The sequence below is a fragment of the Tateyamaria sp. ANG-S1 genome, from assembly GCF_000814025.1.
Taxonomy (GTDB): Bacteria; Pseudomonadota; Alphaproteobacteria; order Rhodobacterales; family Rhodobacteraceae; genus Tateyamaria.
The window spans coordinates 562,549-619,548 of the sequence record NZ_JWLL01000003.1 but is presented as its reverse complement, the minus strand read 5'-3'; the positions used below and the strand labels follow the sequence as shown (position 1 = coordinate 619,548).

At 61.2% G+C, this 57,000-nt stretch carries 58 protein-coding genes (2 of these 58 cut by a window edge); 27 read left to right on the top strand and 31 right to left on the bottom strand.

From position 1 onward, the window contains the following. Both RA29_RS23745 and RA29_RS04890 read right to left on the bottom strand, forming a co-directional pair. Positions 1-367 carry the beginning of a M10 family metallopeptidase C-terminal domain-containing protein gene (locus tag RA29_RS23745; protein WP_275041497.1) on the bottom strand. Its footprint begins 3,155 nt before the window's first position, so only the first 367 of its 3,522 coding nucleotides appear in the window; it begins with the start codon at positions 365-367; its stop codon lies off the left edge, out of view. 766 nt (positions 368-1,133) lie between these two features. Beyond that, a complete protein-coding gene (locus RA29_RS04890; RefSeq protein WP_039683401.1) occupies positions 1,134-2,345 on the bottom strand; it encodes a membrane dipeptidase in 1,212 nt (403 codons plus the stop codon). 205 nt (positions 2,346-2,550) lie between these two features. Here RA29_RS04890 and RA29_RS04885 point away from each other — a divergent pair, with 205 nt between their 5' ends. The 13 genes from RA29_RS04885 to folD all read left to right on the top strand — a co-directional run bounded on the left by RA29_RS04885 (position 2,551) and on the right by folD (position 15,442). Continuing rightward, a complete protein-coding gene (locus tag RA29_RS04885) occupies positions 2,551-2,940 on the top strand; it encodes a YbgC/FadM family acyl-CoA thioesterase (RefSeq protein WP_039683987.1) in 390 nt (129 codons plus the stop codon). 103 nt (positions 2,941-3,043) lie between these two features. Further along, on the top strand, positions 3,044-3,739 hold the full coding sequence (tolQ, locus tag RA29_RS04880; protein ID WP_039683399.1) for a protein TolQ: 696 nt from the start codon (positions 3,044-3,046) through the stop codon (positions 3,737-3,739). 3 nt (positions 3,740-3,742) lie between these two features. Then, a complete protein-coding gene (gene tolR / locus RA29_RS04875; protein ID WP_039683397.1) occupies positions 3,743-4,210 on the top strand; it encodes a protein TolR in 468 nt (155 codons plus the stop codon). 4 nt (positions 4,211-4,214) lie between these two features. Beyond that, on the top strand, positions 4,215-5,354 hold the full coding sequence (locus tag RA29_RS04870) for a hypothetical protein (protein WP_039683395.1): 1,140 nt from the start codon (positions 4,215-4,217) through the stop codon (positions 5,352-5,354). Continuing rightward, entirely contained in the window at positions 5,351-6,667 is a 1,317-nt protein-coding gene (gene tolB, locus RA29_RS04865; RefSeq protein WP_039683394.1) for a Tol-Pal system beta propeller repeat protein TolB, read from the top strand. Before RA29_RS04870 ends, tolB begins: the two co-directional genes overlap by 4 nt. Positions 6,668-6,755: 88 nt before the next feature. Beyond that, the gene (pal, locus tag RA29_RS04860) at positions 6,756-7,277 is read left to right on the top strand and encodes a peptidoglycan-associated lipoprotein Pal (protein WP_039683392.1); all 522 of its coding nucleotides are present in this window, start codon (positions 6,756-6,758) and stop codon (positions 7,275-7,277) included. A gap of 10 nt (positions 7,278-7,287) precedes the next feature. Beyond that, entirely contained in the window at positions 7,288-8,118 is an 831-nt protein-coding gene (locus RA29_RS04855; protein ID WP_039683391.1) for a tetratricopeptide repeat protein, read from the top strand. Between the two features lie 39 nt (positions 8,119-8,157). Then, entirely contained in the window at positions 8,158-9,369 is a 1,212-nt protein-coding gene (tilS, locus tag RA29_RS04850; RefSeq protein ID WP_241462546.1) for a tRNA lysidine(34) synthetase TilS, read from the top strand. Positions 9,370-9,446: 77 nt separating this feature from the next. Beyond that, complete coding sequence (gene ftsH, locus RA29_RS04845; protein WP_039683383.1) at positions 9,447-11,363, top strand: ATP-dependent zinc metalloprotease FtsH; 1,917 nt, start codon at positions 9,447-9,449, stop codon at positions 11,361-11,363. A gap of 99 nt (positions 11,364-11,462) precedes the next feature. After that, positions 11,463-12,062: a sulfurase gene (locus RA29_RS04840; protein ID WP_039683381.1), complete on the top strand. Its 600-nt coding sequence runs from the start codon at positions 11,463-11,465 to the stop codon at positions 12,060-12,062. 198 nt (positions 12,063-12,260) lie between these two features. Next, positions 12,261-13,937, top strand: a complete 1,677-nt coding sequence (locus RA29_RS04835; protein WP_039683985.1) for a formate--tetrahydrofolate ligase — start codon at positions 12,261-12,263, stop codon at positions 13,935-13,937. Positions 13,938-14,046: 109 nt separating this feature from the next. Next, positions 14,047-14,520: a hypothetical protein gene (locus RA29_RS04830; RefSeq protein ID WP_039683379.1), complete on the top strand. Its 474-nt coding sequence runs from the start codon at positions 14,047-14,049 to the stop codon at positions 14,518-14,520. A 19-nt stretch (positions 14,521-14,539) separates the two neighbouring features. Continuing rightward, a complete protein-coding gene (gene folD, locus RA29_RS04825; protein WP_039683377.1) occupies positions 14,540-15,442 on the top strand; it encodes a bifunctional methylenetetrahydrofolate dehydrogenase/methenyltetrahydrofolate cyclohydrolase FolD in 903 nt (300 codons plus the stop codon). Between the two features lie 18 nt (positions 15,443-15,460). Here the strand turns inward: folD and RA29_RS04820 are convergent, their stop codons facing one another. From RA29_RS04820 to RA29_RS04740, 17 genes are all read right to left on the bottom strand, one after another. Further along, on the bottom strand, positions 15,461-15,868 hold the full coding sequence (locus RA29_RS04820; RefSeq protein WP_039683376.1) for a PaaI family thioesterase: 408 nt from the start codon (positions 15,866-15,868) through the stop codon (positions 15,461-15,463). Next, positions 15,865-16,536, bottom strand: a complete 672-nt coding sequence (pdeM, locus tag RA29_RS04815) for a ligase-associated DNA damage response endonuclease PdeM (protein ID WP_039683374.1) — start codon at positions 16,534-16,536, stop codon at positions 15,865-15,867. The genes RA29_RS04820 and pdeM overlap by 4 nt, the downstream gene beginning before the upstream one ends. A 119-nt stretch (positions 16,537-16,655) precedes the next feature. Then, on the bottom strand, positions 16,656-19,094 hold the full coding sequence (locus tag RA29_RS04810) for a ligase-associated DNA damage response DEXH box helicase (RefSeq protein ID WP_039683373.1): 2,439 nt from the start codon (positions 19,092-19,094) through the stop codon (positions 16,656-16,658). A 185-nt stretch (positions 19,095-19,279) separates the two neighbouring features. After that, entirely contained in the window at positions 19,280-20,071 is a 792-nt protein-coding gene (locus tag RA29_RS04805; RefSeq protein WP_039683370.1) for an NAD(P)-binding domain-containing protein, read from the bottom strand. Next, a complete protein-coding gene (locus tag RA29_RS04800) occupies positions 20,068-21,375 on the bottom strand; it encodes an ATP-binding protein (RefSeq protein WP_039683369.1) in 1,308 nt (435 codons plus the stop codon). Before RA29_RS04800 ends, RA29_RS04805 begins: the two co-directional genes overlap by 4 nt. 78 nt (positions 21,376-21,453) lie before the next feature. Further along, positions 21,454-21,951, bottom strand: coding sequence for a prepilin peptidase (locus RA29_RS04795; protein WP_039683366.1), 498 nt, complete (start codon positions 21,949-21,951; stop codon positions 21,454-21,456). A 6-nt stretch (positions 21,952-21,957) separates the two neighbouring features. Beyond that, complete coding sequence (locus RA29_RS04790; RefSeq protein ID WP_039683364.1) at positions 21,958-22,821, bottom strand: tetratricopeptide repeat protein; 864 nt, start codon at positions 22,819-22,821, stop codon at positions 21,958-21,960. A gap of 106 nt (positions 22,822-22,927) precedes the next feature. Then, positions 22,928-23,521, bottom strand: coding sequence for a tetratricopeptide repeat protein (locus RA29_RS04785; RefSeq protein WP_241462545.1), 594 nt, complete (start codon positions 23,519-23,521; stop codon positions 22,928-22,930). A gap of 69 nt (positions 23,522-23,590) precedes the next feature. Then, positions 23,591-24,571, bottom strand: coding sequence for a type II secretion system F family protein (locus RA29_RS04780; protein ID WP_052249463.1), 981 nt, complete (start codon positions 24,569-24,571; stop codon positions 23,591-23,593). A gap of 11 nt (positions 24,572-24,582) precedes the next feature. After that, entirely contained in the window at positions 24,583-25,548 is a 966-nt protein-coding gene (locus tag RA29_RS04775) for a type II secretion system F family protein (RefSeq protein WP_039683360.1), read from the bottom strand. Positions 25,549-25,591: 43 nt separating this feature from the next. Continuing rightward, positions 25,592-27,022 (bottom strand): CpaF family protein, encoded by a 1,431-nt coding sequence (locus RA29_RS04770; RefSeq protein WP_039683359.1) that lies wholly within the window; start codon positions 27,020-27,022, stop codon positions 25,592-25,594. Between the two features lie 23 nt (positions 27,023-27,045). Beyond that, positions 27,046-28,284, bottom strand: coding sequence for an AAA family ATPase (locus RA29_RS04765; protein WP_039683357.1), 1,239 nt, complete (start codon positions 28,282-28,284; stop codon positions 27,046-27,048). Positions 28,285-28,512: 228 nt separating this feature from the next. Then, entirely contained in the window at positions 28,513-29,178 is a 666-nt protein-coding gene (locus RA29_RS04760) for an OmpA family protein (RefSeq protein WP_039683355.1), read from the bottom strand. A 10-nt stretch (positions 29,179-29,188) separates the two neighbouring features. Next, positions 29,189-30,616, bottom strand: coding sequence for a type II and III secretion system protein family protein (locus RA29_RS04755; RefSeq protein ID WP_039683981.1), 1,428 nt, complete (start codon positions 30,614-30,616; stop codon positions 29,189-29,191). Between the two features lie 196 nt (positions 30,617-30,812). Next, positions 30,813-31,670 (bottom strand): Flp pilus assembly protein CpaB, encoded by an 858-nt coding sequence (gene cpaB / locus RA29_RS04750; protein ID WP_039683353.1) that lies wholly within the window; start codon positions 31,668-31,670, stop codon positions 30,813-30,815. Positions 31,671-31,861: 191 nt separating this feature from the next. Further along, on the bottom strand, positions 31,862-32,044 hold the full coding sequence (locus tag RA29_RS04745; protein WP_039683351.1) for a hypothetical protein: 183 nt from the start codon (positions 32,042-32,044) through the stop codon (positions 31,862-31,864). 100 nt (positions 32,045-32,144) lie between these two features. After that, a complete protein-coding gene (locus RA29_RS04740; RefSeq protein ID WP_039683349.1) occupies positions 32,145-32,357 on the bottom strand; it encodes a hypothetical protein in 213 nt (70 codons plus the stop codon). 368 nt (positions 32,358-32,725) lie between these two features. On the opposite strand from RA29_RS04740, the gene RA29_RS04735 reads away from it, so the two are divergent. Continuing rightward, positions 32,726-33,535, top strand: coding sequence for a lytic transglycosylase domain-containing protein (locus tag RA29_RS04735; RefSeq protein WP_193743460.1), 810 nt, complete (start codon positions 32,726-32,728; stop codon positions 33,533-33,535). 59 nt (positions 33,536-33,594) lie between these two features. Here the strand turns inward: RA29_RS04735 and RA29_RS04730 are convergent, their stop codons facing one another. The 5 genes from RA29_RS04730 to RA29_RS23140 form a co-directional block, all read right to left on the bottom strand. After that, positions 33,595-33,885, bottom strand: coding sequence for a GNAT family N-acetyltransferase (locus RA29_RS04730; RefSeq protein WP_039683347.1), 291 nt, complete (start codon positions 33,883-33,885; stop codon positions 33,595-33,597). Continuing rightward, positions 33,878-34,504 (bottom strand): 3-oxoacid CoA-transferase subunit B, encoded by a 627-nt coding sequence (locus tag RA29_RS04725; protein ID WP_039683345.1) that lies wholly within the window; start codon positions 34,502-34,504, stop codon positions 33,878-33,880. The genes RA29_RS04730 and RA29_RS04725 overlap by 8 nt, the downstream gene beginning before the upstream one ends. A 9-nt stretch (positions 34,505-34,513) precedes the next feature. After that, positions 34,514-35,542, bottom strand: a complete 1,029-nt coding sequence (locus RA29_RS04720) for a PAS domain-containing protein (RefSeq protein ID WP_039683344.1) — start codon at positions 35,540-35,542, stop codon at positions 34,514-34,516. Between the two features lie 11 nt (positions 35,543-35,553). Further along, a complete protein-coding gene (locus RA29_RS04715) occupies positions 35,554-36,249 on the bottom strand; it encodes a CoA transferase subunit A (protein WP_039683978.1) in 696 nt (231 codons plus the stop codon). Positions 36,250-36,473: 224 nt separating this feature from the next. Continuing rightward, complete coding sequence (locus RA29_RS23140) at positions 36,474-36,641, bottom strand: hypothetical protein (protein ID WP_193743459.1); 168 nt, start codon at positions 36,639-36,641, stop codon at positions 36,474-36,476. Between the two features lie 103 nt (positions 36,642-36,744). On the opposite strand from RA29_RS23140, the gene RA29_RS04705 reads away from it, so the two are divergent. Continuing rightward, positions 36,745-37,191 carry a MarR family winged helix-turn-helix transcriptional regulator gene (locus tag RA29_RS04705; RefSeq protein ID WP_039683340.1) on the top strand — a complete coding sequence of 149 codons (447 nt, stop codon included), beginning with the start codon at positions 36,745-36,747 and terminating at the stop codon, positions 37,189-37,191. A 2-nt stretch (positions 37,192-37,193) separates the two neighbouring features. Here the strand turns inward: RA29_RS04705 and topA are convergent, their stop codons facing one another. The 3 genes from topA to tldD form a co-directional block, all read right to left on the bottom strand. Beyond that, on the bottom strand, positions 37,194-39,776 hold the full coding sequence (gene topA, locus RA29_RS04700; protein ID WP_039683338.1) for a type I DNA topoisomerase: 2,583 nt from the start codon (positions 39,774-39,776) through the stop codon (positions 37,194-37,196). A 97-nt stretch (positions 39,777-39,873) separates the two neighbouring features. Next, on the bottom strand, positions 39,874-41,025 hold the full coding sequence (gene dprA, locus RA29_RS04695) for a DNA-processing protein DprA (RefSeq protein WP_039683335.1): 1,152 nt from the start codon (positions 41,023-41,025) through the stop codon (positions 39,874-39,876). A 235-nt stretch (positions 41,026-41,260) separates the two neighbouring features. After that, the gene (tldD, locus tag RA29_RS04690) at positions 41,261-42,682 is read right to left on the bottom strand and encodes a metalloprotease TldD (protein ID WP_039683334.1); all 1,422 of its coding nucleotides are present in this window, start codon (positions 42,680-42,682) and stop codon (positions 41,261-41,263) included. A 186-nt stretch (positions 42,683-42,868) separates the two neighbouring features. Between tldD and coxB the strand changes: the two genes are divergently transcribed. The 12 genes from coxB to RA29_RS04630 all read left to right on the top strand — a co-directional run bounded on the left by coxB (position 42,869) and on the right by RA29_RS04630 (position 53,514). Next, positions 42,869-43,768, top strand: coding sequence for a cytochrome c oxidase subunit II (gene coxB / locus RA29_RS04685; protein ID WP_039683976.1), 900 nt, complete (start codon positions 42,869-42,871; stop codon positions 43,766-43,768). A gap of 60 nt (positions 43,769-43,828) precedes the next feature. Further along, positions 43,829-44,767, top strand: a complete 939-nt coding sequence (cyoE, locus tag RA29_RS04680; RefSeq protein ID WP_039683332.1) for a heme o synthase — start codon at positions 43,829-43,831, stop codon at positions 44,765-44,767. After that, positions 44,764-44,925: a hypothetical protein gene (locus RA29_RS04675; protein ID WP_039683330.1), complete on the top strand. Its 162-nt coding sequence runs from the start codon at positions 44,764-44,766 to the stop codon at positions 44,923-44,925. Before cyoE ends, RA29_RS04675 begins: the two co-directional genes overlap by 4 nt. After that, positions 44,925-45,500, top strand: coding sequence for a cytochrome c oxidase assembly protein (locus RA29_RS04670; protein ID WP_039683974.1), 576 nt, complete (start codon positions 44,925-44,927; stop codon positions 45,498-45,500). The genes RA29_RS04675 and RA29_RS04670 overlap by 1 nt, the downstream gene beginning before the upstream one ends. 10 nt (positions 45,501-45,510) lie before the next feature. Beyond that, positions 45,511-46,368 (top strand): cytochrome c oxidase subunit 3, encoded by an 858-nt coding sequence (locus RA29_RS04665; protein WP_039683328.1) that lies wholly within the window; start codon positions 45,511-45,513, stop codon positions 46,366-46,368. 75 nt (positions 46,369-46,443) lie between these two features. Next, positions 46,444-47,118 carry an SURF1 family protein gene (locus RA29_RS04660; protein WP_039683326.1) on the top strand — a complete coding sequence of 225 codons (675 nt, stop codon included), beginning with the start codon at positions 46,444-46,446 and terminating at the stop codon, positions 47,116-47,118. Positions 47,119-47,130: 12 nt separating this feature from the next. After that, complete coding sequence (gene thrC / locus RA29_RS04655) at positions 47,131-48,519, top strand: threonine synthase (RefSeq protein WP_039683324.1); 1,389 nt, start codon at positions 47,131-47,133, stop codon at positions 48,517-48,519. A gap of 22 nt (positions 48,520-48,541) precedes the next feature. Beyond that, the gene (locus RA29_RS04650; RefSeq protein ID WP_039683322.1) at positions 48,542-49,804 is read left to right on the top strand and encodes a pitrilysin family protein; all 1,263 of its coding nucleotides are present in this window, start codon (positions 48,542-48,544) and stop codon (positions 49,802-49,804) included. After that, positions 49,804-50,388 (top strand): GNAT family protein, encoded by a 585-nt coding sequence (locus tag RA29_RS04645; RefSeq protein ID WP_039683320.1) that lies wholly within the window; start codon positions 49,804-49,806, stop codon positions 50,386-50,388. Before RA29_RS04650 ends, RA29_RS04645 begins: the two co-directional genes overlap by 1 nt. Positions 50,389-50,453: 65 nt before the next feature. Beyond that, positions 50,454-51,287, top strand: a complete 834-nt coding sequence (locus tag RA29_RS04640) for an MBL fold metallo-hydrolase (protein ID WP_039683319.1) — start codon at positions 50,454-50,456, stop codon at positions 51,285-51,287. Positions 51,288-51,346: 59 nt separating this feature from the next. After that, positions 51,347-52,768 carry an FAD-binding oxidoreductase gene (locus RA29_RS04635; protein WP_039683317.1) on the top strand — a complete coding sequence of 474 codons (1,422 nt, stop codon included), beginning with the start codon at positions 51,347-51,349 and terminating at the stop codon, positions 52,766-52,768. Between the two features lie 14 nt (positions 52,769-52,782). Then, positions 52,783-53,514: an SGNH/GDSL hydrolase family protein gene (locus RA29_RS04630; RefSeq protein ID WP_082029428.1), complete on the top strand. Its 732-nt coding sequence runs from the start codon at positions 52,783-52,785 to the stop codon at positions 53,512-53,514. Here RA29_RS04630 and RA29_RS04625 read toward each other — a convergent pair. The 4 genes from RA29_RS04625 to RA29_RS04610 all read right to left on the bottom strand — a co-directional run. Beyond that, positions 53,492-54,898, bottom strand: coding sequence for a hypothetical protein (locus RA29_RS04625; protein WP_152612930.1), 1,407 nt, complete (start codon positions 54,896-54,898; stop codon positions 53,492-53,494). The two genes, RA29_RS04630 and RA29_RS04625, sit on opposite strands and share 23 nt — an antisense overlap. 70 nt (positions 54,899-54,968) lie before the next feature. After that, positions 54,969-55,499, bottom strand: coding sequence for an adenine phosphoribosyltransferase (locus tag RA29_RS04620; RefSeq protein WP_039683313.1), 531 nt, complete (start codon positions 55,497-55,499; stop codon positions 54,969-54,971). Next, positions 55,496-56,128, bottom strand: a complete 633-nt coding sequence (locus RA29_RS04615; protein ID WP_039683970.1) for a LysE family translocator — start codon at positions 56,126-56,128, stop codon at positions 55,496-55,498. Before RA29_RS04615 ends, RA29_RS04620 begins: the two co-directional genes overlap by 4 nt. Before the next feature lie 21 nt (positions 56,129-56,149). Then, positions 56,150-57,000: the 3' portion of an S-methyl-5'-thioadenosine phosphorylase gene (locus tag RA29_RS04610; RefSeq protein WP_039683311.1), read on the bottom strand. It continues 22 nt past the right edge of the window; only the last 851 of its 873 coding nucleotides appear in the window; the start codon falls outside the window, past its right edge; the stop codon is at positions 56,150-56,152.

Below are 57,000 nucleotides of genomic sequence, written 5' to 3'. Positions count from 1 at the left end.
GATAGTCGAGATAGGCTTCGTAATCCTCACTTTTGCCAAAGGGATTTTCCGGCGTTTGGTCATTTTCCCACCACGGATCCGCCGCAGTCTCGGCGTTGATGTGTTCAGAGCTGGTTGGTTGGCCAGGTTCATCTGCCACGGCATTGTCTGTCACCTGATCCGTGTCGGTCGTGTCCGTTGGTTCGGGGCTGTCGTCGCCCTCAACCGGGTTTGGGGTGGTCGCATCAGGCGCTGCCAGAGCAGCCAATGTTGGCGTCAAGGTCATCGCTTCGCCCAACACGACTTGCAGGCCGGTCTGTTCCGTACCGATCTTTCCAAATGAAGTTTCTTGTTCGGGGCCGTACCCCAGTTGGCACATCATGCACATTTTCAAATTATCCTTTCGCAGAGACGCCGGTGTCGTCAGTTCAGATCGGCGGAGAGAACGGGGGACGTTCAGCGGTGGCGCTGATCACGTCAAAAATGAGGGGCTTGCTTTTCTTTGCTGCGGCCAACTCAGGCTGCGCTGTCATGTTTTGAGACTCCTCTACTGGCAACCGTAAGCGCTACGGTCGTTCAGAATTGTCGGCGCGCATGATCAACGGGCGCCGGGATGGCGGATTTTGGGGGTAAAAGACTGGTTAAAAAGACACCGTCATCACCGAAGGATGCGGTGTTTGTTGCGCACAAAATTCTACTTATAGTTGCATCATCAACACTTCGTGATCGGCCACAACTGGAAATCCAAATCATGCCGTAACTGGCGGATTTTGGCTTGAAAACGGGTATTTACGTTAGGTAAAGCTGCCTCATTATTGGGCTAAGTCCGGTTGTCGGAGGCCAACGGTAGCCGAGCGACTGAGGTCGAATGGATGAGGCAGAAACCCGGAGCACGGCGGTAGCGTGGGGGGAGAGTGGGCGAAGACGTACGCCGGGCGGAAGAACTCATTCACCGTGATCTGCTGTCTTGAAATGCTGTAAACTGGATCGTGAAGACCGAGGGCAACGGTCAGAGCCGCGGTTATTCCTTGTTCAGGAATAATCTGCGTCCGTTGGGTGACAGGCCACTAGGCGCGCTATCACTCTGCCGCCTTCGGTTGAGCGAGTGCATGATGCCGAAACAACCATGGGCTGCGGTATCCAACGACAAAAAACTACCTTACAGCCGCCTCCTCAGTGGCGCGCAACACGCGGAGCAGGTTTTCGCCCCATATCTTGCGAATGTCTTCCTCGCTGTACCCGCGCTCAAGCAGGGCGCGGGTGACATTGAAGCTGTCGGCGGCCGCGTCCCAGCCGTCAACACCGCCACCGCCGTCGAAATCGCCCGACAGGCCCACATGGTCGATGCCGGCCACCTCGACCGCATGGTCCAGATGATCGAGGAACTGGTCGAGCGTCACGTCCGGGAATTCGTCGCGGAGACTGTCGCGTTCGCGTGCGTATTCTTCCAGCGTTGCGGGGCTGGCGGTGGAGAAATCAGCGCTGTTTAGCAGGCCGAGACGGTCGCGCAACTCGCCGATGGCGGCGGTCAGCCCTTCGTCCACGGGGGCGATGTAGGACCGGAACGCCGTGATCTGGGCGACGCCGCCCATCTCAGCAATCGCGCGCAGTTGTTCGTCATCAAGTCCGCGGGCGTTGTCGTGGACCGCCTTGACCGTGGAGTGCGAGGCGATGACCGGGGTGCGCGACAGTTCGATCGCCTCCATGCTAGATACTTTGCCCACGTGGCTGATGTCGACCATGATCCCGTGGTCGTTCAGGGCCGCAATCAGGTCGCTGCCTAGATCGCTCAGCCCCGGATCCTCGGGCGCGTCGTCATATTCGGGGCGGGGGTTGGAACTGCCGCTGAACAGGTTGTGCCCAAAATGGGTGAGCGAGACGTAGCGGATGCCGCGGTCGGCCCACATCGGAACATCGTCGATGCTGTCGCCCAAACCGGCGGCGTTTTCCATGCCCATAAGCGCGACGAGGCGACCGGAGGCATGGATCTCTTCCGCCTCGTCCGCTGTGGTGGCCAGGGCAATCTGGTCTGGGTAGGCCAGGAACATGCGTTCGAGCGCGCGGTACCGCGCCTCGGCCATGGCCCGCATTTCCGCGATGCCGTCGTCGGTGTTCGGGCTTTGGCGGGTGTAGACGATGAAGAACCCGCCATCGAGGCCGCCGATGCGCATGCCCGGCAGGTTGACTTGGGCGCGGTTCAGCCCGCCCGGATCAAGTGAGGCGGTCATGAAGTCGCCTGCGATGTCGATATGACTGTCGAGCGTGAAAAGGCTGTTGTGGAAGGCACGCATTTCGGCTTCGGTTATGTCTTGGGCCGTTGCTGGCAGGGCAAGTGAGATGGCGAGAGCGAAGGCGAGGCGTTTCATGGGCGGTCTCCTGGCAGACGAATTCAACCTTAGGTCGAATGTTTGGCGGTGGACAGGGTAGGGACCTTTTGTTGGTCTGCGCTGTGGCTGTGTTGCTTAGGAAAACGGCAGATCGTTTGTTCCGATGCGCGCAGCGCTGGAACCGCTGGCTTGCGTGCGGGGCGTTCGCGTGGTCAAAAACGCTGACCCAACGACCGAGGCGCCCATGACCCCGCATCGCTTTCCGCTGACTGTTTATTATGAAGACACCGACATGGCGGGGGTTGTCTATTACGCCAACTACTTGCGGTACATTGAGCGTGCGCGCTCTGAAATCGTTGAAGAATGTGGCTTGGATCAAGTGGCCATGCGGGCCGAGGGGCTGGTTTTTGTCGTCACGCGGGTGGAGGCCGATTACATCTCGCCCGCGCGGATGGCGGACCGGTTGGAGGTCGTCACCACACACCGTGCGGCAAGCCCGGTGCGCTGGACCTTTGATCAGGAGGTGCAGCGTGACGGGCAGGTGTTGTTCCGGGCGCATGTGGTGGCCGTGACCATGACAACGGCCGGAAAACCGGTGCGTTTGCCCGCGGAAATCCGCGCAATGAACACATAATACCGGTGTTCTGACGCCGAAGTGATAGCTTTCCCCTGTCCTTTGCCTTAGTCTTTGCGCCAGACAAGAGCCGAAGAAGCGGCCAAACAAAAGAGCAGGCAGTATGGAAGCAGAAGCGCTCGCCCTGGCGCACGAGGTTGATTTCTCGATGTGGGGGCTTTTCATGCGCGCGACCCTGACGGTGAAATTGGTGATGATCATGTTGATTGTCGCCTCGTTTTGGGCGTGGGCTATTATCATTCAGAAAATCCTGATCTACCGCCGTGCGCGGGCCGAAGCCGACCGGTTTGATCGCGCGTTCTGGTCGGGGGAGCCTTTGGATGGCCTTTTTGATCAGATTGGGCCGGACCCGGATGGGCCATCTGAGAAGGTGTTTGCCGCTGGCATGATCGAGTGGCAGCGCTCGCATCGCGAGGATGGCGGGTTGATCGCAGGAGCGACGAGCCGGATTGATCGGTCGATGGACGTGGCCATCGCTAAGGAGGCCGAGAAGCTGCAGAGCGGCTTGACCATTCTGGCCACCGTGGGGTCGTCTACGCCGTTTATCGGTTTGTTTGGCACGGTGATCGGCATCATGAATGCCTTTATCGAGATCGCGGAGCAGCAGAACACGAACCTTGCCGTTGTGGCGCCCGGGATTGCGGAGGCGCTGCTGGCCACCGGTCTTGGGCTGTTGGCCGCTATTCCGGCGGTGATCTTTTACAACAAGCTGACGGCGGACAGTGACCGGATCGTGGCGGGGTACGAGGCGTTCTCGGACGAGTTTGCCACTATCCTAAGCCGCCAGTTGGACGGCTGAGCCATGGGCGCAGGTGTCATGCAGAACGAGCGCAGCGGGTCGCGCCGCCGCCGCCGTCGCGCACAGCCGATGGCTGAGATCAACGTCACGCCTTTTGTCGACGTGATGATGGTGTTGCTTATTATCTTCATGGTTGCGGCACCGCTCTTGACCGTGGGTGTGCCGGTGAACCTGCCCGAGACTGCGGCCAATGCGCTGCCGACGGATCAGGAGGAGCCGTTGACCATCACGGTCACTGCGACGGGTGAGATCCAGATCCAGACCACGCCTGTCGCGCGCGGCGAGTTGATTGGCCGCTTGCGGGCCATTGCGGCTGAACGTGACGGGGATCAGGTGTTTCTGCGGGCCGATGGGGCCGTGCCCTACGAGCAGGTGATGCAAGTTATGGGCGCCCTCAATGCCGGTGGGTTTTCGAACATTGGCCTTGTGACCGATATTGGCGGGCCGACGCTGGACGGTGAGGAGGGGTAACCTCTTGAACACCGGGCAGGTCATATCGGGCATCGGGCATGCGGGCCTGATCGGCTGGGTCCTGTTTGGCGGGGCCTTCCAGTCCGAGCCGTTGCCCTTTGAGGTCACAGAAGTGTCGGTCATCTCGTCCGATGCGTTCGAGGCGATGATACCGACGGGTCCGAGCCCGGATACGGCGACTGACGTGGCCTTGCCCGTGCAGCCTGATGTGGAGCCTGATCCGGTCGAAACCCCTACGCCGGATGAGGCGGTTGAGGCGGAACCGCCCGAGCCGACGCCGGCCCCGGAACCGGATGTGGTGCCCGAACCGCCCGCGCCGGAGCCTGAGCCACAGGTGGCGGACGATGCGCCTGTGCAACCCGCGCCTCAGGAGCAGGCCGTTGTTGTCCCGGACATTGCCCAGCGTCCCGTGCCGCGCGCCGCGGAGCGGGTGGCACCGGATCCCGTCGCGCCGCCAGAGCCGGAGGCCGCGCCGGATGATGTGCAGCAGGAGGCTGTGACGGAAAGCGATACGGGCGAAAGCCAACAGGACGCTCAAGAAGCAACGGCACCCGAAGAGGCCACGACCGAGATCGTGACCGAGGCAGAAGAGCCCGCCGGTGCGCCCACCGCGTCCATTCGCCCGCCTGCGCGGCGGCCCAGCCCGCCGGTCCAGACGGCTGAGCCTACGCCTGAACCCGAACAACCCGCACAGGAGCCGCAGACGCAGCCGGAATCCGAACCCGAGCCTCAAACAGCCGAGCCTGCGGACAGAACAGATGACGTAAATGATGCCTTGCGCCAGGCGTTGGGCGGGGCAGATGATAACGTGCCTCAAGGCCCGCCGCTGTCGGCAGGGGAAAAGGACGCGCTGCGGGTCGCGGTGTCGAATTGCTGGAATGTGGGCTCGCTGTCGTCAGAGGCGTTGCAGACCACGGTCGTGGTCACGGTGGAGATGAGCCAGGACGGCAAGCCCGTGATCCCGTCGATCACGCTGGCGTCGAGTTCCGGGGGGAGCCAAGCTGCGGCCCAGCAAGCCTTTGAGGCGGCGCGGCGCGCGATCATTCGCTGCACGCGCGATGGATATGACCTGCCTGCTGAGAAATATGGGCAGTGGCAAGAAATTGAGATGACGTTCAATCCCGAAAGGATGCGTATCAAATGATGGTTCGAGTATTTTTCATGATCCTGATGTGTCTGGCCCCGGCATGGGCTGCGGCACAGAACGGGCCCTTGCGGATTGAGATCACCGAAGGGGTGATTGAACCCTTGCCTGTGGCCATTCCCGACCTCGTGCCCGAAGGTGGCGCGGCTGGTGACTGGGGCCAGCGCATCGCGCGCGTCGTAGCCGAGGACCTGACCGGCACGGGCCTCTTCCGGGAGATCCCGTCATCGGCTTTTATCAGCCAGGTCAGTGATTTTGCGGCGCCCGTGCAATATGCGGACTGGAAGGCGATCAACGCGCAGGCCCTCGTGGCAGGCGCGGTGAGCGTGAACGGCAACCAGATCAACGTGAAATTCCGGCTTTATGACGTGTTTTCGGGCGCGGAACTGGGCGACGGGTTGCAACTGGCGGGCACCACGGATGCGTGGCGGCGGATTGCGCACAAGATGGCCGATGTCGTCTATTCCCGGATCACTGGCGAGACCGGATATTTCGACAGCCGCGTCGTCTTTGTCAGCGAAACCGGTCCAAAGGATGATCGCCGCAAGCGGTTGGCCATCATGGATTATGATGGGGCCAATATTCAGTACCTGACCGGCTCGGAATCCATCGTGCTGGCCCCGCGCTTTTCGTCCACGGGCGACCGGGTGCTTTACACCAGCTACGAGACGGGCTTTCCCCGCATCTACGTTCTGGACGTGGGCAGCGTGCAGCGCCGTGTGTTGGAAAGCCAGCCCGGCACCATGAGCTTTGCCCCCCGCTTTGCGCCCAATGGACGGACGGTGGTCTACTCGTTGACCCAAGGGGCCAATACCGACATCTGGTCGATGGACATCAATTCCGGCCAGACGCAGCGCCTGACATCGACGCCTGCGATTGAGACTGCGCCAAGCTTCAGCCCGAACGGGGACCAGATCGTGTTTGAAAGCGACCGGTCCGGCACGCAGCAGCTTTACGTCATGCCTGCGGGCGGCGGTGAGGCGCGGCGGATTTCCTTTGGCGAGGGGCGCTATGGTACGCCGGTGTGGTCGCCACGCGGAGACCTGATTGCGTTTACCAAGCAGTCCAAGGGCAGGTTCCACATTGGCGTGATGCGCACGGACGGGTCTGAGGAGCGTTTGCTGACCGCCTCTTTCCTGGATGAAGGGCCAACCTGGGCGCCCAACGGACGTGTGATCATGTTTTCGCGCGAAACCCAGGGTGCTGCGGGCCGATCTACCCTATATTCGGTGGACATCACGGGCCGCAACCTGCGCCCGGTGCGCACGCCCGATGGCGGGTCGGACCCGTCCTGGGGTCCATTGCAGAATTGAAGGGTTGCGTTTTCCTCGGACCGAGGAACGTGATAGTCTGAACATAAGATGCCGCCGGAGCGGCGCGTTAACCAGAGAGGCAGAGGCCATGAAACTGAGAACGTCTATGTTGATGCTGTGTGCGGCGCTGGGTGTCGCTGCGTGTACCAATCCTGCCAGCTTGGGCGGGGCAGGCGCAGGCGGTGATGCGCTGGGAGCCGGTGCAAACGGCGGGTTCGTTGCTGGAAGCGCGTCGGATCCAGCCTCGCCCGCATATTTCCAGCAGGCGGTGGGCGACAGGGTTCTGTTTGCCGTTGATCAGTCGACATTGACGCCAGAGGGCCGTGCGACACTGGACGGGCAGGCCGTGTGGCTTTTGCAGAATGCGGACTATACCGCCGTGATCGAAGGGCATGCCGACGAACAAGGCACGCGCGAGTACAACCTCGCCCTTGGCGCACGCCGTGCCGATGCGGCCCGTGCCTATCTGGTGAGCCAGGGTGTGCAGCCAGGCCGCTTGCAGGTCGTCAGCTTCGGCAAGGAGCGTCCCGTTGAAATATGCAGCGAAGAAGCCTGCTATGCCAAAAACCGTCGGGCTGTTACGGTGCTGGCCGGGGGGCTGACCAGCTAGGCTAGGGGATATGTCTGTGGGGAAACGGTTTATTGTGGGTGCTGTGCTGGCGTTGGCTGTGGCCGCGCCGGTTGCGGCGCAGGATCAGACGTTGGCCGATATCCGGCAGGAGCTGATCGTGCTGAATACCGAGATGCAGCGCCTGAAGCGTGAGCTGTCGACTACGGGCGGGGTGTCGGGCGGTGTGACCGGTGCGGGCACGGTTCTGGACCGTGTCGATATCATTGAGCGTGAATTGCGCCGTTTGACCGACATGACCGAGCAGTTGGAGTTCCGCATCAATTCTGTGGTGTCCGATGGCACCAACCGTGTCGGCGATCTGCAGTTCCGCCTGTGTGAACTTGAGCCGGACTGTGACATTGGGGCGTTGGGCGATACGCCTGTTTTGGGCGGTGGCGAGGCGCCGGTCACGGCGCCTGCTGCGCCCGCCCAGCCCACGACGGATGCGCCACAACTTGCAACGCAGGAAAAGGCCGACTTTGAGCGGGCGCAGGAGGCGCTCGCATCCGGTGACTTTCGCGCCGCCGCGGATCAGTTTGCGACCTTTAATCAGACCTACCCCGGCGGACCGCTAGCGATCGAGGCCGAGGTGCGGCGCGGTGATGCGCTGGAGGGCTTGGGTGATGTACGCGAGGGCGCGCGAGCCTATCTGTCGGCGTTCACCTTGGCGCCTCAGGGCCCTCTTGCCGCCGAAGCGCTTTACAAGCTGGGCGCTGCGCTGGGCCGTTTGGGCCAGACGCAGGAAGCCTGTGTGACATTGGCCGAAGTCGGTGTCCGCTTTCCCGGTGCACCGGTCATTGCCGACGCCCAGGGGGCGATGCAGAACATCGGCTGCTCCTGATCTATGTTGGCCCCGCTAATCGCCGCAATCGAGGCGCAGATGGGTTCTGCACCCCCCGCCAAACTGGGTGTGGCCGTATCGGGGGGCGGCGATTCTGTCGCCTTGACGGCGACCCTTGTGCACTATTGCCGCGATAATGACGTGGAATTGCATGTCATCACCGTCGATCACGGTCTGCGGGAAGAGGCAAAGGACGAGATCGCCCTTGTGACCGATCTGTGTTCGCGCTGGAACTTGCCGCATCACGTCGAATACTGGACCGGCTGGGATGGGCAGGGGAACCTGCAGGCCGCTGCGCGCGACGCCCGATATGAGCTGATTGCCGATTGGGCCTATGCCAACCGCATCGGGACCGTTGCCCTGGGCCACACCGCCGATGATCAGGCCGAGACCTTTCTTATGCGCCTTGCGCGAGGCGCGGGTGTTGATGGGCTGAGTGCGATGGCCGCCCGACGTGTCCGCCATGGGATCACCTGGGTGCGTCCCTTTTTGGGGATCGAACGGTCGGCGTTGCGCAATTATCTGCGCGCCTCGCAGATCGCCTGGAGCGAGGACCCCAGCAACCAGTCGCGCCAGTTCGAGCGGGTGCGCGTGCGGGACGCTCTGACAATCCTTGGAACGCTAGGGATCAGGGCCGAGACGCTGGTGGAGGTGGCCGATCACATGGCGCGTAGCCGCGAAGCTCTTGATTGGCAAACCTTTTTAGCGGCACAGGATATGGCGCAGGTGATCCATGGGGTCATCGCCATTGACCTGGCCAAGTTCCGTCTGCTGCCCCAGGAAATTGCTCGCCGGTTGATGGTGCACACGCTTGGTTGGACCTCGCAACACGCCTATCCACCGCGCAAGGAGCCGGTGGCGCGCGCCATTGCCGCCGTGCGCACAGGTCAGAGTGCGACGCTGGACGGCTGTCAGGTCAGTGTCGAAAACGGGATGATTTGGGTCTTTCGCGAGTTGAACGCGGTCAAGGACATGGTCTGTGAAGTGGGTGACATGTGGGATGACCGCTGGCTGATCACGGGCCCCGAAGACGACCCGGATCTGGAGGTGCGCCCGCTGGGGTACGAGGCGTTGGCGGGCATCGACGGGTGGCGCGAGATCGGGTTGCCGCGCGCAGCCCTCGCTGCATCCCCGGCGGTTTGGTACAACGATGAGCTGGTCGCGGCCCCGTTCGTCGGGTTCGATGACGAATGGACGGCAGAGCTGGACGGCGGCAAGGATGCCTTTTTCGCCGCACTTTTATCTCATTGAACATGTGCGCTGCATAGCTATCTTAGATGAAACGGTGCGCGCGGAGGTCGTGCGCCGGTAAAATCAGGAGATTTTCCTTGGGAAACGCACGTAATATCGCCTTCTGGGTTGTACTGTTTCTGCTGATCCTCGCGCTGTTCAACCTGTTTGGCGGGTCGGGCAACACGCTGCAAAGCCGCGAGATCACCTATTCCGAGTTTGTAAGCGCTGTCGAAGACGGCACTGTGACATCCGCCACGCTGGACGGTGAACAGGTGCGCTTCCGCCGCGGGTCCGAAGAGTTCGTGACCATCAAGCCCGAAGACGCGGCCGTGACCGATCTGCTGATCGCGAACGAAGTGCCCGTGCAGGTCGAGCCGCAACAACAGTCGGGCTTCCAGACCTTTATCATCTCGCTGCTGCCCTTCCTGCTGCTGATCGGTGTGTGGGTCTATTTCATGAACCGCATGCAGGGTGGCGGCAAAGGCGGAGCCATGGGCTTTGGCAAGTCCAAGGCCAAGATGTTGACCGAAAAACATGGGCGCGTGACCTTTGACGATGTGGCCGGCATTGACGAGGCCAAGGACGAACTGGACGAAATCGTTGAGTTCTTGCGCAACCCGCAGAAATTCAGCCGTCTGGGCGGTAAGATCCCCAAGGGCGCGCTGCTGGTAGGCCCTCCGGGTACTGGTAAGACGCTGCTGGCCCGTGCTGTGGCTGGGGAAGCGGGTGTGCCGTTCTTCACCATCTCGGGCTCTGATTTTGTCGAGATGTTCGTCGGTGTGGGTGCGTCCCGTGTTCGTGACATGTTCGAACAGGCCAAGAAAAACGCGCCTTGCATCGTGTTCATCGACGAGATCGACGCCGTGGGTCGCCATCGTGGCGCCGGTTACGGCGGTGGCAATGACGAGCGTGAACAGACCCTCAACCAGTTGCTGGTCGAGATGGACGGTTTTGAAGCGAACGAAGGTGTGATCATCATCGCGGCGACCAACCGTAAGGACGTGTTGGACCCTGCGCTGTTGCGTCCGGGCCGGTTTGACCGTCAGGTCACCGTGGGCAATCCCGACATCAAGGGCCGCGAGAAAATTTTGGGCGTGCATGCGCGCAAGACACCGCTGGGCCCTGACGTTGATCTGCGCATCATTGCGCGCGGCACGCCCGGTTTCTCGGGTGCTGATCTGGCGAACCTCGTAAATGAGGCAGCGCTGATGGCAGCCCGTGTGGGCCGCCGTTTTGTCACTATGGTCGATTTCGAGAGCGCCAAGGACAAGGTCATGATGGGGCCGGAACGCCGCAGCATGGTCATGACGCCCGAGCAGAAGGAAATGACGGCCTATCACGAGGCCGGGCACGCGCTGGTGGGACACCTGCTGCCCAAGTGTGATCCTGTCTACAAGGCGACGATCATTCCGCGCGGCGGTGCGCTGGGTATGGTGATGAGCCTGCCCGAGATGGACCGCCTGAACATGTTCAAGGACGAATGCCACCAGCGTCTGGCCATGACCATGGCGGGCAAGGCGGCTGAAATCTTCAAATACGGCGAAGATCAGGTGTCGAACGGGCCTGCGGGGGATATCCAGCAAGCCTCCGCCCTTGCCCGTGCGATGGTCCTGCAATGGGGGATGTCGGACAAGGTTGGCAATATCGACTATTCCGAAGCGGCTCAGGGCTATCAGGGCAACACGGCTGGTTTCTCGGTCTCTGCAAACACCAAGGAGTTGGTTGAGCAGGAAGTGCAGCGGTTTATCCAGGATGGATATGAGCTTGCGCGCAAGATCATCGAGGAAAACCAGGAAGAGTTTGAGCGTCTGGCGCAGGGCCTTCTGGAGTACGAGACCCTGACCGGCGAAGAGATCGAGCGCGTGATGCGCGGCGATCCCCCGCATGCGCCCGACGATGATGAGGGCGGCTCCAAGGTCGAGGACAAGAAGCCGAGCCTCACTGCCATTCCCAAGGCCAAGAAGAAGTCTGGCCCCTCGGGTGATGGCGGGATGGAACCGGAACCAACCTGACATTCCATTTGCTGAAATCAGCGTCACAAAAAGTCATTGGCCCCGCCGCGTGCGGGGCCTTTTAGTGCGGGGTGTCAGAATTTTGAAAAGGTCACGATCATGCCTGCGTTGAAGCCCACGTCTTTTACTGCTGCGATTACCTGGTTGGGCTGGGTGCCAAGCCGGGAGGCCAGCTTGCGGGCTGAACCGCTAGATGTGGTTGAGGTAACGCTTGATGGCTTTCCCGGCGAGGATCATGGCGGGCCGACGCGCCCGTCCTGCAGCCGCGTGCGCAGCCAGTACGCGCGTGGGACAGAGATCAGGAATACGCGGCAATTGTGCATTGTGAGTGCCGAGGAACTGGCGTTGACGGCTGAGGCCATGGGGTTGGAGCGGATCGACCCGTCTTGGGTCGGCGCATCGCTCGTGATCGAGGGCATTCCGGACTTCACCCATGTGCCGCCTGCTTCGCGCCTGATGTCTGAAAGCGGCGTGGGGATCGCCATCGACATTGAAAACCGCCCTTGCATCTATCCCGGCAAGGAGATCGAGGCGGAAGCGGAAGGGTTTGGGAAGCTATATAAACCCGCGGCGAAGGGGCGGCGGGGTGTGACGGCGTGGATCGAGCATGGCGGCGTCTTGGCGGTGGGAGACGAACTGGTCCTTCATGTCCCAGATCAGCCCGTCTGGCCGCATTTGGACGCAGCGCGGGCGAGCTGAAGGCGGGCGTAAGGCGGAGGTGTCCTCCGCCGGTCGCAGGTTTCGCGAATTTGCCTACCGTTTCCGAAATGAAACCCTTGGTCCCAATTGGGCCGCTGATATCGTCCAAAATGTCGGAATCGCGCGCATGACCCCTAGGCATGCGCCTGTATGCAGGCCACGAAAGACGTGCCCAATCCAAGGACTGCGGAGAGCATCATGGCCTACAAATCCGACATCGAAATCGCGCGCGAAGCGAACAAGAAGCCGATCCAGGAGATCGGTGCCAAGCTGGGCATCGAAAGTGCCGACCTGCTGCCTTACGGCCATGACAAGGCGAAGGTGAGCCAGTCCTTCATCAACTCGGTGCAGGACCGCGCGAACGGTAAGCTGATCCTGGTGACTGCGATCAACCCAACGCCTGCGGGCGAGGGCAAGACCACAACGACCGTAGGTCTGGGCGACGGTCTGAACCGCATTGGCAAGAACGCCTGCGTCTGTATCCGCGAGGCGTCGCTGGGCCCGAATTTTGGCATGAAGGGTGGGGCCGCTGGTGGTGGCTATGCCCAGGTCGTGCCGATGGAAGAGATGAATCTGCACTTCACGGGCGACTTCCACGCCATCACGTCGGCCCACTCGCTGCTGTCGGCGATGATCGACAACCACATCTACTGGGGCAACGAACTGGAGATCGACACCCGCCGCGTCGTGTGGCGTCGTGTGGTCGACATGAACGACCGTGCGCTACGCCAGATCACGGCCTCGCTTGGCGGCGTGGCCAACGGTTTCCCGCGGGAAGCAGGCTTTGACATCACTGTGGCGTCGGAAGTCATGGCGATCCTGTGCCTCGCTAAGGACCTGAAAGATCTGCAGAAGCGGCTGGGTGACATGATCGTGGCGTACCGCCGTGACCGCTCGCCCGTGTTTGCCCGCGACATCAAGGCCGATGGGGCGATGACCGTGCTGCTGAAGGATGCGATGCAACCGAACCTTGTGCAGACGCTGGAGAACAACCCGGCCTTCGTCCACGGCGGTCCGTTCGCGAACATCGCGCACGGCTGTAACTCGGTCATCGCGACGACTACGGCGCTGAAACTGGCCGACTACGTTGTGACCGAAGCGGGCTTTGGTGCGGATCTGGGTGCCGAGAAGTTCATGAACATCAAGTGCCGCAAGGCCGGACTGGCTCCGTCTGTGGTGGTTTGCGTGGCGACTGTACGTGCGATGAAGATGAACGGTGGCGTTGCGAAAGCCGATCTGGGCGCCGAGAACGTTGAAGCGGTCAAGGCGGGTTGCCCGAACCTGGGTCGTCACATCGAGAACCTGAAGAGCTTTGGCGTGCCGGTCGTTGTCGCCATCAACCACTTCGTCACGGACACCGATGCTGAAATTCAGGCGGTCAAGGACTTCGTGGCCGAACAGGGGGCCGAGGCCATCCTGTCGCGTCACTGGGAACTGGGGTCCGAAGGGTCGGCTGATCTGGCGACCAAGGTTGCGGAATTGGCCGATGCCGACACCGCCAACTTCTCGCCCATCTACCCCGACGAGATGCCGCTGGCCGAAAAGATCCAGACCATCGCCAAGCGCATCTACCGCGCGGACGAGGCGCTGATGGACAAGAAGATCCGCGATCAGCTGAAGCTGTGGGAAGAGCAGGGCTATGGCAACCTGCCGGTCTGCATGGCGAAGACGCAGTATTCGTTCTCAACCGATCCGAACCTGCGCGGCGCGCCCACGGGTCACTCGGTGCCTGTGCGCGAAGTACGTCTGAGCGCCGGTGCTGGGTTCATCGTAGCCGTCTGCGGCGAGATCATGACCATGCCGGGCCTGCCGCGCGTGCCGTCGGCAGAGAACATCATGCTCAACGATGAGGGACAGATCGAAGGTTTGTTCTAAGCCGCAACCACCTCTCGGCCCCGTCACAATACGATGACGGGGCTGAAACCCGATTGACCCGGTGCCGCCTGCGCGGTCAGCGTACTCCCCATCATTTGGAGGATGACCCATGACCAAATTGCTTGCATTGATCGCCGCCCTTGTCCTTGCCACCACGGCAACCCACGCACAGGAGCGATACGAAGGGTACTACTACCCAGAGGTGACCTCGACCGAAGAGTTCACGCGCGTGATCCGGCAGGCGCCGCAATCGAGCAAGGGGGTACGGGTTGACTTCGTGACCAACCTCACGGTCGCCCAATTGGCCGCCCCTGAAAGCCCGCGTTTCGTGTTCTTTGCCAAGGGTGAGGACGCCAAGCATCTCAACGTCATCGCCCTCGATGATGACGTGTTTTCCACGCTGTTCCGCGCCCGTGCTGTGCTGGCGCAGATGACATCCAACATGCGCAACAACGATTTCTTTCGCGCGCAAGAGCTGCAATTCGTAGCGACTTTTTTCGATCTGCTGCAACTGATGGAATTCGACACGCTGGTCGTCAGCGATGGCGAAACCTGGGCGCATCAGGTGAACTTCGTCCGATAATCAAGGAGACTGGACCCCCATGACCGCGACTGTGATTGATGGAAAGGCCTTTGCGGCCAAGGTACGGGGCCAGGTGGCCGACCATGTGGCCCGCCTGAAGGAGGCGCATGGGATCACGCCCGGCCTGGCCGTAGTGCTGGTAGGCGAGGACCCGGCGAGCCAGGTCTATGTCCGGTCCAAGGGCAAGATGACGGTCGAGGTCGGGATGAAGAGCGTCGAGCATAAGTTGAATGCCGATACGTCCGAAGAGGATCTGCTGGCGGTTGTGCAGTCCCTGAACGAAGACCCGGAGATCCACGGTATTCTGGTGCAACTGCCGCTGCCCGGGCATCTGAACGAGGATCTAGTGATCAACTCCATCGATCCGGCCAAGGATGTGGACGGGTTCCATATCTCGAACGTGGGGCTGTTGGGGACGGGTCAGAAGTCGATGGTGCCTTGCACGCCGCTCGGGTGCCTGATGATGCTGCGCGATCATCACGGGTCGCTGTCGGGGTTGAATTCTGTCGTCATTGGCCGGTCGAACATCGTGGGCAAGCCGATGGCGCAGCTTTTGCTGAACGACAGCTGCACGGTCACCATTGCCCATTCGCGGACCAAGGACATTCAGGATGTGGTGCGTGGTGCGGATGTGGTTGTTGCTGCCGTGGGACGGCCCGAGATGGTGACGGGTGAGTGGATCAAGCCCGGAGCGACTGTGATCGACGTGGGCATCAACCGCATTGATGCTCCGGAAAAGGGCGAGGGTAAGACGCGCCTTGTGGGTGATTGCCATTATGACAGCTGTGCCGAGGTGGCAGGCGCCATCACTCCTGTGCCCGGTGGTGTGGGGCCGATGACCATTGCGTGCCTGCTGGCGAACACGGTGACAGCGTGCTGTCGGGCGAATGGTCTTGCGGAGCCTGAGGGGCTGACGGCCTGAGGCGGATCAGGATCCGCCTTACGCTTGCACCGGAACCATTGTGCCTTGGAGAATGGCGACGAGGGTGTCTGTGTTGTCCTTAAGGGCGAACACCTCTGAGGTGACTACGATGAGGCGACGGCCGGGTTTAATGACCCGGCCTTTTGCGATGAGACGGTCGCCAATGGCGGGGGCGATGAGGTTGATCTTGATCTCTGCTGTGACGACGTCCTGATTTTCGGGGATGGTCGTGAGCGCGGCATAGCCTGCCGCGCTATCGCCGAGGCCGAAAGTTAAGGCGGCGTGCGCAAAGCCCTGTTGCTGGCGGCAACCGGGCAGTATGGGCGCGAAGAGGATGACACTGCCTTCGGCGACGTAGTCCAGCGTGGCGCCGAACGTTTGCATCATGCTTTGCCTGGCAAAGCTGGCGGCGATCCGGTCCTTCATGCGGCCCCGCGGGGCATGGGCACTTGCACCGGTTTGGGGCCTGTCAGGATGGCGCTGGCGTCGGGGCGCATGAGCTTCGTCAGCACCATATCGTGACTGCGCAGCCCGCCCGTATAGGTGCCGTAGGCGGGCAGGATCAGCTTGTCACTGTCGAGGAGAAAGGCGGGGCGCGAGATTGTGCGGGCGCGCGTCTGCAGAGTGGCCTTGGGGTGGTAGTGGCCGGAGATTTCACCGCTGGCGCCGGGTTCGGCGATGTGGCGGAAGGTGAGCGGGCCGAGGCTCAGGTCTGCGAGGTGCGTGCCGCCGAACTCGATGGGGCCGGGGTCGTGATTGCCTTCGATCCAGATCCATTGGCGGCCTGCTTGAAGGCGCGCGATCCAGAGGCGTTCTTCCTCTGGCAGACTGCGGGCGGCGGTGAGGTCGTCAAAACTGTCACCGAGGCATATCACGGTACGCGCACTTGTCGTGTCGAGGTCGGCCGCGAGGCGGGTGAGCGTGTCGCGAGTCTCGTAGGGTGGAAGCTGTGTGCCGGAGCGGCGGGCGATGCGTTCGGCTTTGCCGAGGTGCAGGTCGGAGACGCACAGCAGGTCTTCGTCGGGCCAGTAGAGGGCGCCGGAGCCGAGCGCTTTGAGTGCGGCGCCAGCGAGGGAGAGATCGCAGGTGTTCATACTTTGTTCATACGCTGGCGCAGGGGGCGCATCAAGATGCGCCTTACGATTTGGGGGCGCTGCCCCCGGCGCGTGCCGCGCCTCCCCCGTCGTATTTTCAGTCAGAAGAAACAGAGATTTTAGAATGGTACGCGCCATTCCTTCTTTTTGGGTTCCGGGGGCAGGCCCGCTGTGGTCATCAGGCGTTCGGCTTCTTCGGCGAGCAGCTTTTCTTCGGCGAGCCCTTTGATGGGGACGCGGCCAACTTCGAGCATGAGGGGGGCGGCCAGTGGCGTGACACGTTTGTGTTCAGTCAGGTCGATGCGGTCGCCAATGCGGGCGCACATTTCCTCAATCCGGCCGAAGTCGACGAGGCCGCGCATGGCCTCCTCTCGGGTGATGTGCATCATCAGGTGGTCGGGGTCGTATTTGGCGAGCGTGTCGTAGAGGATGTCGGAGCTGAACGTGGCTTGGCGGCCGGTTTTGCGGTTCGAGGGCAGGTTGCGTTCGATGAGACCCGCAATGGTGGCGGAGGCGCGGAAGGTGCGTTTCATCACAGCGTTGCCTGCGAGCCATGTGTCGAGACCGTTGCGCAGGGCGTCGATGTCGAAGAGGGGCTGTGGATCGGTGATTTTATCGAGGCCCCAGATCAGTGTCGCGTAGTCGGTTGCGAGGAAGCCGAGGGGGTTGAGGCCGGTTTCTTCCATTCGTTTGGTGAGTAAAAGTCCCAGTGTTTGCATGGCGTTACGACCTGCAAAGCCGTAGACGGCGGTGTGGATACGGTTGTCGTGCGGGAAGCTTTCGATCAGAAGGCGGCCCGGTTCGGGCAAGCGACTGACCTCGCGTTGGAGTGTCAGCCAGTCGGAGGTGTGCGGGGGCAGGGCGGGCCATGTGTCCTGCTGGAACATCTCGATGATACGGTGGCTGAGTTGGGTTGAGGTAGCGAATTTGGTGCCGAGGAAGGTCGCGATCTTGGGCTTCTTGGCGGAGTCCCGAGTGACTTGGACCGTCATTTCGCGCAAGGAGTCGTAGCGGACGATCTGGCCGCCGATCAGGAATGTGTCGCCCTGGGTCAGGGTGGCCGCGAAGCCTTCTTCGATCTCGCCGAGGGGTTTGCCGCCGCGGCCTTTCCAGCGGACCTTGACCGTATCCGTGTCCTGGATCGTGCCGATGTTCATGCGGATGCGTTGGGCGCTGCGCGGGTCGCGCAACTGCCATTGACCGTCGGCGCGTTGCAGCAGGCGTTTCCACTGGTCATAGGCGCGGAGGGCGTAGCCGCCCGTGGCGCAGAAATCGAGGCAAGCGTCGAATTCTTCTTTTGTTAGAGTGCTGTAGGCGCCGGTGCTCTTCACCTCTTGGTAGAGGTTCATCGCCTCGAACGGGCCTGCGCAAGCGCGGATCAGGATGTGCTGGCAGAGCACGTCGCGGGGTCCGGGGCCGCGTGGGTCGCCGTCTAGTGCGCCCTCGTGCACGGCGTCGAGGGCCGCGACGCATTCTACTACCTCAAAGCGGTTGGCGGGGACCAAGAGCGCTTTGGACGGGGCGTTGTAGCGGTGGTTGGCGCGGCCGATGCGTTGGACGAGGCGTTTGACGTTTTTGGGGGCGCCGACCTGGATGATCAGGTCGACGTCGCCCCAGTCGATGCCGAGGTCGAGCGTGCCGGTGCAGACGATTGCCTTGAGCTGCCCGTCGACCATGGCCTGTTCGACCTTTTCGCGTTGTTGGCGGTCGAGGCTGCCGTGGTGGATGCCGATGGGCAACTGCTCTTCATTGGCGAGCCAGATGTTGTGGAAATAGAGTTCGGCCTGGGCGCGGGTGTTGTGGAAGATGAGGGTGGTTTTGTGTTTCTTTACCTCTTCCAGCACAGCGGGGATGGCGTATTTGCCGCCGGACCCGGACCACGGCGGGGGCTCGTCTGTCACCAACATCTGGATGTCAGGTGGGGGCCCTGGGTCAGCATGTAGTATGTCGCACGGGTCGGGGTGCTTGGCGAGGAGATGGGCGATGGCCTTTGGGTCCTCGACCGTGGCTGACAAGCCCACGCGCTTTAGGTCGGGGCGGAGGGCTTGGAGGCGAGACAGGGCGAGGAACATCTGGTCGCCGCGTTTGCTTTCGGCGAGCGCGTGGATTTCGTCGACGATCACCCGTTTGAGACCCGCGAACATGCGCGGGGCGTCTTCATAGGACGTGAGCAGCGCGAGGCTTTCTGGCGTGGTCAGCAGGATGTGCGGCGGGTCGGCGCGTTGGCGTTTTTTCTGGGTTTGCGAGGTGTCGCCGGTGCGGTCCTCAATGCGGATGTCGAGGCCCATTTCTTCCACGGGCGTGCGAAGATTTCTTTTGATATCAGCGGCTAAGGCCTTGAGCGGGGAGATGTAGAGGGTGTGCATTCCCTCGTGTTCGGACGTTGCCAGATCGGCCAGTGTGGGCAGGAAACCGGCGAGGGTTTTGCCGCCGCCTGTGGGGGCGATGAGCAGGAGGGCGGGGTCGCCCGCCCTGTCCAGCATCTGTTGCTGGTGCGGGTGGATGGACCAGCCTTTGGAGGCGAACCAGTCGGTGAAGATGTTGGGGAGGGTCGTCATGGGGCGCAATGTAGCGGGTGGGGTGCGTGTGGGAAGTGCGGGATGGGGGCCAGCCCCCATACCCCCGGGATTTTTTTGAANNCCCCCCGTGCACCATGCGTACACCCCCTGTGCACCGGGTGCGGGCGGTCTGGGAGGGGTTAACGCAACGTGCGGTGGTCAGGTGTGCCGTGCCGAGTCCGGGCCTATCGCGTGCGGGGGCGGAGTTGTACGATGGTGGCCTGCACTTGTTTGGGCAGGGATGTGTCGGCGCCGGCCGGGGCGGCGTCGAGGGCCGCGGCGACGTCCTTGACCAGGATGCCGATGGAGTTGTCGGGGGTGTAGCCGTGTTTGGCGAATTCAATCGTCTCGAAGCCGGAGGCGAGCCAGTTTTGGCCCGAGGACGTCTCGATCAGGTTGAGAAGGTGTTGGGTGTCTAGCCCGGCCTCGTCCGCCCAGTCGAGCACAAGCCGTGTCATAGCGGTATGCGAAGCCGCCAGCAGGTTGTTGAGCACCTTGGCCTGCATGCCCGCACCGAAGCCGCCCATGTGGTGGAAGTGTTCACCCATGAGGGCAAGGAGCGGTGTGGCATCTGCGATGTCGCGGTCGCTGCCACCCAGCATGAAGCTGAGCCTGCGATCCTGTGCTGCGACGACGGCGCCAGACATCGGCGCATCGATCAGCGTGATGTGATCCGGGATGCGGTCGCGCAGGCCGTGGATGTATCGGGGCGAAAGCGTTGAGCAGATCAAGATACGCCGCAGGTTGGGGGCGGTGCCCATCAGGTTCTGGATGTCAAAAAGGAGCGCGTTTGTCTCGTTCTCGTCCCGCACAACGGAAAAGAGGGTCTCTAGCCGAGGGGCAAAGGCCATGATGTTTGTGGTGACGTGCGGCAGCCCCGGATCGACGACGTCGAAGCCCATGGCATCCACGCCGCCATCGCGCAGGGCCTCCAGCATCGGCAGGCCCATGCGCCCACATCCCGCCAGCCCGATCATTTGACGATATGTTCGTCCTTGACGAACATGTTGGCCCACGCGCGGTCAATCAGCTCGGGCGTCATTTGCAGGGGGATGCCTTCGAAATTGCAGGTCGCGACCATCTGGTCCACCAGGAAGTTTGGCTGGTAGTTGGCGTAGATGTTGTCGATGGTCGGGTATTTGACCTTGAGCAGGTGCACGAGCGCTTCTTCGTTCAGGGTCATCCCCTTTTTCTTGGCGACCATGGCGAAGATTTTCAGGAAGTTGGCCTGGTTCGGGCCGTCGATCTTGATCTTGAAGAAGATCCGGCGGAGCGCGGCCTGGTCAAAGATTTCGTTCGGGTGGAAGTTGGTGGAGAAGACCACCAGAGTGTCGAAGGGCACCTCGAACTTTTCGCCTGATTGCAGGGCGAGGATGTCTTTGGACTCCTCCAGCGGAACGATCCAGCGGTTGACCAGTGCCTGCGGCGGTTCGGCCTGGCGGCCAAGGTCGTCCACGATAAAGATGCCACCGGTGGATTTCAGTTGCAGCGGCGCCTGATAGGTGCGGGCCGTCGGGTTGTAGACGAGGTCGAGCATGTCCAGTGACAGCTCACCCCCGGTGATCACCGTGGGCCGTTCGCATTTGACGTAGCGCTTATCGTAGGGTGTGACCTTGCGCAGGGCGCGGGGGTCTTGCGCCGTTTCCGGGGCGACGGCGTGAACGATTGGGTCAAAGACCGTGATGACCTGGCCCGCATATTCGATGGCGCGGGGGACATAGACGTTGTCACCCAGCGCGTCGCGGATGCCGTTCGAGATTGAGGATTTGCCGTTGCCGGGAGGGCCGTACATCAGGATCGAGCGGCCAGCCGAGACGGCGGGGCCAAGCTGGTCAAGCAGGTCATCGGGCAGGACGAGGTGGCCCATGGCGCCGGTGAGTTGCTGGCGCGTGACCATGATGTTGCGGATGGATTGCCGTTTGACCTGTTCGCGGTAGACCTCGAGCGGGACGGGCATGGCGCCGAAGTATTCCGACTGTGCCAGCGCGTCGAGCGCGCGCGCCTTGCCGCCATCGGTGAGTTGGTAGCCCATTTCGTTGCCATTGTTGGCGTTGAGCGTGCCCGTCGCCTCCATCAGCCGCTGGTCGCGGCACATGTCGATCAGTTCCTGCACCACAGGGATGGGCAGGCACATTGCCACCGACAGGTCGGAGACCATGTCGAGGGTCTTGCGGAACATGGTTTTCAGCAAGATGTCCCGCATCATGACGACAGGCAGCTTCATCTCCTGCAGCCGTTTGGGTGCCGGGGGCGCGATCACGTCCGAGACTTGCATGTTCATGGGGTTGGCCTGTGTTCTGCTGCGTTTTGTTGTGTTTGAGCTAACGCAGCAGTTCGGCCAAAATGTGACCTTAAAGGGTCAAGAGCCGTACATAGCGGCGAGGATAAGGTAGATCGCAAGCGTGGGGCCGAGGGCGAAGCCCATGGGGAATCTGCGGCCTTTTGGGCTCCAGCTTGTCCAGTTGGGCGCGTAGTTTCGCAGGGATGTGCGCTTGGCGATTGTGTGGACGGCGTAAGCGGCCAAAAGGACGGCGGCGAAGAGCGCCATGACCAGGCGGATGTCGCCCAGTGCCACATAGGGTGCTGCGGCTGCGAGGAATTTGGCGTCGCCTGCGCCCATAGCCCCTGCGGCATTCAGTACCATACCGGCAAGCAGGACGATGCCGAGATGCGCCAGTTGCCAGAGATAGGTGTCCAATGGGTAGAGGAAGGGCCCCATAGCCGCGAAGATTGCGGCCATCGTTATGACCGTGGGGTTGGTGATCCGCATCTCTGACAGATCCGTGTAGGCCACGTAGAGGCAGAGCGGGACGAGCAGCGGCAGGAACCACAGCGCGACCGAGGCCGAGAGTGCCATGTCCGGTTATCCGTTCGAGACGTTGTTTTCGAGGGCGCGGAGCGAGCGCACGGCGGCTTCGAAATGCTGGGGATGCGTTTCGATGGCGTCGCGCAGCAGCCCTTTGCCGGTTTGCAGGTCACCCTTTTTCACCGCGGCGAGGCCGAGCGTATGCAGAAGCTGCGCGCGCTCGGTCTGGTCCATGGGGATTACGGGCAGGGCGTAGTTGCCTTGGGCGCCGCGGGCGAGGATCAGGTTGTTCTTGGCGGTGAACAGGGTCGGGTCTTGGCGGATCGCGTCGGTGAAGAGTCGCTCGGCATCTTTGAAGTCGCCGCGTGTCAGCTTGGAATAGCCCCAGTTGTTCAGCACGCCGGAGGGGCGGGTCGTCAGGCCGATGGCGGTTTCATAGAAGCTGTCGGCCTTCTTCCATTCCTGGTTGCTGTCGGCGATCAATGCCTCAAGCCGGTAGCGTTTGAAGGTCTCGATGGTCGGTGGGACCTTGTCCAGCTCCTCTTCGGCGCGGGCCCAGTCGCCGGCGCGCAGGAGGGCGTCGGCATAGTCGACGCGGTCGTCATTGGTTACGCCGTTCATGTCGATGAACTTGGCATAGGCTGAGGTCGCTTCGGTGTAGCGCTTGGCGCGCACGAGGCTGGTGGCAAGGCCGCGATGGGCGTCGATGCGGTCGGGGTTTTCCTTGACCGTGCGGTTGAAGTAGGTCACCGCCTCGTTCGGGTCGGCCACCGTCAGCATCACGTCGCTGAGGTTGCTTTCGTCCACCACGTTTACGTCTTGAAACGCGCGTTCCACGGTTTCGTCGGCGTTTTTCTCACCGCACGCGGCAAGGGCGGTCATGCCTGCCAATGACACGGCCAAAATCACGGAGTGGCGCATGTTTGCGTCCTTTTTCCTGCTCGTTCGCGCCGCGCTATTGCTGCACGGTCGCATCCCTTTTGCGCCCCGAAAAGCGCAGCCTCAGACCCACCCCCAGGGTGGCAAATCAAGATGCAGTGCGGATTAGAAAGTCACTGCTGCCTCGACGGACCAGTTTGTACTGGTTCTCGTTGATTTCCACGGTAGCAGAATTTTCGGATTTTGCGAGTGCCAAGCGCAAATTATCCCGAATAAGTGTGCTTTCTCCGTCATCGAGGGCGAAGGCCTTGCGGAAGATCTGGATCGCTTCGAACGTTTCACCCCGTTCCATCAGCACAACGCCCAGGTTGTTGAGGTCTTCGGGATAGGGATCGAATTCGGTTGTGGCGCGGCGCAGGAGCTTTTCGGCCTGGTTGAGCCGACCAAGGCCCAGATTGGCGGTGCCCAGGCCTGACAGGATTTCCGCATCAAAGCCGCCACGGTCGAGGGCGGCGCGGTTGAAGGAGCGGATGGCCAGCTCGAACTCGCCCGCCGCAATCAGGCGGTGGCCCACTTCGACGCCGTCAACGCCTTGCGCGCGCCGGTCGATACCGGGCGCAAAGGGGCCGGTCTGGGAGGCGTCTATGCGCGGCTCACCACAGGCGGAAACGGCAAGGGCGAGGATCAGGGCGCATCCGGCCCGTATGCCTGTGATCATGGTGGGCTTTGCCAGTTTGCTCAAACGTCTTGCACCGTGCGCCCCGATTGGGCCGCACGGTGCAGACTGCTTAGCATGGGTTTCGGCGCTGGCCTAGTTGCCAAGATTGCTGAGGTTGCCCAATTGCGTGATGCCGTGTGCCGACGGACCCACAAGGATTATCAGCAGCGGCGGCACAGTCAGCATCATGGTCGCCAGCGTCATCTTGGTCGGCAGCTTGTTGGCGGCTTCCTCGGCGCGCATCACGCGCTTGTCCCGCATCTCGCCTGCGTAGACGCGCAGGGCTTCGGCGATGGAGGTACCGAAACTGGCCGACTGGATCAGCACGGTGACAAAGCTGGACACGTCCTGTACGCCGCAGCGTTCGCCCATGTCATTCAGCACCGTGATTTTATCCTTGCCTGCTTTCATTTCGTAGCTGACGACCATGAATTCGTCGGCCAAGGCTGGATAAGACGCGCGCAATTCATGCGCCACGCGAGTGATCGATTGATCCAACGATTGCCCGGCCTCGACACAGACAAGCAGCATATCGAGCGAATCCGGGAAGCCCTGGGTGATTTCTTCTTGCCGTTTGGTGACGCGCTTGTTCACCCAGTATTGTGGCAGGTAATACCCAAGACCGCCCGGGCCGAGCGTGAACATTATCATCTTCTGGGTGCTGAGCGTGTCGGTTTCCACAATGAAGTTGGTGTATACGACGCCGAGGAGCAGACCGGCGACACCCAGAATGAATTGCGCGGCGTGGAACATGCGCACGGCATCGCGCGACTGATAGCCCGCCTGCCGCAGGGTGAGCTGGCGCTTGGACATTTCCTCGACATCTTCGGGTTCGAGGAATTTGGAGAAACGTTCAAGCTGTTCGTTCCGTGCGCCCTGGCGCAGCCGCTCTTTTTGCGGCCCGCCTGTGATCACGCCTTTTTGCGCCTTTTTCAGCTTGGTCAGGGGGTCTTCGGGCTGCTTGAGCATCATGATGACGACGATCACCACCATCATCAGGCCAAGCACGCCCGCGATCACTATGGGACCGAGGGGACCAAGGATATCCGTTATGGGTTGCAGCAGGGCGTCCATTTTTCGGCTCCTTACACTTTGATGTTGGTCAGCATGCGCATCACGAACAGGTTGGCGCTGAGAAATACGCCCACCGCGATACAGGCGGGGATGAAGAAGGCGTGATCGCGCACTTCGTCATAGTAGTGCGGGTCGGTCACGTTGATCACGATCAGCGCCACGATGGGGAAGGCGGACAGGAATTTGCCGGACCACTTGGCCTCTGCCGTGATCGCCTTGACACGACGGAACAGGCGGAAGCGGGCGCGGATCACTTTCGCCAGACCGGCGAGGATTTCGGCGAGGTTACCACCCGATTGCTGCTGGATCGTAACGGCGACCGATAGGAAGCGCAGGTCCTGCATGTCGAGCCGTTCGGCCATATCCTTGAGGCTTTCGCCCACGTCGCGGCCGAAGGCGGCTTCGTCCGCGATCAGTCCGAATTCCGACGCCAGAGGGTCCTGTACCTCTTTCGACACGATCTGGATGGCAGAGCTGAACGGGTGGCCGACGCGCAAGCTGCGCACCATGAGTTCCACCGCGTCTGGCAGCTGTTCTTCGATCATCGCCAGGCGTTTGCCTGCTTTGGACGAGACCCAGAAATAGACGGCGCCGATGCCGATGCCGATGGCCAGCAGGACGCGGACAGGTGTGTCCGTGGCTGTGCCAACGCTGAGACCGATGAAGGCTACGGCCGAGAGCCCCGCCATGATCAGGATCAGTTGCTGCGGTGTGAAGGCAATGGCCGCCTTTTGCGCTTTGTCGGCGAGAAGGGAGTAGAGCGGGATGGACCGCGCGCCCATGTGTTGCTGCATCTCCTTTCGGAGTTGTTCGAGCACTTCCTCGCGCCTTCCACCGGCCTTGTTCAGCATTTCCAGCCTACGGTTCACGCGGCTGTTGAGACTGATGGACTTGCCAAAGGCGACGAGGTATAGGCCCTCGACCAAAACGAGGACGCCGATGAAGATCAGGCCGTAGATAATTGGTTCTGCGCTCATTTTTGATCCCCAAATAACAAATGACAGGACATAAAACTCATCCTTACTGGGCGGCGACGGGTTCGTAGATGGATGCGGGCAAATCGTACCCCCAGAGGCGGAAGCGTTCGGAATAGTGCGAGCGCACGCCGGTGGCGGTGAAGTGACCGATGATCTTGTTGTCGGGCGTGAGGCCCACACGCTGAAAGCGGAACACTTCCTGCATGGAGATCACGTCGCCCTCCATCCCCGTGATTTCCGTGATGGATGTCATGCGGCGTGAGCCGTCTTGCAGACGCGAGGCCTGCACGATGAGGTTCACAGCGGACGAGATCTGGGACCGGACCGCCTTGATCGGCATTTCGATCCCGGCCATGGCGATCATGTTTTCAAGGCGCGAGACCCCATCGCGGGCGGAGTTGGCGTGGATCGTGGTCATCGACCCGTCGTGGCCGGTGTTCATAGCCTGGAGCATGTCGATGACTTCTTCGCCCCGCGTCTCACCCACGATGATGCGGTCGGGGCGCATCCGCAGCGCGTTTTTCAGACAGTCGCGGGGCGACACCTCGCCCTTGCCTTCGACGTTGGGCGGGCGGCTTTCCATCCGGCCCACATGGGTCTGTTGCAGCTGGAGTTCGGCCGTATCCTCGATAGTCAGGATGCGTTCGGCGTTGTCGATGAAGGACGACAGGGCGTTGAGCGTGGTCGTTTTACCGGAACCCGTACCGCCCGAGACGATCACGTTGAGGCGCGTGGCAACGGCGGCTTGCAGATATGCGGCCATTTCCTCGGTGAAGGCGCCGAAATTGACCAGGTCATCGATGCCGAGCTTGTCCTTTTTGAACTTCCGGATGGAGACGAGGCTACCGTCCACCGCGATGGGTGGCACCATGGCGTTGAAACGCGAACCATCCTGCAAACGGGCGTCCACATAGGGGTTGGATTCATCGACGCGGCGGCCCACGGCGCTCACGATCTTGTCGATGATACGCAGGAGGTGGCGTTCATCTTTGAACGTGATGTCGGTCAGTTCGAGCTTACCGGCGCGTTCGACAAAGATCTGTTGCGGTCCGTTGACCAGGATATCGTTGACGCTTTCGTCTTTCAGAAGCGTTTCGAGCGGGCCAAGGCCCGTCACTTCGTCAAAGAGTTCCTGGTTCAGAGTCTGGCGATCCTCGCGGTTGAGGATGATGTTCTTTTCGGTCAGCACCTCGGCGGAGATAGCGCTGATTTCCTGACGCAGATCCTGTTCGCTGGCGTGTTCAAGCGCCGCGAGGTTCAGGTTATCGAGCAATGCACGGTGCAGTTCGAGCTTGATTTCGCCCAGACGTTCCTTGCGCTTACGCTCTTTGTCCATAGGCGTGACTGTTGCGGATTTGGCCGGAGCCGCCTTGCGCGCGATCTTGGGCTTGTCGTCGGCCTTGGGCAGTTCGGCCACCTTCTCCTCGGGAGCGGCGGCTGTCTTTGGCGCGGCTTTTTTGTACTTGGAAAACATCGAGGGACCCCCGGATTGTCGGATCACGCCGCTTTGGCGTGGTCCTCGCTGAGTTCGTGGATTGAGGCTGCAAGCTTGGCGATTTCGCGGCGCAGCGGGTTCTTGGTGGCCGAGGTGGCCAGCGGCACGCCGTGATCGGCGCCCTGGCTGATCGGTTTGCCGCCATCGGGCAATTGCACCTCGACCGAGATGTCGAGGCTTTCGGACAGGCGTTTCACCCGTGCCTTGCCGCCCAGATCGGTGAATTTCGGCGCGCGGTTTAGTACGTAGCGCAGCTTTTCGATGGGCAGCTCTTCGGACTGCAGGGCGCGCTTGAACCGCAGTGTGTTCTGGGCAGAGCGCATGTCCATTTCGAGCGTGGTGAAGTAGAGATGCGCGGCATTCAGCACCGTTTCGGTCCATTGCACGAGGGTCGAGGGCATGTCGATTACGACATAGTCGAAATGCGCGCGGGCCATGTCGACGATGCGGGTGATGTCCTCGGACGTGACCAGATCCAGGGGGATCATGTCCGATGGCGCGGTCAGAACCTGCAGCTTATCCTCGAACGTCAGCAGTGACTGGCCAAAGATTTCGTCATCCATGCTTTCGGTGTCCGACAGCATTTCGAACACGGCCTCGCGGCGGGGCAGGTCGAGATATGTGGAAGCGGAGCCGAATTGCAGGTCAAAGTCGAGAAGGCACACGGACGGGGTGTCGCCCTGGCAGAGCAAGGCCAGCTCCCATGCGAGGTTCACGGCGAGCGTGGTGGCCCCGGTGCCGCCTGCCACGCCATGGCAGACAAACACGGCACCTTGCTTGTCGGTGCCCGATTTCAGGTTGGCCGTGCGCTCATTGTCGGCAGGCTGCGGCTGTCCAGCGGATTGCAGGCGGTCGATGGCCTGTTGCAATTCCCCTTCGGGCAGGGGGTACGGGACGAATTCGTCGGCGCCCTGGCGCAGCAGTTGATGCAGTGCGGCGGGCGTGACGTCTTCGGCGATCAGGATCACCCTGATGCCGCGTGACTTGGCCTGGGTGATGATTTCGCCCAGCAGAACCAGATTGTCCTCATCCTCTTCATCCAGGGCGAGCGCCACGAACTCCATGGCTTCGGCTTCGGGCTGGTTGAAAAAGGCCAATGCCTCGGCAAAGCCGAGATCGCCCCATGCTTCACCCAGAGCGTGTTCCATGTCCTCGATCAGCAGGTCGAAATTCTGCACATCGCGGCTGATGGTGCAGGCCGTGATCGGGGCCGTTTCCGGTTGTGGCATTACACTGCTCATTGCCCACTTTCCCTTTGTTCAAAGAGCGTGCCCCGGTGTCGTGTTTGTCGACGGGGGCGGGCGCTCTCGCCTGGTGGTTTTCACCGGGCATAGGTGTCCTCTGGGGCGGTTGTCGCAGCGAATTCAGGCGAGATTTGGGCCAAAAAACTCCAATTGTTGGGTATCTCAAAACGATAAAGGGTCCGCGGACAGGATTGTCTGCGGACCCTTTACGTGGATTTATGCCGTTTATTGGCTGGTCTTGAACTCGCCGCCGGAGTTTCCGGTCAGCCCTGTCTGGGCGACGCCCGACTCGACATAGTCGCGGTAAATGATCTGTGCGTACTTGCCGTCAAGCACGGTGGGATGCGATTTCACGAAGCCGCTGACCTCGGTCACGGTGCGGCGGTTGCGGCGCTCGCGGCCTTGGGTGACGATCAGGGGCTGGGTTTCACCAAATGATGCGACCGCTTCGAGCCGGGACCGGCTGATGCCTTGGGTTGTCAGGTAGTGAACGACGGCGTTGGCCCGGGCGAGACCGAGGCGCTTGTTATATGCAGCCGAACCCACCGCATCGGTGTGGCCATAGACCCGGAAGCGAATCTCGGGGAACTGGCGGATCCAACGCGCCTGTTCACGCAGCGCGTCGCGTGCACCGGCGTCCAGTTGCGACGAGTTGAACGCGAAATTGACCGTTGTGCCGACTTCAGACGCAAAACGCTGCGCCAGATCAAACGTGTATTGGCGTTCACCGGTCAGAAGCAGGGTGTTGTTTGCTGTGGCGTTGCCAAAATGGCCCGTGTCGACCAGCGCGCCTGCTTCGCGATAGAACTGGGTGTAGACTGGGTCGTTAGATGGGCCACACGCGCCAAGGGCGAGGGTGCCTGCCACTGCAACGGTGAAAATCGGTTTCATGGCCCTGTCCTTAGTCCAACACGTAGCCATATGAGCCGGAGAAGTCCTGTTTGGCAACCTCACCCGCAGCGCCCTGTTTTGGGGGACGTGTGCCTGCGGCAGTGCGGCCATAGAGGAAAAGATCCCGTTCGCTTGGCGGTTTGATCCGATCCGTGGGCAGCGCAAGCGCGTCGCCACGGACGGGGGAAACAAGGTGTGTGGTGATGATGATCACCAATTCGGACTGGTCCCGCTGATACGAGGCCGAGCGGAAGAGGGCGCCAAGCACCGGCACATCGCCGAGCCATGGAAGCTGGTTGTTCTCGTCCATGAAGTTGTCTTGCAACAGCCCCGCAATGGCAAAGCTTTCGCCATCTCGCAACTCGACCGTGGTGGCCGTCTCGCGCACGCTGAACGCATCGACTGTGAATCCGTCAATGGTGATCCCGTTGGTGGGATCAATCGAAGACACTGTTGCTTCAAGCTCCAGGTTGATCAGGTCCTTGTCCACGACGCGGGGGATGAAGTTGAGCTGGATGCCGAAAGGCTTGAACTCGATGGTGATTACGCCGTCTTCCTGTGCGACGGGGACGGGGTATTCGCCACCAGCGAGGAAGCGGGCTTCCTGACCCGAAAGGGCAACGAGGTTCGGTTCAGCAAGGGTGCGCACAACCCCTTTTGTTTCAAGTGCTTCCAGCAACAGGCCCACCTGGGTGTTGCCCGCGTTGAAGCCAAAGAGGATCGCACCAGCGTTCGCGTTGGAGCCGGGCAACGCGCCGCCCAGGCTGGAGGCGACACCGCCTTCGCCAATCGTTGTACCCGTACCGCCGCGCAGGCCCACGTCACCAGACAGGACTGAACCACCAAGTGACAGTGATGAACTGAGCGACTTCGACACAGAGCGGTTCATTTCAGCAAACCGCACCTTGAGCATCACCTGCTGGATGCCGCCGACACTCATTAGGTTGCTGACACGTCCTTCGGCATAGCGTTCGGCCAGGTCCAGCGCACGCTGCAGACGCGCCGCAGAAGACACGATGCCCGAAAGCACAATGCCATCATTCGCGGTGCGCACTTCGATCTTTTCACCGGGCAGGATCTGGCGCAGCCGCTCCTTGAACTCGGAGATGTCGGCGGACACCCGGACGTTCACATTGGTGATCAGCCGCCCGTTGGCATCAAGCAGGGTCAGGGTCGTCAGACCCGGAGCCTTGCCCAAGACGTAGATTGTGCGATCACTGAGCGATGAGATGTCGGCGATGGCCGGATTTGCGATGCTAAGTTCGGCAAAGGCCGTTTCGCTTTCCACAACGACCGCGCGGTTCATCGGCACGTTCAGAGTGGATTCCGTTGACTTGCGTACCACGCGCAGGTTTTCCGCCTGAGCGGTTTCCACGATAGGGCTTGCAGCAAAACACAGCCCCAACAGGGCCGCTTTGAAAATTCCGTCAATGTTCATGTGACCTGCCTTTTTGATCACGCCTCGGTGTCGGGTCTTGGTGCCCGCGATTTGCATCACAATGCGGCAGTTTCGATTTTTTTGCAATAATCAACGGCTTCAGGCGATTCTTTTATGTGGATAACTGGCAACAGAACCACACACGAAACCGGCGCCACCATGGGAGACGCCGGTCGTAAGTGTTTGAAATGAGGGGTCAGTTTGTGCAGGGGATTGGTATTTGTACAACCTCGGCGCCACGACGTGTCCGTATGGAGCAGGTCTTTTCTTCTTCGATCTCGACCTTCGCCTCTTTGGCTTCAATACCGAGGAGGGCGCGTTGATCGACTTCGATGGCACCGGCAACGGTGTCGTCCTGCGCACCGACCAGTGACAGCGACAGCCGTCCGGTGGACTGGGCCTGTGCCAGTTTCGCGACTTGGGCTGGCAGTACAGCCACTGTCACCGTCTGCGCGATGTTTGCGCCGTCAAGATCGCCTGCCGCATTCTGGTCGATGGCAATCAACTGGATGGCGGGCTGTATCAGTTTGGTTACTTCACCGCGTGCGGCCCCAAGATCCTTGTCCACACGGCCCGTCCAATAGACATCGACCCGGTCGCCAGGGCGCAGGAAGCCGGATACGCCGGACGCAACGTCAACCCGGATTGCAAAGGCGCGCATGCCGCGTTCAAGACGTGAGGTCAGACCGGCCTCTTCACCGGGGTCAGTGACTTTTATGGCCAGCACGGCCTCGTGTTTTTCCATTGTGCGCAGTACGTAGCGGGGGCCTGTCGCCCCTTCGACAAACAGTGGGTTGTCCGCGGTGAAGGCACCTTCGGGCAGGGCGGTCTCGGGCCAATCGACTTTGCGCACGTCTTCTTCTGCGATGACCTCACCGTATTTCAGTTGCCGCTCAGCCACGTAGACGGGCACTGTTGGCACGATTTTGTCACGTTGCGCCCGTTCGGCAGCCAGAGCCACCTGATATTGCCCGATATAGTTCTTGGCCATGTACACGGCTCCACCGGCCAGGGCGATCCCGGACAGCAAGACCAATCCAAATACCATTCGCATTTCAGCACCTCATTGCTCGGGCCCTGGCCGGAACGGACGGAACCTCTTGCGATCTAAGTGACAGTAGAATGTGTCGATTTCAGGGAAGGGATGGGGAAGGTCCGGGGCAACAGCTGTCTGGTTGGCAGACGAAAAAGGCCCGTCGCATCTGCGACAGGCCCTTTGCTGCATGTCCCGCTGAGCGCGCCCAGCTATTCGCTGAAAAACTGCCCTTCGAGATAGGTGTCGATACTGCCGCCCAACGATAAAACGCCGGAGTTGATACCGAAAATGACGGCAATGCTCAGGCCGATAACAGCCGCGCACAGCACGACCCAATCCACGGTGACCGCGCCCTGTTCGTCGGATATGAATGTATTCAGGAAACGGATCATGGCGGTCCTCGTCAACAATACCGAATGCTCTTTGATGCAAGAAGGGGCCGCGTCCGTTTACGGTCACGGCCCCCTAATTCAGGCTAAGCGCCGGAACCTATTAACCTTCGGGCGCGCCGATGTTACCGATGTTGCCACCGACTTCGCCGCCGTTCAGGTAGCCGTCGATGCTTGTTGTCAGGCCGGTCGCACCGGATTCGATCGAGGTGTAGGCAGCAATTGCCAGACCAACCACGGCAGCGGTCAGAACAACCCAGTCAACCGTCACGGCGCCGTCTTCGTCTTTGCGGAAGTTTTTGATGAACTTGATCATGATTTTGTCCCTCCAAAGGATCAGTAGATTTGCATTTAACCTTGCCGTCCTTGGTGGGCCGCTCTCTCTCTTGGCCCGTGTCCGACTTGGTATGACGCTATATAGCCGGGGGATTGGGGCACGAATTTGGCGGGTTATGGAGGATTTCACGTCTGCCGGAGGTTTTTTTGCAAGAAATTTTTAATGGTTTGAAAAGTAATGGAAAAATGCTTTGCGCCGGTTCCGAGTTGTGAATTTTCTCTTAATGAGCGCGGTAAATGTGGCAGCTTCGCCATTTTCTGACCCCGCAGACTGGCCTGAAAAGCCGATTTCTGCGATAAATGCTGCAATGCTCGCCGAAAGAGCGGGCGCAGAGTGAGAGCAGATTTATGTTTCGTTTGTCCGTTGCTGTGTTGGCGGCGCTCGCGCTGTCGGTGGGAAGTGCCCCGGCACAGGATCCTCCGCCGTTCAAGGATTTCTCTGCAAAGCGTGTGAAGCCACCCAAGCCGGGGGCGAAACGTTTTATCACGGTACAGATTGAGCCAGAGGCACCGGAGCCTGAAGCGGTCGCGATTGCACCTGAGCCGGGCGCGCCGGTGCCGCGGTCGCCTGCAACCCGGTTTGACTGGTTCTGGGATGATGTCTCTCCCGCACTGGATCAGGCGGGACCGGGACGGTTGAATCAAGCGCTGCGGGCCCTTGCGCGGTCAAAACAGCCGGTTCCGGTTCCGCGTTTGCAGCAGATGCAGAGTTTGGCGCAGGCGCAGGGCGTGGACATCCTGAAGGCGACGATCGGTACGGATGTGTCACCGGCGCTCGTGCTTGCCGTGATGATGGTTGAATCGGCAGGGCGGGTCGATGCGACCAGCAGTGCGGGTGCCCAAGGGCTGATGCAGCTTATGCCAGCCACGGCGGAGCGGTTCGGGGTCAAGGACAGCTTTCTGCCATCGGAGAACATCACCGGGGGCGTGAAATACCTGGATTGGTTGATGGACAGGTTTGATCGCGATCCGGTTCTTGTCCTTGCAGGCTACAACGCGGGTGAGGGCGCTGTGCAAAACCACGCGGGCGTACCGCCTTATGCCGAGACGCGGGACTATGTGCCCAAGGTGCTGGCGACGTTTCAGGTCGCGAAGGGTCTGTGCATCACGCCGCCCGAGCTTGTCACGGATGGGTGCGTGTTTGCCGCGATGAACTGACGTAGCCGGAATTCTGCCAGAATTCCGGTCCGTTTTCCGTGTCGGAAAACGGCGCCGTGTCAGACGTTGAAGGCGTCGGCCCAGTCCGGGTGCATTGCGCGTTGCGCGTTCACAAAGGGGCAGAGCGGCACGATCTTCCAGCCTTCGGCCCGCGCATCGTCGACCAGCCGCTTGACCAGTGCCTGCCCGGCGCCGGTGCCGCGCATGGCATCGGGTACCCCGGTGTGATCCGCGATACGCGTGTGCGGCGATAGAATGGAATATGTCAGTTCGGCTTCTGCACCGTCACGTGTCAGGACATAGCGGCCTTTTGAGCCGCTTTCTTCCCGGCGGATATCGACGTCAGACAAGTGTCGCTTGGGTCGCGGCCCGCAATTCGTCCTCGGTCACGCCCTCTGCGACCTCGACAATCTTCAAACCACCTTCGACGACGTCCAGCACGCCGAGGTTCGTGATGATCCGGTCCACGACGCCCTTGCCCGTCAGAGGCAGGGTGCATTCCTTGAGTACCTTGCTGTCGCCGTGTTTGTTGGTGTGGTCCATGACCACTACCACACGGCCCACACCGGCCACCAGGTCCATGGCGCCGCCCATGCCCTTCACCAGCTTGCCGGGGATCATCCAGTTCGCCAGGTCGCCGTTCTCGGCTACCTCCATGGCACCAAGGATCGCCATGGCGATCTTGCCACCCCGGATCATGCCGAAGCTTTGTGAACTGTCAAAGTAGGCTGTCTGGGGCAGTTCTGTGATTGTCTGCTTACCTGCATTGATCAGGTCCGCATCCTCTGTGCCTTCGACGGGGAAGGGGCCCATGCCCAGCATGCCATTCTCGGACTGCAGCGTCACCTCGATCCCTTCGGGGATGTAGTTGGACACCAGCGTCGGAATCCCGATCCCGAGGTTCACATACCAGCCGTCTTCCAATTCCTGAGCGGCACGCGCCGCCATTTGGTTGCGATCCCAGGGCATCTATTGTCCTTATTCGTCGGTGAGTGCCGCGCCTGCAGGCACGTCGATTGTAATGAAACTTCCGGCCGCACCCCGGCCCAAATGCAGCGTCCCTTCCAGCCCTTCGATCAGGCCCGACACGATGCGGCCGCCCACGGTCTTGCTGTCCGGCCACTCCATGTCAGCGGGGATGCCGACGCCGTCATCGGCCACGATCAGGCGTAGGCCACCTGCGCTGAGCCTGCTCATGCGCACCTCGACCAGACCCATATCGATCCGCTCAAAGGCATGCTGGAAGGCGTTAGTCAGCAATTCTGACAAGACAAGGCCCACGCGCGTCGCCGTTTCGATAGGTACTTCGAGCGGTTCGATTTGCAGCGACATCCGGATGCCCGACCGCCCCTCGATATGCGCGATGGCAGAGGCGAGGCGGGACAGGTAGCTGCCCATCTGGATGCTGTCACGGTTTGATTGCTGATCGCTCAGCTTCATCTCTTCGTAGAGCAGTTGCAGCGTTTCGATGCGGCGGGACAGGGCGGCAAAGTCTTCGGGTACCGACGTGGTGCCGGATTGCTGGCGGATCATGCCGATGATCATCGACAGGTCGGAGGCCACGCGGTTCTGGATTTCGATCAGCTGCGCGTTGATCTCTTCCGCGCTGACGGACATCTCGTTCTGACGCAGCTCTTTTTGAATGCCAACGAAATACTGTGTTTGGCCGTGGGCGTCATGAACCGGGGCCACGATCAGCCGGTTCATGAATGGTTCGCCATTGGCGCGGTAATTCTGAATATCGACTGATACGCTTTCTTCGGCTTCGATACCGGCGCGCAGCTTGTCGACATCAGCCTTGCGTGTGCCGTCGCCTTGCAGAAAGCGGCAATTGCGCCCGATAGATGCCGAACGCGCATACCCCGTTGATCGCGTGAACGCCTGGTTCACATAGACGATCGGATTGTCTTCGAGATGCGGGTTGGTGACGACCATGGCGACCTGCGCCCGGGTAAATCCCTCAAAGGATTTATCGTCTTCCAACAGTTCTTCGATGGTGTCAGGCATGGCCTGGCTCCTTACGCAGCGCGCGTTGTCCGTTGTTCGATGCGCTTTTCATGTTCGCCCTGGATCAGGCGGTGGACGTAGATGCCCGGCAGGTGGATGTGATCGGGGTCGAGGCTGCCTGTCGGCACGATCTCTTCGACCTCGGCCACGCAGACCTTGCCGCACATGGCGGCGGGCGGGTTGAAGTTGCGGGCGGTCTTGCGAAAGACGAGGTTGCCTGTCTCGTCCGCTTTCCAGGCTTTGACGATGGAGAGGTCGGCAAAGATGCCGCGTTCCATGATATAGGTCTCGCCGTCGAAATCCTTGTGTTCCTTGCCCTCGGCAATCACGGTGCCCACGCCGGTCTTTGTATAGAATCCGGGGATACCACAGCCACCCGCCCGCATACGTTCGGCCAGCGTGCCCTGAGGGTTGAATTCCAGTTCCAACTCGCCAGACAGGTATTGGCGCATGAATTCCGCGTTTTCGCCCACATAGGACGAAATCATCTTTTTGACCTGACGGGTTTGCAGCAGGATGCCGATACCGAAGTCGTCCACGCCCGCGTTGTTCGAGGCAAAGGTCAGATCCTTCGTGCCTGCATCCTTGATCGCGTCAAGCAGCAGTTCGGGAATGCCGCACAGGCCGAACCCGCCTGCCGCGATGAACATGCCGTCAAACAAGAGCCCATCCAGCGCTTCGGTGGCAGAGCCGTAAATCTTCTTCATGTTGTTCCCCACGAGGCCCGGTGGAAGGGCATTCATACTGTGCGACAGTATGTGAATGTATGCACCTTCAAAGTCAACGGATGCGCTCTGTGCAAATCCATATATTGCACAGGTCATCTGACGGCAGGTGGGGCCTTGGGGATGGTTTTCAATCCTGCGGTAAAAGCGCTTTGAACGCCTGCACCAAAAAGTTGAGCGCCCGGCATGCACCGGGCGCGTCGCGCTTACTTGTATTTGCCGCTCGAACCGGAACGATCCGATGAGGGCGACGGTTTGCCGGTATCTGCTGTCGAGATGTCAGGTGGGAAGCTGACAGTGGTTGCAGACACGGCACTGGTCAGACCGACGACAAGAGCCAATGCAGTTACGGCGGCAATGATGGGACGTTTCATGATGTGGTCTCCTTTGGTACGAAATTCGTAGTTATTGCTGCGATTATCGTAGTAGTTGGGAGCGCCCCCTTGCAGGTTCAAGAGGTCTGCGCAATTTTTGCGTATGACCAAGGAACATGACCTGCTGCGCCACGTGAAAACGTTGATGCGTGTGATGCTGATCAGTGAGCGCACGCCGCCGGAGCATCAGCACATCATCAAGTTCAATCCGCTGGATTTTCACACGCTGGGAATGGTGCGGACCCAGCCGGGTGTGCGGGCAACGGTCGTGGCAGGCTCACTGGGGATTGCGGCCACCACGGCCAGCAGCGTTATTGGGCGGCTGATCAATCGCGGCTGGATCGAACGCAAGCAATGCACCGGGGATAGGCGCGCCTATGAGCTGAACCTGACGACCGAGGGGCAGCGGATCGCCGATGCGATCCACGACCAGGACATCCATGACATGAGCGTCTTTTTGTCCGCGTTGACCGTGACAGAACAGGACGAACTGATACGCCTGTTGGGCAAGGTCGCCCGCAGGGTCGAAGCGCTTGAGACCGAAGGCTAGGGTCAGGCGCTCTTCTTAGTCGTCTTCTTTGCGGTGGTCTTCTTGGCTGTCGCCTTCTTCCGCGTCGTTTTCTTTTTCGGCGCTTTTTCGGCAATCAGTTGGACGGCCATGTCCATGGTCACGTCCTCGGGTTCGGTCCCTTTGGGGATGGTCGCGTTGACCTTGCCCCATTTGACGTAAGGGCCGTACTTGCCCTTCATCACGTTGACTGGTCCGCCCTCATCCGGGTGCTCACCCAATTCATGCAGCGGCTTGGCCGCCGCACCACGACCGCCACGGCTGGCCACCTTTTCGGCCAAGAGCTGGACTGCGCGGTTCATACCAACCGTCCAGACCTCATCGATGCCTTCGAGGTTGGCGTTGGTGCCACCGCGGTCCGACGTGCTTTCGGCGTGTTTCAGATACGGGCCGTAGCGCCCGATATTGGCCCAGACCATGATCCCGTCCTCCGGGTGCGGCCCGATTTCGCGGGGCAGGGACAACAGCATGAGAGCGCGGTCCAGTTCCAGATCCTCCGGTACCCAATCCTTGGGGATCGATTGGCGCGGGGGCTTCTTGTTCTCTTCCGTGACTTCACCACGCTGCACATAGGGACCGAAGCGGCCCTTGAACACGCGGATCTCATCGCCCTGATCCTCGCCCAGCAGCTTGCCTTCTGGCGGGATGGCGCTGGCCTCCGCCTCGGGGTCTGGTGGACCGAAGGGACGGGTGTAGCGACATTCGGGATAGTTTGAGCAGCCAATAAACGCGCCGCCCGACCGCGCGGTGCGCATGGACAGGCGTCCGGCACCGCAGTTCGGGCACTGGCGTGGGTCGCCGCCATCTTCGAGCGGCGGGAAGAGGTGTGGCTCCAGCACCTCATTGATCTTTTCCAGCACCTCGGTGATCCGCAACTCGGACGTTTCGGCGATGGCCGCACTGAAATCCTGCCAGAAACGGCCGAGCACATCCTTGTAGTTGCGGTCGCCCGCGCTGACATCGTCCAGCTCTTCTTCGAGACCAGCAGTGAAGTTGTAACCGACGTATTTGCGGAAGTAGTTTTCGAGGAAGGCGATCACCAACCGCCCCTTGTCTTCGGGGATCAAGCGGTTGCGGTCCTTGCGGACATAGCCGCGGTCCTGGATCGTTGTGACGATGCTGGCATAGGTCGATGGGCGGCCGATGCCCAACTCTTCCATCCGCTTGACCAGCGTCGCCTCGGTGTAGCGCGGCGGGGGCTGGGTGAAGTGCTGTTCCGGTGTGACAGAGCGCTTGTCGGCTTTCTCGCCCTGGCTCAGTTGCGGCAGGCGCCTGTCGTCGTCATCAACCACATCGTCGTCGCGCCCTTCCTCATAGACGCGGAGGAAGCCATCAAAGAGAACAACCTGACCAGTCGCGCGCAGCACAACCTGGCCGTCATCGCTGCCGATCTCGACCGTGGTGCGTTCGAGCCGGGCACCTTCCATCTGGCAAGCCAGCGTCCGCTTCCAGATCAGGTCGTACAGCTTGCGCTGATCATCATCCATGATCTTGAGACTGGCGGCATCCTTGGCCATGTCGGTGGGCCGGATGCATTCGTGCGCCTCTTGCGCGTTCTTGGCCTTGTTTTTGTAGATGCGCGGGCTGGAGGGCACGTAGTCCGCACCGTAGCGATCCTTGATCGCGTCGCGGGCGTTTTGCACAGCTTCGGGCGCCATGTCGATGCCGTCGGTCCGCATATATGTGATGTGCCCGGCCTCGTATAGCCGCTGGGCTGCACTCATCGTCTGGCGCGCACCCATACCGAATTTGCGGCTGGCTTCCTGTTGCAGCGTTGATGTCATGAACGGGGCAGACGGGTTGCGGGAGGCGGGTTTCGCCTCGACCGACTGGATTTTCAGATCGCGGCTGGTGATGGCCTGCTGGGCCATTTCAGCGGCAGTCTGGTTTTCGAGGTCGTATTTTTCGAGCTTCTTGCCGGCAAGGCTTACAAGCCGTGCTTCGTATTCTTGTCCCCGCGGGGACGCGAGCACCGCCTTGACCGACCAGTATTCGCGGGCGCGGAAGGCTTCGATTTCCATCTCGCGCTCTGTGATCAGGCGCAGGCAAACGGATTGGACGCGGCCCGCCGACTTTGCGCCGGGCAGCTTGCGCCACAGGACAGGCGACAGGTTGAAGCCCACGAGGTAGTCCAATGCGCGACGGGCGAGGTAGGCCTCGACCAGCGGCATATCGACCTGACGGGCGTTCTGCATCGCCTCGGTCACGGCGGCTTTGGTTATCGCGTTGAAGGTGACGCGCTTGACGTCCGTGTCCTTCTTGATCGACTTGCGCTTGGTCAGCGCCTCTTGCAGGTGCCAGCTGATTGCCTCGCCCTCGCGGTCGGGGTCGGTGGCGAGGATCAGGGCGTTGTCATCCTTGAGCGCGTCAGCGATGGCCTTGACGTGTTTCTTGCTGTCGGAGGCGACCTCCCACAACATGTCAAACTCGTTTTCGGGGTCCACCGATCCGTCCTTGGGCGGCAGGTCGCGCACGTGGCCGTAGCTCGCCAGAACGGTGTAGTCGCTGCCGAGATACTTGTTGATCGTCTTGGCTTTGGCGGGGGATTCGACAACGACGACGGGCATTTATTGGGTGACCTCGGACCGGAAAATTTGCTGCTCTATGGCGGCGCAAGATGTGGGGTGCAAGGGCGGAATGTCAACAAGTGCACGGCGGGTGCGATCAACTGGCGCGGGTCAAGAGGCCCCCAGGCGCACGGTCGATGCTGCCATCCAACTCCAGCTCGACAAGCGCGGGTGCCACGGTCGCTGTGGGTGCGCCGAGGTCGCGGATCAGCTGGTCTTCGGCCACGGGCGAGGGGCCGAGGCGGGACAGGATCTGCTGATGGAGTGCTGCGGTTTCTTGCAGGCTGCGGCGGTCCTTGGGCGGCTGCGCTGGCGTTTCAAGTGGCAGTTCAGGTGCCGGTTTGGCTGCGATGGGCGCCAGTGCTTCGATCACGTCGGCGGCATCCCGCACGAGCGTTGCGCCGTCGCGGATAAGCATGTTGCAGCCTGAGGCCCGCGCGTCCATCGGGTGGCCTGGTACGGCCAACACGTCGCGGCCAAGGTCGAGCGCATCGCGCGCGGTGATCAAACTGCCCGATTTTGCGGCAGCTTCGACCACGATCGTGGCAGCGGACAGACCGGAGATGATGCGATTGCGGGCGGGAAAGTGCCGGGCCATGGGCTGCAGGCCCAAGGGTTGTTCGCTGATGCGCGCGCCGCGCGCGGCTATGTCTTCGGCCAGTTTGGCATTCTCGGCAGGATAGATGGTGTCGACGCCGCCCGCCTGCACCGCGATTGTTCCGGTGTCGAGGGCTGCGATGTGCGCGGCGGCATCGACGCCGCGTGCCAGACCAGACACCACAACATAGCCTTCGGACCCGAGATCGCGCGCGAGGGCGCGGGCCATGCGCGTGCCAAGCGAGGATGCGTTGCGCGCACCAACAAGCGCGATCATCGGCCGGTGCAGCAGATCGGTGTCGCCCAGCACCCAGAAAAACGGGGGGGCGTCAGACAAGTCACTCAGGGGTGTTGGGTAGCGGGCATCACCCTGCGCCACGAGACATGCGCCAAGCGAGCGTCCGGCCTTCAGTTCGGCGTGTACGACACCTTCGGGACAAGGCTGGTAGTTCTCAACGCCGGCGGCGCGCGCTACCTCGGGTAGCGCGGCCAGCGCGTTTTGCGCGGTGCCGTGTTCAATCAGCAGTCGTTTATACGTTGCAATGCCGACCCGGCGTGAGCGCAACAGACGGAGACGTGTGAACTGGTCATCTTCCGAGGTGGGTGGGAGTGGGGGGTGAGTGGAAGAAGGATGGGTATCCTTTTCAGTCATCCGTGGCTCCGTCTGTTGCTGCAATTGTTGTAGAATCGGCAAGGTTAACAACGCATGAACAGACGCGACCGTACCGAGGTCTACTCGCCTAACGGTTGATTTGGCTCAGAAAATTTTCCGAGAAAAAGTGCAATTGGAACAAATTGGGAACGCTTCCGCGGCCTCCCCCTCCCCACAAATGGCGAGGGGGAGGCTAAGGCATTGTGTCTTTTGACATATGCAGAATCGCGGAGGCTCAGGTGGCTGAGCCTCCGACGGTCAGGCCACCGATCATCAGTGTCGGCTGTCCAACCCCGACAGGCACCCATTGGCCCGCCTTGCCGCAATTGCCCATGCCCGGGTCCAGCGCCATGTCATTGCCGATGCCCCGGATCTGTTTGAGAGCCGTGGCCCCGTCGCCGATCAGCGTCGCGCCCTTGACCGGTGCGCCGACCTTGCCGTTCTCGACCCGGTAGGCTTCGGTGCAGGAAAAGACGAACTTGCCATTGGTGATGTCCACCTGTCCGCCGCCGAAACCCACGGCGTATATTCCATCCTTCAGGTCAGCGACGATGTCCTCGGGCGCGGTCTGTCCGCCCAGCATGTAGGTGTTGGTCATCCGTGGCATGGGCGCGTGGGCGTAGCTTTGTCGCCGCCCATTGCCCGTTGCCTTCACGTCCATCAGGCGGGCGTTCTGACGGTCCTGCATGTAGCCCACAAGAATGCCGTCTTCGATCAGGGTGTTCTTGCCGGACGGCGTGCCCTCATCATCCACGGTGATGGAGCCGCGCCGGTCGGGGATCGTCCCGTCATCCAGCACAGTCACGCCCGGAGCAGCGATGCGCTCGCCCATCAGTCCGGCGAAGGCCGAGCTGCCCTTGCGGTTGAAGTCGCCCTCAAGCCCGTGGCCGATGGCCTCGTGCAGCAGGATGCCGGGCCAGCCGGGGCCAAGAACCACGTCCATCACGCCCGCCGGTGCGGGAACGGCATCAAGGTTCACAACCGCAACGCGCAGCGCCTCACGCGCCTTTGTTTGCCAGTCATCGCGGTCGATCAGACCGTCAAGGCCCACGCGCCCGCCACCCCCGGCGCTACCGCTTTCGCGGCGTCCGTTGTGTTCGACGATCACCGAGATGTTTAGCCGGGTCATCGGGCGCACATCACGGACCGAATGGCCTTCGGGGCGTAGGATCTCGACCTCCTGAATGGAAGCGGCGAGCGATGCTGACACCTGCACCACCCGCGAATCGAGGTCGCGCAGATAGGCGTCGATCTCCTTCAATGTCTCCAGCTTCACAGGAAAGCTGGCCCCCGCGATCGGGTCGTCGGACGTGTAGAGTTGCACGTTGGTCGGCTGCGGTGCATCGGCGAGTGTGCCACCGCCCGCACCCACGGCCAAGCGGGCCGTTTCCGAGGCGCGCCGCAACGCCGATTCCGAGATTTCGGTGGAGTGGGCATAGCCCGCAACTTCACCCCGTACCGCGCGCAGCCCAAACCCCTGCGCGGCATCATAGCTTGCCGTTTTGAGGCGTCCGTCGTCGTAGACCAACGCCTCGGACCTGCGGCGTTCAAGGAACAATTCGCCATCGTCCGCCCCCGCTGTTGCATCCCGCAGGATCTGCAGGGCCACGCTGCGGTCGATGTCGTGATCCAGCGGTGCAAAAGGGGTGTCGGTCATCTGGTATACTCCGGTATGCGATGGGGCATTTCGCCACGGCAAGCGTCCGTTTGACGCGCCTCTTACATCTTTATCTCGAAGCAAGAATATGATTGTAAGTCGCGACAATACAACGGGAGGCGGAAACAGTGCGCGCTGTGACCTTCCCCCTCACATATGTTGATCACGCAAGATCAGGACGACCAGATGAAAAAGCTTTTCTCGATTTCGGGTGTGCTGAGCGCCCTCGCGGCCGCCCCGGCCTGGGCCCAAGACAGCCTTGAGGTGATTGGCCGCCCCGTTGACGGAGGTATGGGCTTTCAACCGGCGGCGACGGAAATCGCCCGCCGCCTGCAGTGGCTGGATGGCATGATCCTCGTGATCATCACGCTGATCACGCTGTTTGTGACCGGCCTACTGGCGTGGGTGATCGTGCGTTACAACCGCAAACGCAATCCGGAGCCTGCCAGCTTCACACACAACACGCCGATCGAGATCGCGTGGACCGTCATTCCCATCGTTATCCTGGTGTTCATCGGCGCGTTTTCGTTGCCGACCCTGTTCCACCAGCAGGAAATCCCCGAAGGTGACGTGACGATCAAGGTCACAGGCTATCAGTGGTTCTGGGGGTACGAGTATGTGGACGAGGATATCTCCTTCGACAGCTACATGATCGGCGCGCCGGCGACTGCGCCCTTGGATGCGGAAGAGCCTTACAACTACGCCATCAACGACGACGTGCGCGCGCAACTGGTAGAGGCCGGGTATTCCGAGCAGGACTTCCTGCTGGCAACCGACACGGCCGTCGTGGTGCCTGTTGGCAAGACCATCGTGATGCAAGTTACGGGTGCTGACGTGATCCACTCGTGGACCATCCCGGCCTTCGGCGTGAAGCAGGACGCAGTTCCTGGCCGTCTTGCCGAGCTTTGGTTCGAGCCCGAGAAAGAAGGCATCTACTTTGGCCAGTGTTCCGAACTGTGCGGCATCGCCCACGCTTACATGCCGATCGCTGTAAAAGTGGTAAGCGAAGAAGCGTACGAAGCGTGGCTCGACGCCAACCGTGAAGGCGGCGACTACGTGGACGTGCGGCAGGTTCTGACGAACTGATTGCGCAAGCTTGCGGCGGGATCATCCCGCCGCGTTTGAGTTGAAACCGACGGGAACGCGATGACCGACATCAGCTACCAGACCCAGACCCACGAGGCCGAAGCGTCCCTGGGGGACTATTTCGCGCTGCTGAAGCCGCGTGTTATGTCGCTTGTGGTGTTCACGGCTCTGGTCGGCTTGTTGGCGGCGCCTGTTTCGGTGCATCCGGTGGTGGCGTTTGCTTCCATCCTTTTTGTAGCCATCGGGGCAGGGGCGTCCGGCGCGCTGAACATGTGGTGGGACGCGGACATCGACGGTGTCATGAAGCGCACGGCCAAGCGCCCGATCCCGGCGGGGAAGGTCACACCAGACGAAGCCAAGGTTCTTGGGTTTGCGCTGTCCGGCATGTCTGTGATGATGCTGGGCCTCAGTGCCAACCTTCTGGCAGCGGGCCTGCTGGCGTTCACGATCTTCTTCTATGCTGTCATCTATTCCATGTGGCTGAAGCGCTCGACGCCGCAGAACATCGTGATCGGTGGGGCTGCCGGTGCGTTTCCGCCGGTTATTGGGTGGGTGATCGCCACGGGGTCCATGTCTGTCGAGGCGTGGCTGATGTTTGCGTTGATCTTCATGTGGACGCCGCCCCACTTCTGGGCGCTGGCGCTGTTCATGAAGTCTGACTACGACGACGCTGGCGTGCCCATGCTGACGGTCACCCACGGGCGCAAGGCGACGCGGGTACACATTTTGGCGTATACGGTTTTGCTTGTGATCCTCGCGCTAGCAACGGCTTTCACGGCCATTGGCGGCCCTGTCTACCTGACCGTTTCCATCGTGCTGAACGCACTTTTCCTCAAAGGTGCATTCGACATTTGGCGGCGCACCGAAGCCGATGCTGAGTATGACGGCTACCGCGTCGAAAAGGCATTCTTCAAACTGTCACTTCTCTACCTGTTCCTGCACTTCGGCGCCATTCTGGTCGAGGCGACGCTGCCTGCCGCGTGGGGGATGTGGGCATGAGTATTCGTGCCGAACATGAAATTCACCAGCGCCGCAAAGGACGCAATGTAGGCGTGGGCCTTATGCTTGCTGGTTTTGTCGTGCTGGTTCTGGCCCTCACCTTTGTCAAAATCACCGGCGGTGACTTTGAACTGCCCCGGATTGAGGAGAGCCAATGATGCGTCTGGAAGGTCCTGCGAAAACTGTTGCTCAAACTGTTGGGCTCGTTGTGTTTATGGGCGGCCTCGCCTGGGCATCAGTTCCGTTTTACGACTGGTTCTGCCGTGTGACCGGCTTTGGCGGGACACCCGGCATCTCTGAAGTCGCGAACGAAGACATTCTGGACCAAACCATCAAGGTGCGCTTTGACGCCTCACTGGAACGCAATATGCCCTGGCAGTTCACCCCGGAAGTGCGCGAGATGGAACTGCGCATCGGCGAGACGGGCCTGGCGTTCTACGAAGCGTACAACCCGACCAACAAGCCGGTGGCTGGATCTGCCAGCTACAACGTCGCGCCCTATGAGGCCGGTGGCTTCTTTTCGAAAATCGACTGTTTCTGCTTTGAAGAGCAGGTACTTCAGCCCGGCGAGCGGGTGATGATGCCGGTCACCTTCTACGTCGATCCCGAGATCGTCACCGACCGCGATGCCAAATTCGTGCATACGATCACGCTGAGCTACACCTTTTACCAAATCGACCTGCCCGAAGGCTATGCCTCGCTGGAGCAGGTGGACGAAACAAACCTGAACTGAGGGACGGACTATGGCCCACGCAAAAAACCACGACTACCACATTCTTGCGCCATCGACCTGGCCACTCCTGTCCTCTCTCGCAGCTTTCGTCATGCTGTTTGGTGCGGTCGCCTGGATGTCGGGTGGCATGACCATCTTCTTCAAGTCGATTGAACTGAGTGGCCCGTGGTTGTTCCTCATCGGTTTCGTGGCCATGCTTTACACGATGTTCGGCTGGTGGGCTGACGTCGTAGCCGAAAGCCGCATCGGCGATCACACGCCCGTCGTGCGCATCGGTCTGCGCTACGGCTTCATCCTCTTCATCATGTCCGAAGTGATGTTTTTTGCCGCGTGGTTCTGGTCGTTCTTCAAACACGCCATGTACCCGATGAGCGAATATGTCGGCTCAGAGTACCTGCAGCCCGAAATTTATCACGTTGACGCCTTCCATCTGCCGCTGATCAATACGCTGATCCTGCTGCTGTCTGGGTGCGCCGTGACCTGGGCTCACCACGCGCTTGTGCATGGCGGCGCACGTAAGGACGTTGTCAACGGACTGGCCATTGCGGTGGTTCTGGGGATCGTCTTCACGTTCTTCCAAGCCTACGAATACTCCTACCTGCTGTACAAAGGCTGGGAATTTGGTGGGGACAAGTTCTTCTCCAACTTCTTCATGGCAACGGGCTTCCACGGCGTGCACGTTATCATCGGTACGATCTTCCTGTTCGTGTGCCTCCTGCGCGCGATGAAGGGCCACTTCTCGGCTGAAAAGCATATCGGCTTCGAAGCGGCGGCCTGGTACTGGCACTTCGTGGACGTGGTGTGGCTGTTCCTCTTCTTCGCGGTCTACATCTGGGGCGTGGGCACGATGCCCGGCCTTGACCACTAAGCCGCGTCACATTCACCAAGATCAAAGCGCGCGGTTTCCGCGCGCTTTTCACTTTGGAGCAGGGCAAACAGACGCATGCGTCGCTTACTCTTTCTTCTGACATTTGGTCTGATGGGGGCCGGCATCCTCATCAGCCTAGGCGTCTGGCAGGTGCAGCGGCTGGGCTGGAAACAGGACCTGCTGGCGCGGATCGAAGCGCAGATTGATGCTGAACCGATGGCTGTCGCCGACGCCGTTGAGCCGCAGTTCCAAAGATATGCGCCGGTGCAGGTAAGTGGGATATTTGGTGCCGACCATATCCGCATGTTGGCATCCCGCCGCAACACGGGCGCTGTCTACCGTATTGTCCGGCCCTTCGAGGCTGAGGGGTTTGGTCCCGTTCTGATCGATACCGGCTGGCTCCCCGACGGTGAAGACCTTATCTCCGCACCGGAGCAGCGCCTCACCATTGTCGGCAACCTTGACGCGCCGAACGAGGCGGACAACTTTACACCAGCCCCGGACCTGAACCAAAATCTGTGGTTTGCGCGCGATGTACCCGCGATGGCAGAGACCCTTGAAACGCAACCAATCCTGATCGTTTTGCGCGACGCGCCGGAAATTGACCTTGGCGTGACGCCCTGGCCGGTAGACACGGCTGGTATTCCGAACGATCACCTGCAATACGCAATCACCTGGTTTTCGCTGGCGGCGATCTGGGTGCTGATGACTGCCTACTTCGTGCTGCGCACCAACCGCAGCCCGCGCTGAGAAAGACGACCCATGCGCTATATCTCGACCCGTGGCCAGGCCCCCGTGTTGACGTTCGAAGACACGATGCTGACCGGGCTGGCCCGCGACGGTGGCCTGTATGTGCCCGAAACCATCCCGACGCTGGACCAAGCGACCATCGCAGAGATGGAAGGGCATCCCTACGAAGAGATCGCCTATACCGTCATGCGCCCCTTTGTCGGTGACACGTTCAGCGATGAGGAATTCCGGTCCTGCATCGACAAGGCCTATGCCGGGTTTGGTCATGCCGCCCGCGCGCCATTGGTACAACTGGATCAGGGGCATTTCCTGCTTGAGTTGTTTCACGGGCCCACACTGGCGTTCAAGGACTTCGCCATGCAGTTGATTGGCCAACTGTTCCAGACAGCACTCAAGCGCCGCAACCAGCGTGTGACAATCGTCGGGGCCACCAGCGGCGACACCGGCTCTGCCGCCATCGAAGCCTTCCGCGGGCTCGACAACGTGGACGTGTTTATCCTCTATCCCCATGGTCGCGTCAGCGAAGTGCAACGCCGCCAGATGACAACGCCCACCGAGAGCAATGTGCATGCGCTTGCGCTGGAAGGGGACTTTGACGACTGCCAGGCGCGTCTCAAGGACATGTTCAATGACTTCGCATTCCGCGATGCCGTTGGTCTTGCGGGCGTCAACTCAATCAACTGGGCGCGCGTGCTGGCGCAGGTCGTTTACTATTTCTCTTCCGCCGTCGCCGTGGGCGCGCCGCAGCGCAAAGTCAGCTTCAGTGTGCCTACGGGCAATTTCGGTGACATCTTTGCCGGCTACATCGCCAAGCGCATGGGGCTGCCTATCGAAAAACTAGTTGTGGCGACGAACCAGAACGACATCCTGCATCGCTGCCTGAGCGGGCAGGGCTACCACAAGGGCGAAACAATCCCGTCGATCAGCCCCTCCATGGACATTCAGGTCAGTTCGAACTTCGAACGTGCGCTGTTCGACGCCTATGATCGCGATGGTGCCGCCGTTGCCCAATTGATGGACGAGCTGAAAAGCGGTGGGTTCGAGGTCAGCCAGGGCGCCATGCAGGTTCTGCAGAATCACTACGCCTCGGGCCGCGTGTCCGAAGATGAAACAAGCGCGCAAATCACCACCTCGCTCAAGGCGAGTGGCGAGCTTTTGTGCCCACACTCGGCCGTCGGCGTTCACGTCGCTGATGCCGAACGCCAGATTGGCACGCCCATGATCACGCTCGCCACAGCGCACCCGGCAAAATTCCCTGCCGCGGTCGAGGCGGCGACAGGCATCACGCCCCCCCTTCCACCCAGGATGGCAGACCTGTATGAACGCGCGGAACGGCTGACGCGGGTGCCGAATGATCTTGAGGCGCTCAAGGCGCACATCATCGAGCATCGCGCGCAGTGACCAAAACGGCAGTGAGACTGAATTGACCACGCAAACGCATCGCCTGAAAAACGGCTTTCGCATTGTTACCGAACATATGCCGGGGTTGGCTTCGGCCTCCATCGGCGTCTGGGTGGGTGCGGGTGCCCGGCACGAAGCCTCGGAACAAAACGGCATTGCGCATTTCCTTGAGCATATGGCGTTCAAGGGGACCGAACGGCGCAGCGCGCTGCAGATCGCCGAAGCCATCGAAGACGTGGGCGGCTACATCAACGCCTATACCAGCCGTGAGGTGACAGCCTATTATGCGCGTGTGCTGGAAAATGATGTGCCGCTGGCCATGGACGTGCTGGCGGACATCCTGTTGAACCCGATCTTTGATCAGAACGAGATCGAGGTGGAGCGTGGCGTGATCCTGCAGGAGATCGGCCAGGCGCTGGACACACCGGATGACGTGATTTTCGACTGGTTGCAGGAACAGGCCTATCCCGAACAGCCCCTGGGCCGCACGATCCTTGGCCCCTCCGAACGGGTGTCGTCCTTTGGGCAATCGGATTTGAAACGGTTCGTCGATCAGCACTACGGCCCAGAACAGATGATCCTGTCAGCTGCGGGTGCCGTCGATCACGACGCGATAGTGCGGCTGGCCGAAGAGTTGTTTGGCCACCTTGCCCCTCGTGCCAAAGGCGTACCGGACCTCGCAACGTTCGCCGGGGGAGAAGAGCGGCGCGTCAAATCGCTGGAACAGGCCCACTTCGCCATGGCCTTTGAATCGCCGGGCTATCGTGACGACGCGATCTATACGGCTCAGATCTACGCCAGCGCTCTGGGCGGCGGCATGTCGAGCCGCCTGTTTCAGGAAGTGCGCGAAAACCGGGGACTGTGCTACACGATCTTCGCCCAGGCTGGAGCCTATGCCGACACAGGCATGACGACGGTCTATGCAGGCACGTCAGCTGAGCAGGTCGCCGATCTGGCGGCGATCACCGTGGACGAGATGAAGCGCGCCGCAGATGACATGACGGCGGCAGAGGTTGATCGTGCCCGCGCCCAGATGAAAGCGGGTCTGCTCATGGGCCTCGAAAGCCCGTCGAACCGCGCCGAACGTCTTGCCCGTCTGGTACAGATATGGGACCGGGTGCCTGCCCTGACTGAAACCGTCGCGCTGATCGACAATGTCACGGTCGAGGATGTGCGGGACTTTGCCGCGCATATGGCCACCCAGGCGCCGATGGCCCTGGCGCTTTATGGTCCGATTGATGCCGCCCCGACCCGCCATGCCCTGCAGGAGCGGCGCGCCGCCTGATGCTTCTGAACAAGCGGAAATTGCGGATCGAAACAGAGCGGATGACCCTGCGCCCGCCGACCCATTCCGACTTTCGCATTTGGGCCGCACTGCGTGCGGCCAGCATCGATCATCTGACGCCGTGGGAGCCAAGCTGGGCCGGTGACCACCTGACGCGCAAGGCGTTCACCAATCGGGTCTATTGGGCGCAACGGTCCGTCGCCAGTGGCACTGCGATGCCGCTGTTCCTGTTTCGGCGGGGCGATGAGGCGCTTCTGGGTGCGATCACGCTCGACAACATCCGGCGAGGGCCTGCGCAAGCGGGGACTTTGGGCTATTGGACGGGGGCGGCGCACGCACGGCAAGGATATATGCGTGAGGCGATCCTCGCCGTTGTCCACCATGCCTTCACCCGCCTCGACCTCAGCCGGATCGAGGCTGCCTGCTTGCCGGAAAATGTCGCCTCGCGCGGGCTGCTCGAAACCTGCGGTTTCAAGTACGAGGGCGTGGCCCAAAGCTATCTGCAGATCGACGGGCGCTGGCGCACCCATGTTCTTTACGCGGCACTTCGTATGGACCGGCGCGGGCGGACCGACGCGGGATAAAAATCTGACACAGATTTTTGCCAAGACTTTTTGTAAAAATCTTGCGTCGCGCTAATCTGCTAAACATGCGTCACTTGCTTCTCGCCCTCGCCCTTGTCGCACTGCCGCTCAGCGCCGTTGCGCAAGACACTCGCACACCCAGCCATTGCATAGCCCTTGCCGAACAGATCGACGGGGCGCAGTTCGTGCACAGGGCCAGTTACGATGTTGACGTGGCCCCTGAAACCGTACGCCTGCACTTCATCGCGCATGCGTCTTTCCTGATCCGCACAGCGGGCGGGCTGAATATGGTCACGGACTTTACAGGCTTCACCGGGTCTGCCCCCATGATCCCGGACGTGGTCACGATGAACCACGCACACGAAACCCACTGGACCGCCAATCCCGACCCGGCAATCCCACACGTCCTGCGCGGATGGGGAGAAGAGCACGGCGCGGGCATCAGCCACCGGTTGGATCTGGGCGAGGTGCTTGTGCGCAACGTCTCTACCGACATCCGCTCTCAATGGTCGGGGGTGGAGGAGAATGGCAATTCCATCTTCATCTTCGAGGTGGCCGGCCTGTGCATCGGCCATCTGGGCCACCTGCATCACGAACCCAACGCCGAACAATACGCGGCCATCGGGCGGCTTGATGTGGTGATGGCCGCTGTCGATGGCGGCATGACAGTCGATCTGCCGACGATGATGCGGATCGTATCGCGTCTTCGGTCCTCGATCGTGATCCCTATGCACTGGTTCGGTGAGTACACCCTTGATGCGTTCCTGACCGGGATGTCCGAAGAATTTCAGATCGTGGAAACGGGCGGGCCTTCTCTTGATGTCTCTCTGGACCGGCTGCCCAGCCGTCCCACAATCATGGTCTTGCGCCCGGAATGGCTGCGTGAGGACAGTGAATAACTGCGTTGTGGGCGCCTTTGCTTTCTGGCACCACCGGGGCAAAGGGCAGGGGGAACACGATGCTGAATTCACTGACGGATGAACGGGCCGAGGCGCTTCGCTCCTGCTTGCCGCAAGACCGCTTTGCCGCGGCAGACGACGCCCATCTCCGCGAACCGCGGGGGCGCTATGCGGGGCAGGCGGGGCTTCTCGCGCGGCCGCGCAGCACGGAGGAGGTTGCGACCCTTGTCCGCGCGGCTTCCGACATGCGCGTGCCGGTCATTCCCTATGGCGGGGGGACCGGTCTGGTCGGTGGGCAGGTTGCGGAAGCTGGGCCGATCCCCCTGATCCTGTCGCTGGAAAAGATGAATGCGATCCGCGCGGTTCACCCTGAGGAAAACGTGTTGATCGCGGATGCGGGCGTCATCCTCGCCGATGTGCAAGCGGCTGCCGAACAGGCGAACCGCCTGTTTCCGTTGTCGCTGGCCGCCGAGGGGTCCGCGCGCATCGGGGGCAATCTCAGCACGAATGCAGGCGGTACGGGTGTTTTGCGCTATGGCAACGCGCGCGATCTTTGTCTGGGGGTCGAGGCTGTTCTGCCAAGCGGCGAGGTGTTCAACGGCCTCAGCCGACTGCGCAAGGACAACACCGGCTACGACTTGCGGCACTTGCTCATCGGGGCAGAGGGGACGCTGGGCATTATCACAGCCGCCGCTCTCAAGCTTTTCCCGCGCCCATCGGCGACCGGAACGGCGCTGATGCAAGTGACATCTCCCGCCGCGGCCCTGTCGCTGCTCGCGCTGGCACGGGATCATGTGGGCGATAGCATCTCTGCCTTTGAACTCATCGGTGCACAGGGCTTTGCCTTTCTGGCCGAAACCATGCCGCAAGTCCGCAACCCGTGGACCGAAACGCCCGAGTGGTGCGTGCTGATCGAATTGGGCATGAACGGCGCGCAAGATCCGAAAGACGCGCTTGAGACTGTGTTTGCCGCCGCAACCGAAGCCGGTCTGGTCCAGGATGGCATGATCGCCCAAAACGCCCAGCAAGGGACGGACTTCTGGTCCATCCGCGAAAACATCCCCGAAGCCAACCGCCGCATCGGGTCGGTCAGCTCGCACGACATCTCGGTCCCTCTTGGCGCTCTGTCCGACTTCATTGCCGAAGGAAACAAACGCATCGCAGCGCTCGGCGACTTCAGGATCAACTGCTTTGGCCATGTGGGCGACGGCAACCTGCACTACAACGTCTTTCCCATCCCCGGCAAAAGCCGCGCTGATCACGATGTTGAGCGGCCCAAGATCAAGCGGGTTGTGCATGATCTGGTGCATGAAATGGGCGGCTCGGTCAGTGCCGAGCATGGGGTCGGGCGGCTGAAGGTCGAGGATATGGAACGTTACGCCGATCCGACCAAGCTCGCGGCGATGCGCGCAATCAAGACCGCCCTTGACCCCCACGGTATCATGAACCCCGGCGCGGTTCTGCGACAGCCCGGCGGCTGAAGAGGGGCAAAGGCATGTTGCCCAGTCTGCGTACCATGGCCCTTTTGCCGGTGCTTATGCCTCAGGCACTTTGGGTCGCGTGGCGCGCCGTGCGCTTGCCCGAGGCGGCAGGCCCGCGCACCGGGTCTGTCGGACAGGGGGCCGACCTGCGCGTTCTCATTGTGGGCGACTCTTCCGCTGCCGGTGTGGGTGTGGCCGAACAGGATACAGCCCTTGCCGGGCGGTTGGCGCATCACCTTGCCCCTACCGCCGCCGTCTCTTGGGCGCTGGTGGCCAAATCCGGCTGGACAAGCCGTCAGGTGTTGCAGGCGATCGAGTTGCTGCCGCCGGCCCGCGCCGACATTGCCGTGCTGGCCGTCGGCGTCAACGACGTCAAGAACGGTGTGCATATTTCGAAATGGCGCAAGAACTATGCGGCGATCCTACACGCCTTGCAGGCCAAGCATGGCGCACGGGCAATCGTTGCATCCGGCGTTCCGCCCTTGGGCCTATTTCCATTGCTGCCCACGCCGCTGCGGGGGGTCCTCGGCGCGCGGGCCGAGCGGTTTGACGCGACCCTGGCGGCGTTATGCGCTGAGCATGAAGGCGTGGTGCACCTTCCGTTCGATCAGCCGCTCACCCTATCTGACATGGCGCGCGATGGTTTCCACCCAGGCGCGCCGATCTATAACGCTTGGGCGATGAAGGTGGTCGAAGCGTTGCAGCCGAACCTACCTGACGTGATCAACCGCCAAGCCCATCGATAAGCCGCCAGACCAACTCTCCCACGTTCGGGTTCCGGATGTCACCGTGCGAGGCGATGATCGAACTGGCGTCGATGTAAAGCACTTTGCGATTGCCCTGCACCTTCTGGCCCATCTCGACCACGCGCGGCAGGTCTGCGGCAGACGTCAGAACCATCCGTTCGAAACGTTCGGCCAGGGCGGGGCGCCGGTTCAACATGTTGTGACCCACCCGACCGCCCACATGGGCTGCACCCGTGGCATATCGAGCGACGGGATTGGCGGTGTCCCCCTTGGCCCAGGTCAATGCAAGCGCGCCACCCGGTGCTGCATGGTCCTGATACGGGGCCCCTTCGCCCGTTGTCATCCAACGGAACGGCGGTAAAAGCTGCGCGCCCTTGCGAAACCGGTTCATGCTGAACGCCGCTTGCAGGCCAATCACAATTGGTCCGGCACCGGTGCGCGCCACTGCACCGCGCAGCGTATCAGCAGAGTAGTAGGCCCGCGTCAGAACACGCGCGCCCATGGAATGGCCGATCAGAACGCTGCGCAGGCCCGTCGCCGCCTCAAGCGTTGGCAGCATCGCGTTCACGATATGGTTGACGATGCCAAAGCCGATTTCATCCGCATCCATGGATTTGGTGGGGTAGCTGCCAAGGTGTAGGACACGATTGGCCAGATCACTGGGGGATTTGCCACCCCAGACAGATGGCCATGTAATTCCGATCACCATCGGGTTGAATGCACGGCCCTGCGTGGCGGCCCACCTGGTGCTGTGCTGGTAGATTGCGTTGTAACGCTCCAGTGCTTCGAACTGATCATTGTTCCAGCCCATCGACAGCAGCATCAGATGGGTAAAGGGACGTCCTGCTGTCTCGGCATCGGTGATATCCGTCAGGATTTGCGCTTCCACCCCGTCAAGCGCCTTCCAGCCATGCGCATAGCTTTCGTTCAGGCGTGGGCTGTCCAGTGTCGGACCAAACGCGGTGTGGCTGTAGGCGCTGTAGTGCAGATCGGTTGTGGACATTGCCGTGCTGGCGGACAGGCCGTAGCGCAGGATATGCGACACGAACATCACCTTGGGGTCGTCCATCACGGCGGTGAAGGTGCGTTGTTGCTGATCCAGATCACGCTCAAGCCCACCATCGGGCACGCGGTGGGGTTTTTGCAATCGTTCGAAATCAGGGCCTTCATGCGGCGCGCCTATCCGGGCGCGCGGGCTTTTTTCAATGCCGATCAAATAGCCCGCGCCGGAAAACGGGTGCGAAAAGGGCGTGTTCAAAAGCGCGTGGTAGCGCGCGCTCACGCCCGAGGTGCCAAGCGATCTTTCTTCTGCTGCGGGCACATGTGAGTTGATACGCGCGGTGCTGATCGGCGGCTGCGCAGACTGCAATGAAAGTGTGGTCACAAGGGCATCCAAGGGTCATCGCTAAATTGCGTTACCCTGGACCCGTACACACCCGTTTGGCAAGCCTTGCCTACTCTCCGTCGAAAGCGCAGAGCGCGTGCACGTCCATGCCCATCGCCTCAAGCCGTTTGCGCCCGCCCAGGTCCGGCAGGTCGATGACAAAGGCGCACGAGACGATTTCACCCCCGAGCCGCTCGATCAGCTTGATCCCGGCCTCTGCCGTGCCACCGGTGGCCAGCAAATCATCGACCAGCAGGATCTTTTCCCCGGCCTTGATCGCGTCGTCATGCACTTCGACGATCGCTTCGCCATATTCGAGCGTGTAGGCCTGACTGATCGTGGCACCGGGCAGCTTGCCCTTCTTGCGGATCGGAACGAAGCCTACGGAAAGCTGGTGCGCGATGGCACCGCCGAGGATAAAGCCACGTGCTTCAAGTCCCACCACCTTGTCGATCTCAAGCCCTGCATAGGGGTGCAGCATCTGATCGACCGCAATCCGAAACCCGCGCGGGTCGGCAAAAAGGGTCGTGACATCGCGAAACATGATGCCCTCGTGGGGGAAGTCGACGATGGTGCGGATGTAATCCTGTACGGTCTTCATGTGGCTCTCCGAAGGGTGGCTGTCAGAACGCCCATGCCCACCAGTGTGGCGCCCCCCGCGCGGGTCAGCCACATCTGGACAACAGGGCGCGTGATCCGGCTGCGCATGGCGTTGGCGGCAAGGGCAAAGATCAGGGCGTTGACGCCTGCGATGGCCACGAAGGTTGCGATCAGAATGGCCGCTTGCGGGGCGAAAGATGTCGTCGGATCAATGAATTGCGGTACGAAGGCCACAAAGAACGTGTTGGACTTGGGGTTCAGCGCTGTCACCGTGGCCAGATCGCGAAACACCTTGCCGGGTCGTTGGCCTGAGGGTTTATCCATCATCGGGGTTTGCTGCGGTGTTCGGGCGCTCAGCAACATGCGGATGCCCAGATACACCAGGTACACAGCGCCCACCCATTTCAGGATCGTAAAGGCCAGTGCCGAGGTCAGGAACAGCGCGCCGAGCCCGATGACGGACAGGGTCATGGCGATCAAGTCCCCTGTCGCCACCCCAAGGGCAGAGGCGACGGCGACCCGTTTGCCTTGGCTCATGGCATAGCTCAGCACCATCATCAGGGTGGGGCCAGGGATGACCAGCAGGGCGGTCGAGGCGACGACGAAGGTCAGCCAGAGATCTAGCGACATGAGCATTCTCCGATCAGGGGATTACAGGACGCGGCCTGCCACGGCGTCGAGTTTGGCGACGACGGCAGGGTCGCGGGCCTCGGGGGCGGTCAGGATGGCGTATTCCAGCGCGCGGTCGCAGCCGTGGGGGCAGGGTGCGCGGTCTGCGCCCAACAGCGTAGGCAGCCGTTTCACAAGCGCGCGGCCTTTGTCGGCGTTGCCCATAAGTGTTTGAATAATTTGCATTACATCCACCTCGCCGTGATCCGGGTGCCAGCTGTCATAGTCGGTGATCATAGCGACGGAGGCGTAGCAGAGCTCGGCCTCGCGGGCGAGTTTGGCCTCGGGCATGTTGGTCATGCCGATCACGTCTGCCCCCCAGCTTTCGCGGTACATTTTCGACTCGGCGAGTGTGGAGAATTGTGGCCCCTCCATTGCGAGGTAGGTGCCCCCGCGATGCACATTGATCCCCGCATCCTTGGCGGCGGCTTCGCAGGCATCGCTGAGGCGTGGGCAGGTCGGATGAGCGACCGAGACATGCGCGACGCAGCCCTTGCCAAAGAATGACTTCTCGCGAGCAAAAGTGCGGTCAATGAATTGATCTACAATGACAAAATCACCGGGCGCCATTTCCTCGCGAAAGGATCCGCAGGCCGAGACAGAGATCACATCTGTCACGCCCAACCGTTTCAGCGCGTCGATATTGGCGCGGTAAGGGACGGTGGTTGGGGAATGCACGTGCCCGCGCTCGTGGCGGGGCAGAAAGGCCATGTCGATGCCGTCTAGCACCCCGGTCAGGATCTGGTCCGAAGGTGCCCCCCATGGTGTGTTGACCGTGGTCCACTCCGCCCCTTCCAACCCGTCGATGTCGTAGATGCCGGAGCCGCCGATCA

Coding starts and splice junctions, on each gene's coding strand:
- RA29_RS04890 (WP_039683401.1), bottom strand. CDS start 2,345: ATGAAACGCCTCGCCTTCGCTCTCGCCATCTCACTTGCCCTGCCAGCA.
- RA29_RS04885 (WP_039683987.1), top strand. CDS start 2,551: ATGACCCCGCATCGCTTTCCGCTGACTGTTTATTATGAAGACACCGAC.
- tolQ (WP_039683399.1), top strand. CDS start 3,044: ATGGAAGCAGAAGCGCTCGCCCTGGCGCACGAGGTTGATTTCTCGATG.
- tolR (WP_039683397.1), top strand. CDS start 3,743: ATGGGCGCAGGTGTCATGCAGAACGAGCGCAGCGGGTCGCGCCGCCGC.
- tolB (WP_039683394.1), top strand. CDS start 5,351: ATGATGGTTCGAGTATTTTTCATGATCCTGATGTGTCTGGCCCCGGCA.
- pal (WP_039683392.1), top strand. CDS start 6,756: ATGAAACTGAGAACGTCTATGTTGATGCTGTGTGCGGCGCTGGGTGTC.
- RA29_RS04855 (WP_039683391.1), top strand. CDS start 7,288: ATGTCTGTGGGGAAACGGTTTATTGTGGGTGCTGTGCTGGCGTTGGCT.
- tilS (WP_241462546.1), top strand. CDS start 8,158: ATGGGTTCTGCACCCCCCGCCAAACTGGGTGTGGCCGTATCGGGGGGC.
- RA29_RS04840 (WP_039683381.1), top strand. CDS start 11,463: ATGCCTGCGTTGAAGCCCACGTCTTTTACTGCTGCGATTACCTGGTTG.
- RA29_RS04835 (WP_039683985.1), top strand. CDS start 12,261: ATGGCCTACAAATCCGACATCGAAATCGCGCGCGAAGCGAACAAGAAG.
- RA29_RS04830 (WP_039683379.1), top strand. CDS start 14,047: ATGACCAAATTGCTTGCATTGATCGCCGCCCTTGTCCTTGCCACCACG.
- folD (WP_039683377.1), top strand. CDS start 14,540: ATGACCGCGACTGTGATTGATGGAAAGGCCTTTGCGGCCAAGGTACGG.
- RA29_RS04820 (WP_039683376.1), bottom strand. CDS start 15,868: ATGAAGGACCGGATCGCCGCCAGCTTTGCCAGGCAAAGCATGATGCAA.
- pdeM (WP_039683374.1), bottom strand. CDS start 16,536: ATGAACACCTGCGATCTCTCCCTCGCTGGCGCCGCACTCAAAGCGCTC.
- RA29_RS04810 (WP_039683373.1), bottom strand. CDS start 19,094: ATGACGACCCTCCCCAACATCTTCACCGACTGGTTCGCCTCCAAAGGC.
- RA29_RS04805 (WP_039683370.1), bottom strand. CDS start 20,071: ATGATCGGGCTGGCGGGATGTGGGCGCATGGGCCTGCCGATGCTGGAG.
- RA29_RS04800 (WP_039683369.1), bottom strand. CDS start 21,375: ATGAACATGCAAGTCTCGGACGTGATCGCGCCCCCGGCACCCAAACGG.
- RA29_RS04795 (WP_039683366.1), bottom strand. CDS start 21,951: ATGGCACTCTCGGCCTCGGTCGCGCTGTGGTTCCTGCCGCTGCTCGTC.
- RA29_RS04790 (WP_039683364.1), bottom strand. CDS start 22,821: ATGCGCCACTCCGTGATTTTGGCCGTGTCATTGGCAGGCATGACCGCC.
- RA29_RS04780 (WP_052249463.1), bottom strand. CDS start 24,571: ATGGACGCCCTGCTGCAACCCATAACGGATATCCTTGGTCCCCTCGGT.
- RA29_RS04775 (WP_039683360.1), bottom strand. CDS start 25,548: ATGAGCGCAGAACCAATTATCTACGGCCTGATCTTCATCGGCGTCCTC.
- RA29_RS04770 (WP_039683359.1), bottom strand. CDS start 27,022: ATGTTTTCCAAGTACAAAAAAGCCGCGCCAAAGACAGCCGCCGCTCCC.
- RA29_RS04765 (WP_039683357.1), bottom strand. CDS start 28,284: ATGAGCAGTGTAATGCCACAACCGGAAACGGCCCCGATCACGGCCTGC.
- RA29_RS04760 (WP_039683355.1), bottom strand. CDS start 29,178: ATGAAACCGATTTTCACCGTTGCAGTGGCAGGCACCCTCGCCCTTGGC.
- RA29_RS04755 (WP_039683981.1), bottom strand. CDS start 30,616: ATGAACATTGACGGAATTTTCAAAGCGGCCCTGTTGGGGCTGTGTTTT.
- cpaB (WP_039683353.1), bottom strand. CDS start 31,670: ATGCGAATGGTATTTGGATTGGTCTTGCTGTCCGGGATCGCCCTGGCC.
- RA29_RS04745 (WP_039683351.1), bottom strand. CDS start 32,044: ATGATCCGTTTCCTGAATACATTCATATCCGACGAACAGGGCGCGGTC.
- RA29_RS04740 (WP_039683349.1), bottom strand. CDS start 32,357: ATGATCAAGTTCATCAAAAACTTCCGCAAAGACGAAGACGGCGCCGTG.
- RA29_RS04735 (WP_193743460.1), top strand. CDS start 32,726: ATGTTTCGTTTGTCCGTTGCTGTGTTGGCGGCGCTCGCGCTGTCGGTG.
- RA29_RS04725 (WP_039683345.1), bottom strand. CDS start 34,504: ATGCCCTGGGATCGCAACCAAATGGCGGCGCGTGCCGCTCAGGAATTG.
- RA29_RS04720 (WP_039683344.1), bottom strand. CDS start 35,542: ATGCCTGACACCATCGAAGAACTGTTGGAAGACGATAAATCCTTTGAG.
- RA29_RS04715 (WP_039683978.1), bottom strand. CDS start 36,249: ATGAAGAAGATTTACGGCTCTGCCACCGAAGCGCTGGATGGGCTCTTG.
- RA29_RS23140 (WP_193743459.1), bottom strand. CDS start 36,641: ATGAAACGTCCCATCATTGCCGCCGTAACTGCATTGGCTCTTGTCGTC.
- RA29_RS04705 (WP_039683340.1), top strand. CDS start 36,745: ATGACCAAGGAACATGACCTGCTGCGCCACGTGAAAACGTTGATGCGT.
- topA (WP_039683338.1), bottom strand. CDS start 39,776: ATGCCCGTCGTCGTTGTCGAATCCCCCGCCAAAGCCAAGACGATCAAC.
- dprA (WP_039683335.1), bottom strand. CDS start 41,025: ATGACTGAAAAGGATACCCATCCTTCTTCCACTCACCCCCCACTCCCA.
- tldD (WP_039683334.1), bottom strand. CDS start 42,682: ATGACCGACACCCCTTTTGCACCGCTGGATCACGACATCGACCGCAGC.
- coxB (WP_039683976.1), top strand. CDS start 42,869: ATGAAAAAGCTTTTCTCGATTTCGGGTGTGCTGAGCGCCCTCGCGGCC.
- cyoE (WP_039683332.1), top strand. CDS start 43,829: ATGACCGACATCAGCTACCAGACCCAGACCCACGAGGCCGAAGCGTCC.
- RA29_RS04675 (WP_039683330.1), top strand. CDS start 44,764: ATGAGTATTCGTGCCGAACATGAAATTCACCAGCGCCGCAAAGGACGC.
- RA29_RS04670 (WP_039683974.1), top strand. CDS start 44,925: ATGCGTCTGGAAGGTCCTGCGAAAACTGTTGCTCAAACTGTTGGGCTC.
- RA29_RS04665 (WP_039683328.1), top strand. CDS start 45,511: ATGGCCCACGCAAAAAACCACGACTACCACATTCTTGCGCCATCGACC.
- RA29_RS04660 (WP_039683326.1), top strand. CDS start 46,444: ATGCGTCGCTTACTCTTTCTTCTGACATTTGGTCTGATGGGGGCCGGC.
- thrC (WP_039683324.1), top strand. CDS start 47,131: ATGCGCTATATCTCGACCCGTGGCCAGGCCCCCGTGTTGACGTTCGAA.
- RA29_RS04645 (WP_039683320.1), top strand. CDS start 49,804: ATGCTTCTGAACAAGCGGAAATTGCGGATCGAAACAGAGCGGATGACC.
- RA29_RS04640 (WP_039683319.1), top strand. CDS start 50,454: ATGCGTCACTTGCTTCTCGCCCTCGCCCTTGTCGCACTGCCGCTCAGC.
- RA29_RS04635 (WP_039683317.1), top strand. CDS start 51,347: ATGCTGAATTCACTGACGGATGAACGGGCCGAGGCGCTTCGCTCCTGC.
- RA29_RS04630 (WP_082029428.1), top strand. CDS start 52,783: ATGTTGCCCAGTCTGCGTACCATGGCCCTTTTGCCGGTGCTTATGCCT.
- RA29_RS04620 (WP_039683313.1), bottom strand. CDS start 55,499: ATGAAGACCGTACAGGATTACATCCGCACCATCGTCGACTTCCCCCAC.
- RA29_RS04615 (WP_039683970.1), bottom strand. CDS start 56,128: ATGTCGCTAGATCTCTGGCTGACCTTCGTCGTCGCCTCGACCGCCCTG.